The 56416-nt window shown below is 72.7% G+C and carries 54 protein-coding genes and 1 pseudogene (1 of these 55 only partly in view); 23 read left to right on the forward strand and 32 right to left on the reverse strand.

All coding sequences use genetic code 11. The features are described from left to right. Positions 1 to 70: 70 nt before the first annotated feature. The 10 genes from ACA361_RS02535 to ACA361_RS02580 form a co-directional block, all read right to left on the reverse strand. Positions 71 to 406: a hypothetical protein gene (locus ACA361_RS02535; RefSeq protein ID WP_375010120.1), complete on the reverse strand. Its 336-nt coding sequence runs from the start codon at positions 404 to 406 to the stop codon at positions 71 to 73. After that, a complete protein-coding gene (locus ACA361_RS02540; protein WP_375010121.1) occupies positions 403 to 759 on the reverse strand; it encodes a hypothetical protein in 357 nt (118 codons plus the stop codon). The genes ACA361_RS02535 and ACA361_RS02540 overlap by 4 nt, the downstream gene beginning before the upstream one ends. A 117-nt stretch (positions 760 to 876) precedes the next feature. Beyond that, the gene (locus tag ACA361_RS02545; protein ID WP_375010122.1) at positions 877 to 1116 is read right to left on the reverse strand and encodes a hypothetical protein; all 240 of its coding nucleotides are present in this window, start codon (positions 1114 to 1116) and stop codon (positions 877 to 879) included. Beyond that, a complete protein-coding gene (locus tag ACA361_RS02550; protein ID WP_375010123.1) occupies positions 1113 to 1370 on the reverse strand; it encodes a hypothetical protein in 258 nt (85 codons plus the stop codon). The genes ACA361_RS02545 and ACA361_RS02550 overlap by 4 nt, the downstream gene beginning before the upstream one ends. Positions 1371 to 1381: 11 nt before the next feature. Then, on the reverse strand, positions 1382 to 1630 hold the full coding sequence (locus tag ACA361_RS02555; RefSeq protein WP_375010124.1) for a hypothetical protein: 249 nt from the start codon (positions 1628 to 1630) through the stop codon (positions 1382 to 1384). Then, entirely contained in the window at positions 1627 to 1854 is a 228-nt protein-coding gene (locus tag ACA361_RS02560) for a hypothetical protein (protein ID WP_375010125.1), read from the reverse strand. Before ACA361_RS02560 ends, ACA361_RS02555 begins: the two co-directional genes overlap by 4 nt. Positions 1855 to 1973: 119 nt before the next feature. Continuing rightward, on the reverse strand, positions 1974 to 3200 hold the full coding sequence (locus ACA361_RS02565; protein ID WP_375010126.1) for a helix-turn-helix domain-containing protein: 1227 nt from the start codon (positions 3198 to 3200) through the stop codon (positions 1974 to 1976). Positions 3201 to 3307: 107 nt separating this feature from the next. Next, positions 3308 to 3664, reverse strand: coding sequence for a hypothetical protein (locus ACA361_RS02570; RefSeq protein ID WP_375010127.1), 357 nt, complete (start codon positions 3662 to 3664; stop codon positions 3308 to 3310). A 257-nt stretch (positions 3665 to 3921) separates the two neighbouring features. After that, a complete protein-coding gene (locus ACA361_RS02575; RefSeq protein WP_375010128.1) occupies positions 3922 to 5154 on the reverse strand; it encodes an MFS transporter in 1233 nt (410 codons plus the stop codon). 41 nt (positions 5155 to 5195) lie between these two features. After that, entirely contained in the window at positions 5196 to 5651 is a 456-nt protein-coding gene (locus tag ACA361_RS02580) for a MarR family winged helix-turn-helix transcriptional regulator (protein WP_375010129.1), read from the reverse strand. A 95-nt stretch (positions 5652 to 5746) separates the two neighbouring features. On the opposite strand from ACA361_RS02580, the gene xseA reads away from it, so the two are divergent. Both xseA and ACA361_RS02590 read left to right on the forward strand, forming a co-directional pair. Next, positions 5747 to 6976: an exodeoxyribonuclease VII large subunit gene (gene xseA, locus ACA361_RS02585; RefSeq protein WP_375010130.1), complete on the forward strand. Its 1230-nt coding sequence runs from the start codon at positions 5747 to 5749 to the stop codon at positions 6974 to 6976. Positions 6977 to 7021: 45 nt separating this feature from the next. Continuing rightward, a complete protein-coding gene (locus ACA361_RS02590) occupies positions 7022 to 7234 on the forward strand; it encodes an exodeoxyribonuclease VII small subunit (protein WP_375010880.1) in 213 nt (70 codons plus the stop codon). A gap of 76 nt (positions 7235 to 7310) precedes the next feature. On the opposite strand, the gene ACA361_RS02595 is transcribed toward ACA361_RS02590, so the two are convergent. Then, positions 7311 to 8036, reverse strand: a complete 726-nt coding sequence (locus tag ACA361_RS02595) for a DUF4245 domain-containing protein (protein ID WP_375010131.1) — start codon at positions 8034 to 8036, stop codon at positions 7311 to 7313. A 20-nt stretch (positions 8037 to 8056) separates the two neighbouring features. After that, the gene (locus tag ACA361_RS02600; RefSeq protein ID WP_375010132.1) at positions 8057 to 8761 is read right to left on the reverse strand and encodes a TetR/AcrR family transcriptional regulator; all 705 of its coding nucleotides are present in this window, start codon (positions 8759 to 8761) and stop codon (positions 8057 to 8059) included. Positions 8762 to 8941: 180 nt separating this feature from the next. On the opposite strand from ACA361_RS02600, the gene glpX reads away from it, so the two are divergent. Next, positions 8942 to 9973 carry a class II fructose-bisphosphatase gene (glpX, locus tag ACA361_RS02605; RefSeq protein WP_375010133.1) on the forward strand — a complete coding sequence of 344 codons (1032 nt, stop codon included), beginning with the start codon at positions 8942 to 8944 and terminating at the stop codon, positions 9971 to 9973. Between the two features lie 105 nt (positions 9974 to 10078). Here glpX and ACA361_RS02610 read toward each other — a convergent pair whose 3' ends face one another. Next, positions 10079 to 10699: a DUF1707 domain-containing protein gene (locus ACA361_RS02610; protein ID WP_375010134.1), complete on the reverse strand. Its 621-nt coding sequence runs from the start codon at positions 10697 to 10699 to the stop codon at positions 10079 to 10081. Between the two features lie 72 nt (positions 10700 to 10771). Between ACA361_RS02610 and ACA361_RS02615 the strand changes: the two genes are divergently transcribed. Together ACA361_RS02615 and ACA361_RS02620 are read left to right on the forward strand one after the other, a co-directional pair. Next, positions 10772 to 11728, forward strand: coding sequence for an ABC transporter ATP-binding protein (locus tag ACA361_RS02615; protein ID WP_375010135.1), 957 nt, complete (start codon positions 10772 to 10774; stop codon positions 11726 to 11728). Next, the gene (locus tag ACA361_RS02620) at positions 11725 to 12510 is read left to right on the forward strand and encodes an ABC transporter permease (protein ID WP_375010136.1); all 786 of its coding nucleotides are present in this window, start codon (positions 11725 to 11727) and stop codon (positions 12508 to 12510) included. The genes ACA361_RS02615 and ACA361_RS02620 overlap by 4 nt, the downstream gene beginning before the upstream one ends. Positions 12511 to 12548: 38 nt before the next feature. On the opposite strand, the gene ACA361_RS02625 is transcribed toward ACA361_RS02620, so the two are convergent. Together ACA361_RS02625 and ACA361_RS02630 are read right to left on the reverse strand one after the other, a co-directional pair. Continuing rightward, the gene (locus ACA361_RS02625; RefSeq protein WP_375010137.1) at positions 12549 to 12782 is read right to left on the reverse strand and encodes a hypothetical protein; all 234 of its coding nucleotides are present in this window, start codon (positions 12780 to 12782) and stop codon (positions 12549 to 12551) included. Positions 12783 to 12811: 29 nt separating this feature from the next. Beyond that, positions 12812 to 14278, reverse strand: coding sequence for a PLP-dependent aminotransferase family protein (locus tag ACA361_RS02630; protein ID WP_375010138.1), 1467 nt, complete (start codon positions 14276 to 14278; stop codon positions 12812 to 12814). 114 nt (positions 14279 to 14392) lie between these two features. Between ACA361_RS02630 and ACA361_RS02635 the strand changes: the two genes are divergently transcribed. The 4 genes from ACA361_RS02635 (at position 14393) to ACA361_RS02650 (ending at position 19892) form a co-directional block, all read left to right on the forward strand. Continuing rightward, entirely contained in the window at positions 14393 to 15325 is a 933-nt protein-coding gene (locus tag ACA361_RS02635; protein ID WP_375010139.1) for a DMT family transporter, read from the forward strand. A gap of 50 nt (positions 15326 to 15375) precedes the next feature. Next, on the forward strand, positions 15376 to 17016 hold the full coding sequence (locus ACA361_RS02640) for a fumarate hydratase (protein WP_375010140.1): 1641 nt from the start codon (positions 15376 to 15378) through the stop codon (positions 17014 to 17016). Positions 17017 to 17105: 89 nt separating this feature from the next. After that, positions 17106 to 18389 (forward strand): serine/threonine-protein kinase, encoded by a 1284-nt coding sequence (locus tag ACA361_RS02645; protein ID WP_375010141.1) that lies wholly within the window; start codon positions 17106 to 17108, stop codon positions 18387 to 18389. Positions 18390 to 18476: 87 nt separating this feature from the next. Next, entirely contained in the window at positions 18477 to 19892 is a 1416-nt protein-coding gene (locus tag ACA361_RS02650; RefSeq protein ID WP_375010142.1) for a class II fumarate hydratase, read from the forward strand. Between the two features lie 13 nt (positions 19893 to 19905). Here ACA361_RS02650 and ACA361_RS02655 read toward each other — a convergent pair whose 3' ends face one another. The 5 genes from ACA361_RS02655 to ACA361_RS02675 all read right to left on the reverse strand — a co-directional run bounded on the left by ACA361_RS02655 (position 19906) and on the right by ACA361_RS02675 (position 25100). Next, positions 19906 to 20757 (reverse strand): lytic transglycosylase domain-containing protein, encoded by an 852-nt coding sequence (locus ACA361_RS02655; protein ID WP_375010143.1) that lies wholly within the window; start codon positions 20755 to 20757, stop codon positions 19906 to 19908. Between the two features lie 550 nt (positions 20758 to 21307). Continuing rightward, a complete protein-coding gene (locus ACA361_RS02660) occupies positions 21308 to 22627 on the reverse strand; it encodes a PhoH family protein (RefSeq protein ID WP_375010881.1) in 1320 nt (439 codons plus the stop codon). 153 nt (positions 22628 to 22780) lie between these two features. Beyond that, complete coding sequence (locus tag ACA361_RS02665) at positions 22781 to 23536, reverse strand: isoprenyl transferase (protein ID WP_375010882.1); 756 nt, start codon at positions 23534 to 23536, stop codon at positions 22781 to 22783. Positions 23537 to 23830: 294 nt separating this feature from the next. Then, the gene (locus ACA361_RS02670) at positions 23831 to 24463 is read right to left on the reverse strand and encodes a hypothetical protein (protein ID WP_375010144.1); all 633 of its coding nucleotides are present in this window, start codon (positions 24461 to 24463) and stop codon (positions 23831 to 23833) included. 115 nt (positions 24464 to 24578) lie between these two features. After that, positions 24579 to 25100 carry a hypothetical protein gene (locus ACA361_RS02675; protein WP_375010145.1) on the reverse strand — a complete coding sequence of 174 codons (522 nt, stop codon included), beginning with the start codon at positions 25098 to 25100 and terminating at the stop codon, positions 24579 to 24581. A gap of 115 nt (positions 25101 to 25215) precedes the next feature. On the opposite strand from ACA361_RS02675, the gene ACA361_RS02680 reads away from it, so the two are divergent. Then, positions 25216 to 26778, forward strand: coding sequence for a DHA2 family efflux MFS transporter permease subunit (locus ACA361_RS02680; protein ID WP_375010146.1), 1563 nt, complete (start codon positions 25216 to 25218; stop codon positions 26776 to 26778). Beyond that, positions 26759 to 27397 (forward strand): TetR family transcriptional regulator, encoded by a 639-nt coding sequence (locus ACA361_RS02685; RefSeq protein WP_375010147.1) that lies wholly within the window; start codon positions 26759 to 26761, stop codon positions 27395 to 27397. The genes ACA361_RS02680 and ACA361_RS02685 overlap by 20 nt, the downstream gene beginning before the upstream one ends. Positions 27398 to 27410: 13 nt before the next feature. Here the strand turns inward: ACA361_RS02685 and ACA361_RS02690 are convergent, their stop codons facing one another. Beyond that, a complete protein-coding gene (locus ACA361_RS02690; protein WP_375010148.1) occupies positions 27411 to 28583 on the reverse strand; it encodes a C40 family peptidase in 1173 nt (390 codons plus the stop codon). A 223-nt stretch (positions 28584 to 28806) separates the two neighbouring features. Further along, a pseudogene (locus ACA361_RS02695) lies at positions 28807 to 30813 on the reverse strand (thioredoxin domain-containing protein). A 134-nt stretch (positions 30814 to 30947) separates the two neighbouring features. On the opposite strand from ACA361_RS02695, the gene ACA361_RS02700 reads away from it, so the two are divergent. After that, positions 30948 to 32522, forward strand: coding sequence for a recombinase family protein (locus ACA361_RS02700; protein ID WP_375010149.1), 1575 nt, complete (start codon positions 30948 to 30950; stop codon positions 32520 to 32522). Positions 32523 to 32558: 36 nt separating this feature from the next. Here ACA361_RS02700 and ACA361_RS02705 read toward each other — a convergent pair whose 3' ends face one another. After that, positions 32559 to 33974 carry a dihydrolipoyl dehydrogenase family protein gene (locus tag ACA361_RS02705; RefSeq protein ID WP_375010150.1) on the reverse strand — a complete coding sequence of 472 codons (1416 nt, stop codon included), beginning with the start codon at positions 33972 to 33974 and terminating at the stop codon, positions 32559 to 32561. 28 nt (positions 33975 to 34002) lie between these two features. Further along, positions 34003 to 34938 (reverse strand): ribonuclease Z, encoded by a 936-nt coding sequence (locus tag ACA361_RS02710; protein WP_375010151.1) that lies wholly within the window; start codon positions 34936 to 34938, stop codon positions 34003 to 34005. An 81-nt stretch (positions 34939 to 35019) separates the two neighbouring features. On the opposite strand from ACA361_RS02710, the gene ACA361_RS02715 reads away from it, so the two are divergent. Continuing rightward, positions 35020 to 35496, forward strand: a complete 477-nt coding sequence (locus ACA361_RS02715; RefSeq protein WP_375010152.1) for a pyridoxamine 5'-phosphate oxidase family protein — start codon at positions 35020 to 35022, stop codon at positions 35494 to 35496. Between the two features lie 19 nt (positions 35497 to 35515). On the opposite strand, the gene ACA361_RS02720 is transcribed toward ACA361_RS02715, so the two are convergent. Further along, positions 35516 to 35785 (reverse strand): hypothetical protein, encoded by a 270-nt coding sequence (locus tag ACA361_RS02720; RefSeq protein ID WP_375010153.1) that lies wholly within the window; start codon positions 35783 to 35785, stop codon positions 35516 to 35518. Next, the gene (mca, locus tag ACA361_RS02725; protein ID WP_375010883.1) at positions 35776 to 36636 is read right to left on the reverse strand and encodes a mycothiol conjugate amidase Mca; all 861 of its coding nucleotides are present in this window, start codon (positions 36634 to 36636) and stop codon (positions 35776 to 35778) included. The genes ACA361_RS02720 and mca overlap by 10 nt, the downstream gene beginning before the upstream one ends. Before the next feature lie 162 nt (positions 36637 to 36798). On the opposite strand from mca, the gene ACA361_RS02730 reads away from it, so the two are divergent. Beyond that, positions 36799 to 37278, forward strand: coding sequence for a DUF4307 domain-containing protein (locus ACA361_RS02730; RefSeq protein ID WP_375010154.1), 480 nt, complete (start codon positions 36799 to 36801; stop codon positions 37276 to 37278). A gap of 172 nt (positions 37279 to 37450) precedes the next feature. After that, a complete protein-coding gene (gene greA / locus ACA361_RS02735; protein ID WP_375010155.1) occupies positions 37451 to 37951 on the forward strand; it encodes a transcription elongation factor GreA in 501 nt (166 codons plus the stop codon). Between the two features lie 189 nt (positions 37952 to 38140). On the opposite strand, the gene ACA361_RS02740 is transcribed toward greA, so the two are convergent. Further along, the gene (locus tag ACA361_RS02740; protein ID WP_375010156.1) at positions 38141 to 38617 is read right to left on the reverse strand and encodes an Lrp/AsnC family transcriptional regulator; all 477 of its coding nucleotides are present in this window, start codon (positions 38615 to 38617) and stop codon (positions 38141 to 38143) included. Positions 38618 to 38742: 125 nt separating this feature from the next. Here ACA361_RS02740 and hppD point away from each other — a divergent pair, with 125 nt between their 5' ends. The 4 genes from hppD (at position 38743) to ACA361_RS02760 (ending at position 44618) form a co-directional block, all read left to right on the forward strand. Continuing rightward, positions 38743 to 39834 (forward strand): 4-hydroxyphenylpyruvate dioxygenase, encoded by a 1092-nt coding sequence (gene hppD / locus ACA361_RS02745; RefSeq protein WP_375010157.1) that lies wholly within the window; start codon positions 38743 to 38745, stop codon positions 39832 to 39834. A 94-nt stretch (positions 39835 to 39928) separates the two neighbouring features. Further along, positions 39929 to 41524 (forward strand): M1 family metallopeptidase, encoded by a 1596-nt coding sequence (locus tag ACA361_RS02750; protein WP_375010158.1) that lies wholly within the window; start codon positions 39929 to 39931, stop codon positions 41522 to 41524. A gap of 79 nt (positions 41525 to 41603) precedes the next feature. After that, positions 41604 to 43070 carry a M1 family metallopeptidase gene (locus tag ACA361_RS02755; protein WP_375010159.1) on the forward strand — a complete coding sequence of 489 codons (1467 nt, stop codon included), beginning with the start codon at positions 41604 to 41606 and terminating at the stop codon, positions 43068 to 43070. A 123-nt stretch (positions 43071 to 43193) separates the two neighbouring features. Beyond that, positions 43194 to 44618, forward strand: coding sequence for a M1 family metallopeptidase (locus ACA361_RS02760; protein WP_375010160.1), 1425 nt, complete (start codon positions 43194 to 43196; stop codon positions 44616 to 44618). Positions 44619 to 44622: 4 nt separating this feature from the next. Here ACA361_RS02760 and ilvA read toward each other — a convergent pair whose 3' ends face one another. The 3 genes from ilvA to ACA361_RS02775 all read right to left on the reverse strand — a co-directional run bounded on the left by ilvA (position 44623) and on the right by ACA361_RS02775 (position 48089). Next, on the reverse strand, positions 44623 to 45840 hold the full coding sequence (gene ilvA, locus ACA361_RS02765) for a threonine ammonia-lyase (protein ID WP_375010161.1): 1218 nt from the start codon (positions 45838 to 45840) through the stop codon (positions 44623 to 44625). A gap of 63 nt (positions 45841 to 45903) precedes the next feature. Then, complete coding sequence (locus ACA361_RS02770) at positions 45904 to 46863, reverse strand: ROK family protein (protein ID WP_375010162.1); 960 nt, start codon at positions 46861 to 46863, stop codon at positions 45904 to 45906. Next, entirely contained in the window at positions 46860 to 48089 is a 1230-nt protein-coding gene (locus ACA361_RS02775) for an FIST N-terminal domain-containing protein (protein WP_375010163.1), read from the reverse strand. The genes ACA361_RS02770 and ACA361_RS02775 overlap by 4 nt, the downstream gene beginning before the upstream one ends. Before the next feature lie 154 nt (positions 48090 to 48243). On the opposite strand from ACA361_RS02775, the gene ACA361_RS02780 reads away from it, so the two are divergent. The 3 genes from ACA361_RS02780 to ACA361_RS02790 are packed head-to-tail and all read left to right on the forward strand — an operon-like array spanning position 48244 to position 52235. Beyond that, positions 48244 to 49665, forward strand: a complete 1422-nt coding sequence (locus ACA361_RS02780; RefSeq protein WP_375010164.1) for a magnesium chelatase — start codon at positions 48244 to 48246, stop codon at positions 49663 to 49665. A 26-nt stretch (positions 49666 to 49691) separates the two neighbouring features. Continuing rightward, a complete protein-coding gene (locus ACA361_RS02785; protein WP_375010165.1) occupies positions 49692 to 51707 on the forward strand; it encodes a hypothetical protein in 2016 nt (671 codons plus the stop codon). 30 nt (positions 51708 to 51737) lie between these two features. Further along, complete coding sequence (locus ACA361_RS02790; protein ID WP_375010166.1) at positions 51738 to 52235, forward strand: hypothetical protein; 498 nt, start codon at positions 51738 to 51740, stop codon at positions 52233 to 52235. 55 nt (positions 52236 to 52290) lie between these two features. On the opposite strand, the gene ACA361_RS02795 is transcribed toward ACA361_RS02790, so the two are convergent. Both ACA361_RS02795 and ACA361_RS02800 read right to left on the reverse strand, forming a co-directional pair. Continuing rightward, positions 52291 to 53358, reverse strand: coding sequence for an alpha/beta hydrolase fold domain-containing protein (locus ACA361_RS02795; RefSeq protein ID WP_375010167.1), 1068 nt, complete (start codon positions 53356 to 53358; stop codon positions 52291 to 52293). 210 nt (positions 53359 to 53568) lie between these two features. Further along, positions 53569 to 54732, reverse strand: coding sequence for a cystathionine gamma-synthase (locus ACA361_RS02800; RefSeq protein ID WP_375010168.1), 1164 nt, complete (start codon positions 54730 to 54732; stop codon positions 53569 to 53571). A gap of 231 nt (positions 54733 to 54963) precedes the next feature. Between ACA361_RS02800 and ACA361_RS02805 the strand changes: the two genes are divergently transcribed. Next, positions 54964 to 56416, forward strand: partial view of an MMPL family transporter gene (locus ACA361_RS02805; protein WP_375010884.1) — the 5' portion only. Its footprint extends 644 nt past the window's final position; the window shows 1453 of its 2097 coding nt (coding positions 1–1453); its start codon is at positions 54964 to 54966; its stop codon lies off the right edge, out of view.

A 56416-nucleotide genomic window follows, 5' to 3' on the forward strand; every position in this document is an offset into this window, starting at 1 on the left:
CCTGTTCCCGGCGCGTTCGCGATGCGGCCCATCCGGGGGGGGGGATGGGCCGCTTCGTTGTGTGCCGGGCTCAGTAGCGGCGCGACGCCCCGGGCGGCAGCCCCAGCGACTTGGGGACTGCGGCCATGGCCTGGTCGACGTCGCCGATCACCGCACGTGCGCGGCCGCGGCGCCACCACCAGTAGGAGCCGGCGCCGTCGTCGCTCCAGATCACGCAGCGGCGCCGGCGAAGGCGCTGGAGCGCGCCGCGGCGGCTGATCCACAGGCGCTCCCCGGGGTGGTCGGGGACGTCGTACTCGACGATGATCCTCAGCTGGGGATACTGCTGCTCCAGCTCCCACCGCAGGCTGGCGATCGGGTGCGAGGGCTCGCGGAGCATGGGCCTGGTGCGGTGCCGCGGGGTCATGACGCGGTCCCCGGGGTGCCGAGGAGGCGGGCGATGGAGTCGAGGACGGTGGGAAGGTCGTCGAGCCGGCCGAGGCTCCGGCCTGCCTCGGGACCGTCGCGCCAGAGGTAGGCGTCGCCGTCCGGGGCGACGCCGAACGGGCCGGTCGGCCCGTACCGGACCTCGAGCCACCGCTGCGGCAGCTCCCGGACAGGCCACAGCTCGTGCATCGGGCTGTACTCGATGGGCCGGGCCCGGACGGTGGGAAGCTGGCGGCGCACCTCGGCGTGCAGCCGGTCCACCGGCCCGAACACATCCCGGCGCTGCTCCAGCTCGGGACGGACCTGGTCGAGCACGTGGGGGGTATCTCGCATGATCGCCTCCTGAAGGGGGACCGCGCGGCGCCTACCCACCGGGGAGGCAGGACATGGCGCCGCGCGGCGTTGGGCCCCGCGCCCCTGTGGTTGCGTCGTCCACAGGGACGCGGGAGGTCAGGTGAGCAGCAGCATCCGCCGGGCCACGACGACTTCGGGGTGCTCGGTGCCGGTCTCGACGTAGACCTCGCGGACCTTGCCGCTGCGGTCGCGTCCTCGCCACCAGCCGCGCTGCTGCGGCCGGGCGTAGAACGTCGACAGGATTCGCTCGTCCTCGCGGAGGTCGAGCACGAAATAGATGCCGTCGCCCAGCGTGCTGAGCTTCATGTGATCGGGGAGTTCGGGGAGGTCGCTCATGACCGCGGCCACCAGACGATGTCGCCATCTTCCGTGCGGCGCGCCCGCGCCAGCTCCTCCATTACGACGTAGGCGCCGGCGCCGTCCGGGGTGACCCTGCGCACGCTGCCCTCGGAGCCGTGAGGCGCGGACCCGAGCGCGTCCAGGAGCCCCTCAGCGGCCTTGCCCGCGTCGCTGCTGACGCCGGCGCTGTGCTCCAGGGTCCAGTCGTAGACCTGCACAGGCGCGCCGGCCAGGAGGGCGATGACACGCACGTCGGCGGGATTCATGGCTGCGGCTGGTCGAGCTTGAGGGCGGCCGGGATGAGGACGCGGAGGCGGTCGGGGCTGGCTGCGTCGAGCATCGTGACGCCCTCTTCCTCGAGGATGAGGGTTCGCTGGGCGATCCAGGGGCGGTGGCGGTCGGGGAAGTAGGAGAAGCGCCAGCGGGGGAAGTCGGCGCGCAGGGCCTTGAGGGCTGCGAGGTCGTCAGCGGTAGTGGGTGTTTCCGCTCTGCCGCGGCAGGGAGTGGTCATGGTTGCTTCGTCACCTCCTCGAGGAGGTCACGGAGTGCGGGGATGGTGGAGGCTCGCAGCTGCTGGTGCTGCCCGTCTGCGCCGGGCGTGATCGCGCGCGCCATCCAGTCGCCGTGCCGGCCTTCAGGGAGCAGCTCGCGCCAGATCTCCCAGGCGTGCCCGTAGTCCGCGATCAGCTGTTCTGAAGCTGACGGGCGGGGTGGTTTGTCCACTGTCGTGTCCATCTCCGGCTCCATGACCTGATGGGATGCCGGTGACGGTACGCAGCGTCACACGCCAGTAACAGATACGGGGCGCGGTAGTTTCACCGCGCCCCGCCGAGAAGTACCACGCTCCGTGGTAGTCAGGGTTCCACGTCCATGAAGTCGGCCAAGTTGATCATGTCCTCGGAGGGCATCCGCGGCCGCGACTCCAGGATCTCCCGGGTGATGTCCCGCCCGTACTGCTGGTACCGCAGCCACGCCGGATGCTCCCGCCGGATCGTGTTCATCAGCTCCGTCGCCTTCTCCGCCTGGCCCGTCTTGACCAGCGCCCGAGACACGTCGAGACGGTGCCGGTCCCACCCGGAGGTGTTGCCGGCGCCGACGTCGCGAGGGACCTCGCGCGCCAGTTCCAGCGCCCGGTCGGGGCGGTCGTCCAGCAGCTCGATCTCCGGCCCCATGAGCGCGGGGGTGAGCGGCCCGAACGCCACGTGACCGGCGAGGTCCTGGCGCTGGTGACGGAGCCGGGCGCCGGCGGTCATCGCGACCGACACGTACTCGCGGGCCTCCTCGGGACGGTTGTTGCGGGCGGCCGCGCTCGCGGCGCGCAGCAGGAGGTAGCCCCAGCCGGACAGCTGGTCGGGGGTGGCCTTGGACATCCGCGGCTCGACCTCGTCGGCGGTGTCCGCGCACAGCCGCTCGACCTCGGTGAGGCGCCCCTGGCGGAGCATGGCCCATGCCTGACTGGACACCGCGGCGGACGCGAGCGGGACGTCCCCGATCTCCAGGGCGTCGCGCAGGGAGGCGTGCAGCGCGATGAGCGCGAGGTCGTGCGCGCGGATCTGGATGAGGTAGCGGCCGGTGAGCCCGGTGATGTCGGCGCGCAGCCGCAGCGCCGTACGGCGCGCGTCGCCGCTGTCGTAGGCGTCGACGTGGTGATGCGCGCTCTTGATCAGCCCCGGCATCATCACCGCGAGATCGTCGTAGGCGTCGGCGTGGTACTTGGTCGCCACCGCGGAGATGGTCCGCTCGAGCCGGGACAGGTCCGGGTCGTCGCCATCGGCGGTCCCGTACAGGGGCTTGCCGCTGAGGCCGAGCGGGGGATTGATCGCCGAGCGCATCTCGGAGAGCACGACGTCGTCCCTGCCGTCCTCGCGCGGCTCAGGCGACTGCGGGTGAACGAACCAGACCGTCTTCACTCCGAGCGCGCGGGCGAGCTGGTGGCAGGTCTCCATGCGGACGGACCCGCCCTGCTCCAGCTTGCGGACGACCTGCGGGCTCAGACCTGACCTCTCGGCCAGCTCTTCCTGGGTCATTCCGCGCCGGGTGCGCAGGCTCCGGATGCGGTCGGAAATGCTAGCGTCTTCCATAGGCCCTGTTCCTTCCTGGGTGACTGGACACTCTCAGGCTACGGCGCAGGGCCTCATCACGTCAGGGCCCCGCCGTTGCAGGTCTTCGCAGCGGCGGGGCCTTCGCGTCAGCGGAGCGTGGAATGCACGTGCAGGTGCACCACGCGGGGTGCCAGCGGCCACTGGTCGCTGATGACGATGAGCCCGGCGAAGACGATCAGGACGGCGATCACCCCGCTGGCGAAGTAGTGCCCGCCGCGCTGGCGGGCAGCCAGCCGCGGGCCGGGGCGCCGGTACGCCTCGAGGGCGGGGAGGTCGTCCAGGAGGCTGCGGCCGGCGGCGCGGCGCGCGTCGATGCGCGCCTGGGCGATCGCGGGGTAAAGGGCGGGGTCGCCGCCGGCCTCGTCCATGGCGGCGCGGCGCTCGAGGCGCTGGGCGCGCAGGAGCGCGCGGGCGCGGGTGGCGCGCTCCTCGCGGGTGCCCACGGGCGCAACATCACTGTGTATCACCGGGGGCACATCGAGGGCACACGCGTCAGTGATACCCGGTGATACGCAGTGACGCCCAGTGACAGCGTTTTCGCAGGTCAGAGCACAAATGGCCGCATTGCCGCAGGTCACGTTTCCCGACAATGCGGAAGTACGAGAACCGGATCGCCAAGCTGAACGGCATCGGCTGACGGCCTCCGCGTACGGATAACGGCCCCCGGATCCGATCCGGGGGCCGTTCTCGTTCGCGCCCCTTAGCGGACGGCTTGCGGCGCGTCCTGGAAGGTGTGGTCGATGTCCACGCGGTCCAGCGCCCGCAGGTGCCCCCGCCGGACGGCCAGCACGCCGATGGCCACGACGCAGCAGGCGGCGCCCACCAGGTACGGCACGTCGGCGTCGACGTCCTCGGCGAGCCGGCTCGCGATGTACGGGGCGAGCGCGCCGCCCATCCAGCGGACGAAGTTGTAGCCCGCCGACGCGACCGGGCGCGGGTGGTCGGAGACCTCCATGGCCGCCTCGGTGAACGCGGTGTTGTTCAGCCCGATCGGGATCCCGGTCAGGATCGCGAACACGATGATCCCGGTGTGCCCGGACAGCACCACGCCGATCTGCAGGACGGCCAGCAGCGCCAGGGCGGCGTGCATGACGCGGACGGTCCCGTACCGGCGCTGGAGGTAGGGGGCGGCGAAGACCGAGGACAGCGCGACCAGCACGCCCCAGCCGAAGAAGACCGCGCCGATGCCGTGCGCGCCCATGTCCAGGACGAACGGGGTGAACGCGAGCACCGTGAAGAAGGCGTAGTTGTAGAACAGCGCCGTGAACGCGGTGGTCGACAGGCCGCCGTGGGACAGGGCACGCACGGGGTCGCTCAGCCGCGTCCGCACGGCCGGCGTGGGCGTCGGCCGCAGCAGGGTGGCGATGAGCAGGAAGCCGACCGCCATCAGGGCGGCGGTGCCGAAGAACGGGAACCGCCAGTTCATGTCGCCCAGGAGGGCGCCGGCGAGCGGGCCGAGCGAGATGCCGAGGCCGAGCGCGGCCTCGTACAGGATGATCGCGGATTCGGCGCCGCCGCTGGCCGCGCCGACGATGACGGCGAGCGCGGTGGCGACGAAGAGGGCGTTGCCGAGGCCCCAGCCGGCGCGGAAGCCGATCAGCTCGCCGACGGTGCCGGACGTGCCGGCGAGCGCGGCGAACACCACGACCAGCGCGAGCCCGATGAGCAGCGTGCGCTTGCCGCCGATGCGGCTGGAGACCCAGCCGGTGACCAGCATCGCCACCGCGGTGATCAGGAAGTAGCTGGTGAACAGCAGCGAGACCTGGCTCGGCGAGGCGTCCAGCCCGCCGGCGATCGCGGGCAGGATCGGGTCGACGAGCCCGATGCCCATGAAGGCGACGACGGCGGCGAAGGCCGTGGCCCAGACGGAGAGCGGCTGCCGCAGGATGCCACCCTTGGAACGATCCACATGATCGGGTGGGCGCGCGTGCATCGAGATCCTCCTCCCGGAAGTCCTGAGTCCCGCGCGGAACGTCAGGAGCGGCCCGGCGGCTCGAAGATCATGTCCAGCGCGGGCAGGGCCGCGGCGATCGCCGCGCGCTGCTCCTCGCCGAGTTCCGCGAGCCGTCCGGCGAGAAAGGCGACGCGCCGCTCCCGGGCGGCCAGCAGCCGGGCCCGGCCGGCGGGGGTCATCTCGACGGTGACCACGCGGGCGTCCAGCCCGTCGCGGCCCCGGACGACCAGGCCGTCCCGTTCCAGCCGGTTGACCTGCGCGGTCATGGTCGGCAGCCGGACGCCGTGCTCGGCCGCGAGCGCGGTCATCCGCAGCGGGCCGCCTTCCAGGGAGCCGAGCACCGACGCCTGCTGGCTGGTGACGGGCTGGTCGGCGGCGGCCTGGCGGAGCAGCAGAACGACGTTCCGCAGCCGGTGGTTGAGCTGCTCGGCGAGTTCCCTGCCGGGGTCGCCGCTGGTCTCGGGAGCCGTCACCATCGCCTCTCTCGATTACTTAGCCACTCTAACTTAGCTGAGCTAACCTTTCAACGTGTGCCCCGTCACCCGCCGAACCCTGCGTAGGCTGGCGTTCCATGGCGATGGAGACCACGGCGGAGTCCCCCGTTCCGGTGCGCACCGTGCTGCAGGCGGTGAGCGGCTGGATCGGGCGGCTGGGCCGCATCTGGGTCGAAGGGCAGATCACCGACCTCAACGCCCGCGGCGGCACCTGCTACCTGACGCTGCGCGACCCGGTGGCCAACATGTCGGTACGGGTCGTCGGCCCGCGCGCGGTGTTCGAGGCCGCCGGGCCCGCCGTGACCGACGGCGCCCGGGTCGTGGTGCACGCCAAGCCCGACTTCTGGATCAACCGCGGGACGTTCTCGCTCAGCGCGCTGGAGGTGCGCCCGGTCGGCGTCGGCGAGCTGCTGGCCCGGCTGGAGCGGCTCAAGCAGGTGCTGGCCGCCGAGGGACTCTTCCGGCCCGAGCGCAAGCGGCCGCTGCCGTTCCTGCCCGGCAAGGTCGGGCTGATCTGCGGCCGCGACTCCGACGCCGAGCACGACGTCCTGCAGAACGGGCGGCGCCGCTGGCCCGCCGTGGCGTTCCGGGTGGAGAACACCGCCGTCCAGGGCACGTACGCGGTCGGCGAGGTCATGGAGGCGCTGCGCCGGCTGGACGCCGACCCCGAGATCGAGGTGATCATCATCTCCCGCGGCGGCGGCTCGATGGAGGACCTGCTGCCGTTCTCGGACGAGGCGCTGGTCCGCGCGGTCGCGGCGGCCCGGACACCGGTGGTCAGCGCGATCGGGCACGAGCAGGACGCCCCGCTCCTCGACCTGGTGGCCGACGTGCGCGCGTCCACGCCGACGGACGCGGCCAAGAAGGTCGTCCCGGACGTGCGGGAGCAGCTCCAGCTCGTCCGGCAGCTGCGCGACCGCGGCCGCCGGGTGCTGGCGGGCGGCGTCGAGCGCGAGCTGGCCTGGCTGAAGGCGGTCCGGTCGCGGCCCGCGCTGGCCGACCCCGTACGCGAGGTCGAACGGCAGTCCGAGCAGGTCATGGCGCTGCGCGACCGCTCCAGGCGGTGCCTGTCGGGCGCCCTCGACCGGGCCGGCGACGAGCTGTCGCACACCCGCGCCCGGCTGCTGGCGCTGTCGCCCGCCTCGACGCTGAAGCGCGGGTACGCGATCGTCCAGCGCACGGACGCGTCCGTCGTCCGCGACGCGGCCGGTACTGCCAAGGGCGACCGCCTCCTGGTCCGCCTCGCCGACGGGCGGCTCGCCGTGACCGTGGACGAGATCACCGAATCGGGTCCCGGCGGGCCGTAGGGTTGCCGTGTGAGCGATGCCAACCCTGAAGTGTCCGGCGAGCCGATGTCGTACGAGCGGGCCCGCGACGAGCTGACCGAGGTGGTCAAGCGCCTGGAGACGGGCGGACTCACCCTGGAGGAGTCGCTGAACCTGTGGGAGCGCGGCGAGCGGCTGGCCGCGATCTGCGAGGAGTGGCTGGAGGGTGCCCGGGCCCGGCTGGCCGCGGCGATGGCCCGTCCCGGCGATGCGGAGGACGGCGGCCCGGCGCCGTTCTGACCCGGTTCGGGCCCGTGCCGGCCCGGCCTGGCGCCGTTCCGGCCCGTCCTGCCCGTGCCGCGCGCCGGGCACGGGGTCAGGAGCCGGTCTTCGCCGGGACCGGCCCGCCGCCCTGCTTCGGCTGCGGCTTGAGCGCCCCCGCCAGGACGGCCAGCTCCTCGAACGAGGCGGTGCCCGTCACCACCAGCGTCGGCCCCTCCGGCAGCGTGCGGACCAGCGAGCGGGCGTTCTTGTCCTCGCGGTGGTGCTTCGTCCAGGCGACGCCGTTCACCTGCTGCGTGCCGATCGACTTCTTGATGTTGGTCATCCGCGGGATGTAGGCGGCGGGCTTCTCGTTGCTCTGCTCCAGCGCCGCGTACTCCTCGCGCGGGGTGAGGAAGCCCAGGTGCCAGGCGACCGGGCCGCCGCCGCCGAGCCCGTGCATCCGCGAGCTGGTCGGGCGCCACGTCGCGGGCAGGCCCTCCGGGGCGTACACCGTGTACGGGGCGTCGCTGCGCATCGCCCACAGCTGCGTGCTGTAGTCGACCTTCGGCAGGACCTCCTCGTCGCTGCGCGGCGTGATGAGGTAGATCACGCCCACCAGCGCCAGCGAGGCGACCATCGCCAGGGAGAACCCGCCGAGGCCGGTGGTCAGCCGCTTGTAGACGCCCGGGCTCACCTGTACGGTCCCCCGGCCCGCGGCGTCCGGGCCGGCCGCGGTCTCCGGGCCGCCGGTCCCAGGGCCGCCGGTCTCCGCGGCGGCCGGCGCCGGCTCGGTCTCGCTGGACGGGGAAGACGGGGAAGCGGAGGTCTTGTCGCTCACGCCTCCAGGATCCCGCACCGTCAGCGATGCTCCGAACCGGGGCGCCGGATCGTGCCGATGATCGCCATGATGTCGTCGGCCAGCCGGCGCGCCGCGGCCACGTCGTCGCCCGCCGAGACCTCCGACACCGCGCCGGCCATGGCCCCGGTCAGCACCGTGACGAGCGCCTCGTCCACCCCGCCGTCCGCGGTGTGGAACAGCGCGGCGTTGCGGCGGGCCCACTTGTTCAGGCGCTTGCGCATCACCCGGTCGAACCCGGGCGGGCCGTCGCCGGAGACGAACAGCCGGGCGACGTCGCGTTCGGCGAGGCAGCCGTTGAGGTAGGCGCCCGCGCCGGCGACGAACAGCGCCATCGGGTCCTTCTCCCCCGCCTCCCGCGCCGCGTTGATCGCCTGCCGGGTGCGCTCCTGCTGGCGGCCCTGGAACTCGTCGAACAGCGTGAGGTAGAGGTCGGCCTTGCCGTTGAAATGGTGGTAGAGGCTGCCGACGCTGGCGCCCGCCTTGGCGACGATGTCGGTGACCGCGGCCTGGGCGAAGCCGGACTCGCAGAACACCTCGCCGGCCGCCGCGAGCAGCGCGCTGCGCGTGGCCGCCCCTCGATCGGAGGTCCGCGCGGACGCGCCACTGGCGGGAGGATCGCCCGCCGCGCCTGCCTGGCCGCCCTCGCGCGGCGCGCTCCCGTCCGCGGTGAGGCCGCTGGACGAGAGGTCGATGTCGCTGCTCATGGAAGCTGAGATTACGCCCTCTTACACCGGGGAAACGATCCCTTACGCGGGCGGAGCCCAAATCGGGTCCCCGCCCGGAGGCCAGGGTGGGGCGCCGAGCGCTGGTCTGGTCCAATTTGTGGCGCGGTGCCCGCCCCCCGGAGAATTCGTGTCACCAACTGACCGAAAGGGCTGCCGCGCATGTCCGATGACACTATCCTTTCCCCGCTCGCCACCGAGCCGGCCGCTCCCGACCGCAACCTGGCCCTCGAACTCGTCCGGGTGACCGAGGCGGCCGCGATGGCGGCGGCCCGCTGGGTGGGCCGCGGCGACAAGAACGGCGCCGACGGCGCGGCGGTCAACGCCATGCGGCAGCTGATCAACACGGTGTCCATGAAGGGCGTCGTCGTCATCGGCGAGGGCGAGAAGGACAACGCCCCGATGCTGTTCAACGGCGAGGAGGTCGGCGACGGCAGCGGAGCCGAGTGCGACGTCGCGGTCGACCCCATCGACGGCACCCGGCTCACCTCCCTCGGCATGAACAACGCCATCGCCGTCCTGGCGGTCGCGCCGCGCGGCTCCATGTACGACCCCTCCGCCGTCTTCTACATGGAGAAGCTCGTCACCGGGCCCGAGGCGGCCGACGTGGTCGACATCGAACGCCCCATCTCCGACAACATCCGCGCCATCGCCAAGGCCAAGGGCTCCTCACCTCACGACGTGACCGTCGTCATCCTGGACCGCCCCCGCCACGAGGGCATGGTCAAGGAGGTCCGCGAGACCGGCGCCCGGGTGAAGCTCATCACGGACGGCGACGTCGCCGGCGCGATCATGGCGGCCCGCGCCGGCACCGGCACCGACCTGCTGCTCGGCATCGGCGGCACCCCCGAAGGCATCATCGCCGCCTGCGCCATCAAGGCGCTGGGCGGGGTCATCCAGGGCCGCCTGTGGCCCCAGGACGACGCCGAACGGCAGAAGGCCATCGACGCCGGGCACGACCTCGGCCGCGTCCTCACCACCGACGACCTCGTCACCTCCGACGACGTCTTCTTCGCCGCCACCGGCATCACCGACGGCGAGCTCGTCGGCGGCGTCCGCTACGGCCGCGACTCCGCGTTCACCCACTCGCTCGTCATGCGCTCCCGCAGCGGCACGATCCGCACCGTCGCGGGCGAGCACCGCCTGGACAAGCTCCGCGCGTACAGCACCATCAACTTCGACACGGCGAACTGACACCGCCGCGCCCGGATGCCGCCTTCCCTCGGGAAGGCGGCATCCTGCGTTGCCTGCGTTGCCCGCGTTGCCTGCGCTTCCTGTGTTGCCGCGTCGCCGCCGTTCTCAGCGGGGGCGGCCCAGCCGGCCCCGGACCCGCTCCCTGAACGTCCGCTTGGGCGCCCTGGCCTTGATCGAGCCCAGGATCAGGGTGCCGCCGATCTCGATCGTGGGGCCCTCGGCGGCGGGGCGGGTGCGCAGCTCGCGGGTGCTGAGGATGGTGCGGCCCGTCACGTTCACCTGGACGCCCTCGGGGACCAGCAGCCGGATCCGGCCGCCGACCACCATGGAGTCCAGGACGATGTGGCGGCGCTGCAGCACCGCCTCGCGCAGGTCCAGTTCGACGGTGCCGAACATCGCCAGCAGGGGCAGCTTGACCGGGACGACCCAGCGGCCCTCGCGGCGCATCCGGCCGAAGAACGCCGAGACCGGGCGGTCGTCCACCAGGATCGGCTGGGCCTCCTCGGGGCTGAGGTCGCCGGTGATCCCGGTCAGCTCGCCCAGCGTGCGGGCGGCGTACGCCTGGGAGGTGCGCTCGCTGTGCTCCTCCATGGTGAGGCGGCCGTCGGCCAGGGCCTCGCCCAGGACGCTGACCACGCGCTCGCGGTCGGCGTCGGAGGCGCGCAGATCCTGGACGCGGGTGGTCTGCGCGGCCTGCGGCCGGGAGGGGCGGATGGGCGTGTCCACGCTCCCAGACTAGCGGCACGCGGGGCGAAAACCGTTGGGGAAATGTCGCCGCGTGTGCTTACCGTGGCGGGTATGACGGTTCAGCGTCACGAAACCGCGGACCCGGCGGACGCCGAGGGCCGGCGGCCCGCCATCGCGCTGCGCGGGGTGGTCAAGCGGTTCGGTGACTTCACCGCCGTCGACGGGCTCGACCTGGACGTGCGGGCGGGCTCCTGCCTGGGCCTGCTCGGCCCGAACGGCGCGGGCAAGTCGACCACGATGAAGCTGCTCACCGCCCAGGCCATCGCCGACGCGGGCTCGATCGAGGTGCTCGGCTTCGCCGTCCCCCGCGAGTCCAAGCGGGCGCGGGCCGCGATGGGGGTCGTACCGCAGCAGGACAACCTGGACGAGGAGCTCACCGCCCGGGAGAACCTGGAGGTGTTCGCCCACCTGTACCGGGTGCCGCGGGCGCGGCGGCGGGCCGCAGTCGACGACGCGCTGGAGCTGGCCCACCTGACCGCGCGGCAGCGGACCAAGGTCGACGACCTGTCCGGCGGGATGCGCCGCCGGCTGCTGATCGCCCGGGGCCTGGTGCACCGGCCCGCGCTGGTGCTGCTGGACGAGCCCACCGTCGGCCTGGACCCGCAGGTACGGGCCGAGCTGTGGGGACTGATCGACGGTCTCCGCGCGGGCGGCACCACGGTGCTGATGTCCACGCACTACATCGAGGAGGCGGAGCGGCTCGCCGACGAGTGCGCGCTGATGTCGCACGGCCGGGTCGTCGCGCGCGGCGGCCCGGCCGAGCTGATCGCCGAGCACGCGGGCGCGCTGGTCGTCGAGCACCACGGCCCGCCGGACCGGCTGGCCGAGGTGGAGCGGCTGGCGCGTGCCGCGGGGCTGCCGACGCGCCGCACCGGGCCGTCGGTGTCGGTGCTCAAGGCCGAGACGATCGCGCCGTCGCTGGACGCCGAGCTGGGCCCGGACGGGGTGCGCCGGGCGGCCAATCTGGAGGACGTGTTCGTCGTCCTGACCGGGGAGCGGGTGGAATGACGGCGCAGGCGCCGCTGCGGCGCTTCGAGATGGCGCCCGTGCGCGGGATCTGGCGGCACGAGCTGGCGCTGTACAAGCGCTACTGGGGGTCGCAGTCGTTCGCGTCCATGGTGGAGCCGACGTTCTTCCTGCTGGCCTTCGGGTACGGCTTCGGCTCGATGGTGGCCGTGATCGGCGACTATCGGTACCTGGACTTCGTCGCGACCGGCGTGGTGGGCGTGGCGGCGCTGTTCACCTCGGTGTTCCCGGGGATGTTCAACGGCTACATCAGGCGGGTCTTCCAGCACACGTACGACGCGATGCTGGCCGCCCCGGTCGACGTCCACGAGCTGGTGACCGGGGAGGCGCTGTGGATCGCGGCCAAGTCGTCGGTCTACGCGTGCACGCCGCTGCTGGTGGCGCTGTTCTTCGGGCTCGACCCCTCGGCCGGGATGCTGCTGGTGCCGTTCATCGTGTTCGTCACCGCGCTGGGCTTCGGCCTGTTCGGGATGTGGACCTCGTCGGTGGTGCCGTCGATCAACTCGTTCGACTACGTGATCACCGGCGTGGTGACGCCGCTGTTCCTGATCGCGGGCACGTTCTTCCCGGTCGACGCGCTTCCCGGATGGGCGCAGAACGCCGCCCTGGCCAACCCGCTGTTCCACACGGTGGAACTGGTGCGGCACGCCGTGTTCGGCCTGGAGCCGCTGGCCGACCTGGGGCACCTCGGCGCGCTGCTGCTGTTCGCCGCCCTGATGTGGCTGATCGCGGTGCGCGGCATGCGCAAGCGGCTGATCGACTGACGGGCGGGAGCGCCGGTCACCCGGCGCCCCCGCCGGCGTCAGCTCACATCCTCCAGGGCCGTGACGGCCTTCTCGCCCTCCGTCTGGGCCTCTTCCGGCGTCATGTCCTCCAAGGCCCGCGTGAGGGCGGTCATGGCGGCGTCGCTCGCCGTGCGGGCGGTGAGCGCGTGCTCCTGGGCACGTTCCAGGTCGCCGAGCCCTACACAGTCGAACGCCACCTGCGCGTCATGGACCGCCATCTTCAGCTGCCGCGCGGCCTCTTCCAGACTCATGCGTCCCTCCTTAGCCGGGAAACGACTAACTACCCCTGGACACGTTGGGTAATCACTACCCCCAGGAGTCGCGCGGCTTCGGCAAGGCGATTCTCACCTACGCGCGCGTACCCGAGCACGAGGGCGGGCGGGGCCGCGGCCGCGCGCTCGCGCGACCACATGGGCCGGGCGCCGGCGACGGCCACGCCGGCCCGTCCGGCGGCGGCCACCACCTCGTCCTCGTCGCATCCCCTGGGGAGTTCCACGTACAGGTGGATGCCCGCTGAGACGCCGCGAATCGCGACGCCGGGAACATGTTCGCGAAGGGCCTCGACGAGGGCGTCGCGGCGCGCGCGGTAGCGGCGGCGCATCGTGCGCAGATGCCGGTCGTAGCCGCCGCTGCGGATGAGGTGGGCCAGCGCGTGCTGCTCCAGCACGGGCGCGCCCAGGTCGGTGTGCGCCCGGTGGGTACGGAGCCGTTCGGCGAGGTCGGGCGGGCACACCGCCCAGCCCAGCCGCAGCGCGGGGGCCAGCGCCTTGCTGACGGAGCCGAGCAGGACGACGCGCTCGGGGTCGACGCCCTGGAGGCAGCCCACGGGCTCGCGATCGTAGCGGAACTCGGCGTCGTAGTCGTCCTCGATCACCAGGCCGCCGGCGGCACGGGCCCAGGCGATCAGCTCGGCGCGGCGCTCCGGGGACAGCACCACGCCGGTCGGGTACTGGTGCGCCGGGGTGACGAGGACGGCGCGCGCCCCGGTACGGGCCAGCGCGCCGACGTCCAGGCCGTCCCGGTCGACGGGCACCCGGACGAGCCGGATGCCGGTGGCCTCCAGCATCGGCAGCTGCCGGACGCTGGTGGGGTCCTCGACCGCGAGGGTGTCGTGCCCCGCGGCCATCAGTGCGCGCACGACGGTCGACATGCCGTGCGCGACGCCGCTCATGACCACGACCCCGCCGGGGCCGGTGTGCGCGGCGCGGACCCGGCCGAGGTAGCCGGCCAGCTCGGCGCGCAGCGCGGCGGCGCCGCTGTGGTCGGGGTAGGTCAGCTCCTCGTTGGGCAGCTCGCGCAGGGACGCGCGGACCGCCGCCACCCACCGGTCGCGCGGGAACGCCCCGAGGTCGGGGGTGCCGGGCCACAGGTCGTACGGGAAGCCCTGCCGGGCGTCCCCGCCGGGCGGCTCGCCGGGACCGCCGGGCTCGGGCGCGCGGGCCGCGGGCGGCGCCGTGGCCGGGGCCGTTTCCGGGCCGGCGGCGGGCGGCGCGTCGGGACGGGCGAGCCGGGCGACGCGGGTGCCGTCGCCGCGCCTGGCCGTCAGGAAGCCCTCGGCGATCAGCTGCTCGTACGCGGTGACCACGACGCCGCGGGAGACCTCGAGGTCGCGGGCGAGGTCGCGGCTGGAGGGGAGCCGGGTCCCGGCGGTCAGCCGGCCGGCGCGGATCGCGCCGCGGAAGCCGGCGGCGATCTGCGCGGCGAGCCGGCCGGCGGAGCGGTCGAGGGGCAGATGAAGGTCGGTCACATCACCTTCAGCGCCGGATGACCGACCAAGCGTCACCCATCCGGTATTGGTCCAGGAACGATCGGTCCGATTGGCCCTGGGGTCAGGACCAAACCACCCGTAGCGTCCCATGCCATGAGCGAAACCACCAGCATGCGCGGGCTGATCGGCGCCGGGTCCGCGATGTTCCTCGTCGGCACGCTGACCGCCGTCTCGGCGACGATCGCCGACTACCCCGTCTTCGGCGGCCAGGCCGTGCGGTACGCGGTCGCCGCCGTGATCCTGTTCGCGGCCGTACGGCTCACCGGCGCCGCCGGGCCGCGGCCGACCGCGCGCGAGCTCGCCCTGCTGGCCCTGCTCGCCGGGACCGGGCTCGCCGCGTTCAACGTCTGCATCGTCGCCGCCACCCACGACACCAGCCCGGCCACGATCGGCACCGTGATCGCCACCGTGCCGGTCGCGCTGGCACTGGCCGGGCCGCTGCTGGAGCGCCGCCGCCCGGCACCCGCCGTGGTGCTGTCGGCCTGCGTCGTCACGGCCGGGGCCGCGCTGGCCAACGGCCTCGGCAGCGGCACGCTGCGCGGCCTGCTGCTGGCGCTGGGCGCGCTGGCGGGCGAGGTGTGCTTCTCGCTCCTCGCCGTCCCGCTGCTGCCGCGGCTCGGCGCCCTGCGGGTGTCGGCGTGGTCGGCCGCGCTGGCGGCGCCGATGCTGCTGGCGGCGGGCCTGGTCGCCGACGGGCGGGACGCGCTCCGGGTGCCCACCGGCGCCGAGCTTGCCGGGCTGGCCTACCTGTCGGTGATCGTGACGACGGTCGCGTTCTTCCTCTGGTACGACGCGCTCGGCCGGCTCGGCAGCGACCGGGCCGGGCTGTTCGCGGGCCTGATCCCGGTCAGCGCGGTGGCCACCACCGTGGTGCTCGGCCTGGGCGAGCCGACACCGGCCGATCTCGCTGGCGCCGCCCTGGTCGCGGCGGGCGTCGTGGTCGGCCTGCGCCCGCCCCGGCGGACCGTGCCCGCGCCCCGGGAACGGGCGGCGGTCGCGCCGGCCGGGGCAGGTCGTAACCTGTAGGGCGGCCCCGTCCCCCAGAAGCCACTCGATCACCCTCGCGAGGAACCTCGATGCCTGAGTTCTCCTACACCGACCTCCTGCCGACCGGCCCGGACGACACCGAGTACCGGCTGCTCACCTCCGAGGGCGTCGCCACGTTCGAGGCGGGCGGGCGGACGTTCCTCCAGGTCGAGCCGGAGGCGCTGCGGCTGCTCACCGAGACCGCGATGCGCGACATCTCGCACCTGCTGCGGCCCGCGCACCTGAGCCAGCTGCGCAGGATCCTGGACGACCCGGAGGCGTCGCCGAACGACCGGTTCGTGGCCCTGGACCTGCTGAAGAACGCGGGCATCGCGTCCGGCGGGATCCTGCCGATGTGCCAGGACACCGGCACCGCGATCGTGATGGGCAAGCGCGGCCAGCACGTCCTCACCGACGGCCGGGACGAGGAGCACCTCTCGCGCGGCGTGTACGACGCGTACACGAAGCTGAACCTGCGCTACTCGCAGATGGCGCCGGTGTCGATGTGGGACGAGAAGAACACCGGCACCAACCTGCCCGCGCAGATCGAGCTGTACGCGACGGACGGCGACGCCTACAAGTTCCTGTTCATGGCCAAGGGCGGCGGGAGCGCGAACAAGTCGTTCCTCTACCAGGAGACCAAGGCGGTCCTGAACCCCAAGCGGATGCTGACGTTCCTTGAGGAGAAGATCCGCTCGCTGGGGACGGCGGCGTGCCCGCCGTACCACCTGGCGATCGTGGTGGGCGGCACGTCCGCCGAGTACGCGCTGAAGACGGCCAAGTACGCGTCCGCGCACTACCTCGACACGATGCCCGTCCAGGGCTCGCCGCTGGGCCACGGCTTCCGCGACGTGGAGCTGGAGCAGCAGGTGTTCGAGCTGACGCAGAGGCTCGGGATCGGCGCGCAGTTCGGCGGCAAGTACTTCTGCCACGACGTGCGCGTGATCCGGCTGCCGCGGCACGGCGCGTCCTGCCCGGTGGCGATCGCGGTGTCGTGCAGCGCCGACCGGCAGGCCGTCGCGAAGATCACCGCCGAGGGCGTGTTCCTGGAGAGGCTGGAGACCGACCCGGCCCGCTACCTGCCCGACACCACCGACGACCAGCTCGACGGCGAGGTCGTCCGGATCGACCTGAACCGCCCCATGGACGAGATCCGCGCCGAGCTGACCCGCTACCCGGTCAAGACCCGGCTGTCGCTGACCGGCCCGCTGGTGGTGGCCCGCGACATCGCGCACGCCAAGATCAAGGAGCGACTGGACGCGGGCGAGGAGATGCCGCGGTACCTCCGCGACCACGCCGTCTACTACGCCGGCCCGGCCAAGACCCCGGAGGGGTACGCGTCGGGGTCGTTCGGCCCGACCACGGCCGGCCGGATGGACTCCTACGTCGAGCAGTTCCAGGCGGCGGGCGGCTCCATGGTGATGCTGGCCAAGGGCAACCGCTCGCAGCAGGTCACCGACGCCTGCAAGGAGCACGGCGGCTTCTACCTCGGCTCGATCGGCGGCCCGGCCGCGCGGCTGGCGCAGGACTGCATCAAGAAGGTCGAGGTCCTGGAGTACGCCGAGCTGGGCATGGAGGCCGTCTGGCGCATCGAGGTCGAGGACTTCCCGGCGTTCGTCGTCGTCGACGACAAGGGCAACGACTTCTTCGCCGACACCACCGGCCCCGTCCTCACGATCGGCAGGCGCTGAGCGGAGTTCCTGGCGCTATTGGTCTTATTTCCAACTTAGTCCCGAAGTCTCCACAATGACCGGACGGCCACTCCGGTATCTTTTCCGCCATGTCTCAGTCAGAGCGCCTCGTGCTCGCGACGCGCTACCGGCTGGTCTCGGAGTTAGGTCAGGGCGCCAACGGCACCGTCTGGCGAGGGCATGACGACCTCCTCGATCGCGCCGTCGCGATCAAGGAGCTGCGGCTCCCCGAGGACCTGTCCGAGGACGACCGGGTGGTCTTCTACCGCCGGACGCTGCGCGAGGCGCGGGCGCCGGCGCAGCTGCGCACCCCGTCGATCGTCGAGGTCTACGACGTCGTGATCGAGCAGGGCCGGCCGTGGATCGTGATGGAGCTGATCGAGGCGCCCAACCTCGAGGAGCTGGTGGCCCGGTCCGGGCCGCTGCCGCCCGAGCGGGTGGGGCACATCGGCCGGCAGCTCCTGGAGGCGCTGGCGGCCGCCCACAAGGCGGGCATCGTGCACCGCGACCTCAAGCCCAGCAACGTGCTGCTGGACGGCGACCGGGTCGTGCTGACCGACTTCGGGCTGGCGTTCTCGTCCGGCTCGGTCAGCCTGACCAGGTCGGGACATTTCATGGGCTCCCCGGCGTACGTGGCGCCCGAGGTCGCGGCCGGGGAGAAGGCCACCCCGCGCTCGGACCTGTGGTCGCTGGGCGCCACCCTGTTCGCGGCGCTGGAGGGCCGGCCGCCGTTCGAGCGGGAGAACGTGATGGCCACGCTCAGCGCGCTGGCCAACGAGCCGACGCCGCCCATGCAGAACGCGGGGGCGCTCGCCCCCGTCGTCACCGGCCTGCTGGAGAAGAACCCGACCCGCAGGCTCAGCCACGCCCGCGCGGTGGACCGGCTGGAGCGCGCGCTGACCGGTCCCCGGGCCGGCCGCCGCCGCCCGCCGACGCCGCGGCTGCGGGTGATGGCCGTGATCGCGCTCGTCGGCGCGACCGTGGCGTCCTGCGGGATCGGCGCCACCGCGCTGATCGTCGGGATGATGAAGGAGAGCCCCGGCCCGTCCCCCACCTCGCCGGTGGCCGCCTCCCCCGGCGGCACCGGGGTCCAGGCGCCGGCCCCGCCCGGCGCCGGCTCCAGCACGCTGATGGTGCGGGCCCGCGGCGGCCCGTGCAAGATCTTCGTCTCGGTGCCGGGGCCGACGCTGAACGTGCTGTCGGACGAGACCCTGGCCAAGGGCGACGCCCGCCAGTACGACCAGCAGAGCCTCAACGCCGTCATCCACGACGCCGCCGCGTGCGAGGTGTGGCTGAACGGGCGGCAGCAGCCCGTCGGCAAGGCGGGCGAGCGCAAGTCGTACACGGTGCGGAAGGACACGCCGGGCGGCTGACCTCACCGTCTCCCGCGGGAATGATCGAGTCGGTTCCGGAGCTGTCGCGAGGGCAGGGATAGATTCGCTTCCGGAGGTGGCATTCCCATGACCGAGCGCGCGCCGCAGCAGGACGGGTACCGGATCGAGCACGACTCCATGGGGGAGGTGCGGGTCCCGGCCACGGCGAAGTGGCGCGCGCAGACGCAGCGCGCGGTGGAGAACTTCCCGATCTCGGGCCGCGGGCTGGAACCGGCGCACATCGCCGCGCTCGGGCAGATCAAGGCGGCGGCGGCCACGGTGAACGCCGAGCTGGGCGTCCTGGACGAGGACGTGGCGGCGGCCGTGCACGAGGCCGCGCTGGAGGTCGCCGCGGGCCGCTGGAACGACCAGTTCCCCATCGACGTGTTCCAGACCGGGTCCGGCACGTCCTCGAACATGAACGCCAACGAGGTCGTCGCCACGCTGGCCGAGGAGCGGCTGGGCCGCCCGGTGCACCCCAACGACCACGTGAACGCGTCGCAGTCGTCCAACGACGTGTTCCCGTCCTCGATCCACATCGCGGCCACCGGCGGCGTGGTGCACGATCTCATCCCCGCGCTGCGGTATCTGGAGGCCGCGCTGGCGGCGAAGGCGGAGGAGTTCGCGACCACGGTCAAGTCGGGCCGCACGCACCTGATGGACGCGACGCCGGTCACGCTGGGCCAGGAGTTCGGGGGCTACGCCGCGCAGGTGCGGTACGGGGTCGAGCGGCTGGAGGCGGTGCTCCCCCGGCTGGCCGAGCTGCCGCTGGGCGGCACCGCGGTCGGCACCGGGATCAACACCCCGGAGGGTTTCGCGGCGCGCGTCATCGAGGAGATCGCGCGGGCCACGGGGCTGCCGCTGACCGAGGCGCGCGACCACTTCGAGGCGCAGGGCGCCCGGGACGGCCTGGTGGAGGCCAGCGGCGCGTTCCGCACCATCGCGGTCGGACTCACCAAGATCGCGAACGATCTGCGCTGGATGGGCTCCGGACCGCGGGCGGGGCTCGCCGAGATCCGGCTGCCGGACCTGCAGCCGGGGTCGTCGATCATGCCCGGCAAGGTCAACCCGGTGATCCCGGAGGCGGTCGCGCAGGTGGCGGCGCAGGTGATCGGGAACGACGCGGCGATCGCGTTCGGCGGCGCGTCCGGCAGCTTCGAGCTGAACGTCCAGCTGCCGATGCTGGCGCGCAACACGCTGGAGTCGATCACCCTGCTGGCGAACGTCTCGCGGCTGCTCGCCGACCGCTGCGTCGCGGGCATCGAGGCGGACGCGGACCGGATGCGCGAGTACGCCGAGTCGTCACCGTCGATCGTGACGCCGCTCAACCGCTACATCGGGTACGAGGAGGCCGCGAAGGTCGCCAAGCAGGCCCTGGCCGAGCGCAGGACGATCCGCGAGGTCGTGCTGGAGCGGGGCCACGTCGAGAGCGGGAAGCTCACCCTGGAGCAGCTCGACGCGGCCCTCGACGTCCTCTCGATGACGGGGGTCCGCCGGCCCTAGTACGGGCCCGCGCCTAGTACCAGCCGACCGACTGGGAGTGCTGCCACGCCTTGCAGGGCGTGCCGTAGCGGTCGTCGATGTAGCCGAGGCCCCACTTGATCTGGGTCTTGTAGTTGGTCCGCCAGTCGGCGCCCGCGCTGGCCATCTTGGAGCCGGGGAGGGCCTGCGGGATGCCGTAGGCGCCCGAGCTGGGGTTCTGCGCCTTGTAGTTCCAGTGGCTCTCCTTGTTCCAGAGCTTCTGGAGGCAGCCGAACTGGGTGCTGGGGTCGTCCATGATGGACTTGGCGTACGCCTGCGCCACGCCGGCCGGGACCGGGTTGCCCTCGGTCGGGACCCCGCCGCCGTCGCTCTCCTTCTTCGGCTTCTTGGTCGGGATCGGCGTGCCGCGCGGCATCAGCCTGGGGCCCTTGGCGGGCGCCTCGCGCGCCTCGCGAGACGCGCGGTCCTTGGCCAGGCCGCGGCGCTGCTCCTCCAGGACCTTCGGGTCGATGGCCGGGGCGGCCGCGGCGGCGTCCGCCGCGTCCGGGGCCACCTTGGTGGTGCCGTCGTCACCGGTCAGCGCGAACGCGCCCACGGCGCCGGCGCCGACCACGACGGCCGCGCCCGCGGCCACCGCGGCGATCTTCAGGCCGGTGCGCCGGCCTGCGGAGCGCTGGGGGCGTCGGCCGGGGTGGCGCGGGCCGTCCGCCAGCTCCTCGCCGGGGCCCAGCGGCGCCTCCATGGGGCCGGGGGCGCCCATCGGGCCGGGGGGCGGCGCGGCGAGGCCGACGGCGGCACCGGGGGCGTGGGGGCCGTCCGCGACCGCTCCCATCGCGGCGGTGTCGCCGCCGGGGGTGCCGCCGAACGGGTCGCCGGCGACCTTCACGTCGTCGGGCGCGGTGCCGGCCGGGGGGCCCAGGGGTTCGTGGGGAGCGGGGCTCTGTCGTTCGTCTCGCCTAGGGGACCCGGGGCGGTCTCCGTACAAGGCGGTCCTTCCGACGGTCGTGCGCGCATGGACACGCGCACGAACTGTTTCCACCCCCCGGCCCGCGGCGTGCCGCGCGTCGCGGCGGTCCCGGGCCCGGAACGGCGCCGTGCCCGCCTCGCGGTATTCGGGGGACGCGAGGGGGAACGCACCGTTCGGGGGTGCTTACGGGGACACACAATGCCTGAGCGGCGGGCATGTTCTGCAACCGGAACGAGACGAATGCTAGGGATGGGCCGCTTGTCAACCTCCGTAGGGAAACGCGGAAATCGCTTCGCGAGCTGGCATTCCTCGCGATCAGAGGCGTAGGTGTGACCTTCATCACAGTTACACGGAGTGAGGTTTAACGATCACTTACGGTGATCGTTCCGGTACGCGTGCGGGAGGCCCCGGAGACGGGACCGGGCCCCGGCGCGGCGCCGGGGCCCGGAACGTGCCGTCGAGCGGGCGGTCAGCCCGTGACGTCGCCCAGCATGTCGGTGACCAGCGCGGCGATCGGGGACCGTTCCGACCGGGTCAGCGTCACGTGCGCGAACAGCGGATGCCCCTTGAGGCGCTCCACCACGGCCGCGACGCCGTCGTGCCGGCCGACCCGCAGGTTGTCGCGCTGCGCGACGTCATGGGTCAGCACGACCCGCGAGCCCGCGCCGATCCGCGACAGCACGGTGAGCAGCACGCCGCGCTCCAGCGACTGCGCCTCGTCCACGATCACGAACGCGTCGTGCAGCGAGCGGCCCCGGATGTGGGTCAGCGGGAGGACCTCCAGCATGCCGCGGTCCAGGACCTCCTCGATGACCTCGGGGGTCGTCACGGCCGACAGCGTGTCGTAGACGGCCTGCGCCCACGGCGACATCTTCTCGTTCTCGCTGCCGGGCAGGTAGCCCAGCTCCTGGCCGCCGACCGCGTACAGCGGCCGGAAGACCACGACCTTGCGGTGCCGGCGGCGCTCCAGCACGGCCTCCAGGCCCGCGCACAGCGCCAGCGCCGACTTGCCGGTGCCGGCCCGGCCGCCCAGCGACACGATGCCGACGTCCTCGTCCATCAGCAGGTCGAGCGCGACCCGCTGCTCCGCCGACCGCCCGCGCAGCCCGAACACCTCGCGGTCGCCGCGCACCAGCCGCACGGACTTGTCGGGCTGGACGCGGCCCAGCGCCGAGCCGCGCTCCGACAGCAGCCGCAGCCCGGTGTGGCACGGCAGCTCGCGCGCCTCCTCCAGCTCGGCCCGGCCGGTCTCGTACAGCTCCTCCACCTGCCCGGCCGGGACCTCCAGCTCCCGCATCCCGGTCCAGCCGGACTCCACCACCGCCAGCTCGGCGCGGTACTCCTCGGCCGCCAGCCCGACCGCGGACGCCTTCACCCGCATCGGCAGGTCCTTGGAGACCAGCACGACGTCGCGGCCCTCGCGGGCCAGCCAGCCGGCCACCGACAGGATCCGGGTGTCGTTGTCGCCCAGCCGGAACCCGTCGGGCAGCACGCTCGGGTCGGAGTGGTTCAGCTCGACCCGCAGGGTGCCGCCCTGCTCGCCGAGCGGGATGGCCTCGTCCAGGCGGCCGTGCTCCAGCCGGAGGTCGTCCAGCGTGCGCAGCGCCTGGCGGGCGAAGTAGCCGAGCTCCGGGTGGTGCCGCTTGGCCTCGAGTTCGGAGATGACGACGATGGGGAGTACGACCTCGTGCTCGGCGAACCGGGTCATCGCCCCCGGGTCGGCGAGCAGGACACTGGTGTCGAGGACGTACGTGCGCCGGTCCGGGACGGGGGTCGTCCCGGTGGGGATCCCGGAGTCGGGACGGCGCGCGGAGGTTGTGGCCACTCGATCTCCCTGAGAAGAGGGGAACTGCCGGTGGCGCAACAGTCCGCCCCCGTACGGCCAGGGAGGCCCTGGCCCGGGACGGTGGCCGGGGGTGGCCCCGGGAGAGGGGACCGGCCCTTAGGAACCGAAGCGCCTGTGCCGCGCGGCGTACGAGCGGATCGCCCGCAGGAAGTCGACCTTGCGGAAGTCCGGCCAGTGGACCTCGCAGAAGTAGAACTCCGAATGGGCGCTCTGCCAGAGCATGAAGCCGGAGAGACGCTGCTCCCCCGAAGTGCGGATGACCAGGTCGGGATCCGGCTGGCCGCGCGTGTAGAGATGCTCCGCGATGTGCTCGACATCAAGGCCCTCGGCGAGTTCCTCGATGCTGGTGCCCTTAGCCGCCTGCTCGATGAGCAGAGAGCGCACCGCATCAGCGATCTCACGCCTACCTCCATACCCAACGGCGACGTTCACAATCAGGCCGGGGGCGTCGGATGTGGCCTCCTGAGCATCTTTCAGGACGCGGGCGGTCTTGTCGGGCAGCAGATCGAGCGCGCCGACCGGCTTCACGTGCCAGCCGTCGGCGGCGATCCTGCGGACGGTGTTCTCGATGATCTCCAGCAGCGGGTCCAGCTCGCGGGCCGGCCGGTTGAGGTTGTCGGTGGACAGCAGCCACAGCGTGACGACCTCGACGCCGGCCTCGGTGCTCCACTGGAGCAGCTCGAAGATCTTCTCGGCGCCGCTCTGGTGGCCCCGGTTCACGTCGGCCAGGCCCATCGAGCGGGCCCACCGCCGGTTGCCGTCGAGGATCACCCCGACGTGCCGGGGGATGATGTCGGTGCGCAGCGAGGACTCCACGCGCCGCTCGTACATGCGGTAGACGGCATTGCGGATCTTGCCGTACGGGCCGCTGTGGCGGATGGCGGAGCTCAGCTTGTCCTTCGGCCCGGACTCGCCGGCCCCTGCTTCTCCACGCAACCCGTCACCCCGCATGCCCTGGACGTCCCTGCTACCTCGGTCACCTCGCCGAACCCCCATGCGGGTTTCCCTTCGCGCGGCCGTCCTTGATTCCAGGACGATGCCCAATTATGACCTCGGGGCGATATATATCGCACCGCATCGGCCATAACGCGCTCTTTGCATGAACGCGCGCTCAACACCGGATACGTGCGGGGCGGTACCTGGAGGTTAGCCGACCGCGCGGCCGTGCGGGGCGCCGTGGCCCGCTCCGGCCCGCCGCCCGGCGCGCTCGCCGGCCCGCTCACCGGCCCGTTCGGCCTCGGCCAGCAGGTCCCGCAGGAACCGCGCCAGCTCGGCGGACGTGAGCACCGCGCGCACGCCCCGGCCGCCGGCGCCCCACGCCTCGATCACGGCCCTCCTGGCCCGCCGCCACCGCCCGTACGGGGAGCCCTGCGGCCCCACCCAGACCGACGAGGTGCGCAGCGTGCACCGCAGCTCCCCCGTGCTGGCCACGTCGCCGCGGTCGCGGTGGCGGAAGGCGAACAGCTCCGTCTCGCGGTCGGGGTCGGGCGGCCCGCCGGGGCCGTGCGCGTGCCCGTACGGGGCGTACGCCGGCCGCGCCGGGAACCGGTCGTCGGGGTCGGGCCACCGGGCGGCCTGCGGGGAGTCCTCGGCGCGGGCGGCGGCCACCTGCGCGGCGAGCGCGGCGAGCGCGTGCCCGCACCGCTCCCCCACCGCGCCGAACGAGTCGCCGTCGCGGCGCAGTTCCAGCGTGACCTCGAACGGGGTGCCGCCGCGGTCCAGCGCCGCCACCGGCAGCACCGACAGCGCCGAACCGTCCAGACAGCGCAGTCCGCCCATGCCCGTGCCCCCGCCCGTGTCCCGTTACCCCGGCCGTACCTCCCATTGGCACATTAGGCCAGGTCAACACCATGATCACACCTAGCGGCCGTCGTGATCACGTAAGGATGCGGGCTCAGGCGCTGGGGCCGGCGGCGCGGGCGCGCTCGACGTACTCCAGGGCGGTGCGCAGCTCGGCCAGCCACTCGTCGGTGTTCTTGCCCACCAGCCGGACGCACCAGGCCAGCGCGTCGCTCCGGCTGCGCGCGACGCCCGCGTCCACGAGGGTGTCCAGGACGCGGCGCTCGGGCTGGCGCAGCCGGGTCATCACCGGCACCGACAGGGTCGTGAACATCTCCCGCACGTCGCCGCAGGCGGCGCCCCAGGAGACCTTGTGGCCGAACCGGTGCTCGGCCTCGCGGGCGATCGCGATCCGCTGGTCGCGGGTCTCCTCGCGGAACCGGTTGATGTGCCCGGCGAGCATCCCGGCGCGCTCGGCGTCGCCGGCCTCGGCCGCCGCGGCGGGCGCGGGGAGGCGGCCGATCACGCTGACCTCCTCGCGGTCCAGGACGATCTCCGGCACGCCCTCGAACCAGCCTTCCGGCAGCCGCCCGGCGAACCAGCCCCGCAGCTCCTCGGCGGCTTCGTTCGTAGTCATGTAATCAAAATTACACCTCGCTCGGACGCGGGTCGAGTACCGCACCGTATTGACACTCACCATCTTTTGAGAGCTACTGTCATTTTGTAGACAGCCTCAATAGAAGGTGACTTCCATGACGACCACCGTTCCGCCCGCCGCGCCCCCCACGCGGGCCCGCCGCTGGTGGGGGCTGGGCGCGCTGGCGCTCAGCCTGCTGGCCCTGGGCTTCGACCTGACGATCCTGAACGTGGCGCTGGCCACGCTCTCCGAGGAGCTGGACGCGAGCACGAGCGCCCTGCAGTGGATCGTGGACTCCTACGTCCTGGTGTTCGCCGCGCTCCTGCTCCCGGCCGGCCTGCTCGGCGACCGCTTCGGCCGCAGGCGGCTGCTGCTGGCCGGCCTCGCCCTCTTCGCGGCGGCGTCCCTGGCGGGCGCGTTCGCCGGCGGCACCGCCGCGGTGATCGCGGCCCGGCTGCTCATGGGCGTCGGCGCGGCGATCGTGATGCCGCTGTCGATGTCGATGCTGCCCGCGATCTTCCCGCCCGAGGAGCGCACCCGCGCGGTCGCCGTCTGGAGCGCCTCGATGGCGCTCGGCCTGCCGCTCGGCCCGCTGGTGGGCGGCTGGCTGCTGGAGAACTTCTGGTGGGGCTCGATCTTCCTGGTCAACGCGCCGCCCGCGGTGATCGGCATGGTCGCGATCGCGCTGCTGCTCCCCGAGTCCCGCGACCCCGCCGCCCCCCGCGTCGACTGGGCCGGCGCGCTGCTGTCGGCGGCCGGGCTGGTCGCCCTGGTGTACGGGGTCATCGAGGCCCCGGTGCGCGGCTGGGCCGACCCGCTCGCGCTCGGCGCGATCACCGGCGGGCTCGTCCTGCTGACCGCGTTCACGCTGTGGGAACGCCGCGCCCGCGAGCCGATCATGGACATCGGGCTGTTCCGCGACCGGCTCTTCCTGTGGCCGCTGGTCGCCGGCACCACCGCCACGCTCGTCATGGCCGGGGCGCTGTTCGTCCTGCCGCAGTTCCTCCAGGTCGTGCAGGGGAACGGCGTCTTCGGCACCGGGCTGCGGCTGATCCCGATGCTGCTCGGGCTGATGCTCGGCGGGCTGGTCACCGACCGGCTCGCGGGCCGTACCGGAGCCAAGCCGATCATGGTCGCCGGGCTGCTGGCGCTGGCCGCCGGGCTGGGCGCGGGCGCGCTCACCGACGCGGCCGGGACCTACCCGTACACCGCGTTCTGGCTGGCCGTGGCCGGGACCGGGATGGGCCTGACCATGGTCCCGGCGATGGACACGGTGCTGTCGCGGCTGCCCGAGGACCGGGCCGGGCGCGGCTCGGGGCTGGTCCAGGCGCTGCGGCAGACCGGCGCGGCGCTCGGCATCGCCCTCCTGGGCAGCCTGGTGGCCTCGGTCTACCGCGGCCGGCTCGACCCCGGCGGCCTGCCCGCGGAGGCGGCGGCCACCGCCCGCGACTCGGTCGGCGGCGCCGCGGCCCTCGCGGAGCGGCTGGGCGACCCCGCGCTGCTCGCCTCGGCCCGCGACGCCTACGTCCACGGCATGAACGCCGCGCTGGCGGCCTGCGCGCTCGCCGCGCTGGCCGTGGCGGCGCTGGTCGCCGCGTTCCAGCCGGTCCGCGCCCCGGAACGTGCGGAGCCGCCCGCCGATGGCCGAGAATCGACGCATGAGCACGCCGCCACCTGAGTCGTCCGCGGACACGTTCGAGGACCGCCTGCGGGGGCTGCCGCTGCGCGAGCGCAAGAAGCTGCGGACCCGGAGGGCGATCCAGGAGCACGCCCTCCGGCTCTTCGCCGAGCAGGGCTACGAGGCCACCACGGTCGAGCAGATCAGCGCGGCGGCCGAGATCTCGCCCAGCACGTTCTTCCGCTACTTCCCGACCAAGGAAGACGTCGTCATCGAGGACGAGTACGACCCCGTCATGGCGGCGGTGTTCCGCGCGCAGCCGCCGGAGCTGTCCCCGATCGAGGCGCTGCGCGCGACGCTCCGCGACGTCTTCCCGGTCGTCTACGAGCGGGAGCGCGCCGCGCTGTTCGCGCGGACCCGGATGATGGTCGAGGTGCCCGCGCTGCGGGCCAGGATGTTCGACTCGATGCGCACGGGCACGCTCGCGGTGATCAACGAGTTCGTCGCCGAGCGCACCGGCCGCGACCGGTCCGACCCCGAGGTGCAGGCGTTCGCCTGGGCGGTGCTGGGAGTGCTCCAGGCGGCGATGTACGCCTGGCTGGACAGCGGCGGCGAGCTCGACCTGCCCGGCCTCGTGGACCGGAACCTGGCCTTCCTCGCCGCCGGCCTGCGGCTCTGAGCGCCGCCGGCCGTCAACCGGCGATCCGGTCGGCGTGCCCCGGGTTGACCCGCACGGCGCCCTTCATGTTGCGCGTGTAGACGTTCTGGACCTGCACGACCGTGCCCCGGCGCGGCGCGGCGATCATCTTGCCGTTGCCGATGTAGAGCGCGATGTGCGAGATGTAGCCCGGGGCGGTCGGGTCGTTCGCCCAGATGAGCATGTCGCCCGGCTCGGCCTTGCTGTACGGGATCACCCAGCCGGCCCGCGCCTGGTCGGCCGCCACCCGGGGCAGCCGGATCCCGGCCCTGGCGAACGCGAACTGCATCAGCCCGGAGCAGTCGTAGCCGCCCTCGGCCTCGGACTCGCCGCCCCACACGTACGGCCAGCCGAGCCGGGTGTACGCGGCCTTGATCACCGTCTGCACCTGCTGCGCGGTCATCACCTTGCCGCGCGCGGACGGGATCCGGCCGGGCTCGGGGTAGTCGGCCTTCGGGTTGACCTCGACCGCCTTGGCGCCCTTGGGCAGCATCTTGCGGATGTGCTTGACGTAGCGGTCGACCTTCTTCTCCGGGACGCTGACCAGCATCGCGTTCCCGGTCGGCACGCCCAGGGTGCGGGCGGTGGCGCGGGAGATCACCGCGTCGACGTCGCCGATGCCCATCGTGGCGTACGCGCCGACCCGTACCTGGGCCTGCCTCTGCTTGCCGCCCACCGGGATCTGGCTGCCGAGTTGCACGCCGCCGTCGCTGCCCATGGTGAACGAGATCGCGACGTCACCGCCGGCGACGTTGCGCCACAGCGCGTCGGACTGGGCGGTCGGCTTGGGGGTGAAGTTGCGGAACGTGGACGGCTCCACGCCCAGCACGCCCACCCGCTTGCCCGCGACGACGGCCTGCACGGCGTCGACGACCTCGGTGCCGGCCACGCCCTTGGTGCCGCGCACCCGGGACACCGTCTCGGCGGGCAGCGTGCCCGGCGCCGCGATCAGGATGTGCGGTTCGAGCCGCTTGCCCAGCGGCGCGACCGCGGCCGGCGAGATCTTCGAGCTGCCCGAGGCGGCCACGAACTTCTGGTGCTCGGCGTTGGTACGGGGGTCGGGCCCGCCCTGCCCGTGCGCGACCAGGACCGCTCCATTGGCGGCCAGCGTGGTCATCACCGAAACGCCGATGATCGTCGGTAGAACCCGGCGGTCCGGCTTGCGCACGGCAACACTCCCTCACTGCACGGCCTCGCGGCCCACGATCCTGCCCCGCCAACTCTGGGCCCTGGGCACGGTCTCCGTCCAGATACCCCGGCGCGCCGCCGGCCACCCCGGGGGATTGGCCGCGCTCCGTCAGCACCGCGTTGGCTACTCATTGGTAACACCAAGCCGGAACGAGAGCAAGGTCACAGTGCCACAAAACGGACCTACTGACCAACCGGACCGGTCAATCACGCAGCTCACGAGCGAGATCACGAGTCGTCGTCACGGGCAGCCTGCACGTGAAGCCGCGGCACACGTACGCCGCCGGAGAACCGTCCACCAGCCCCCGCCCCTCCAGCAGCGGCACCCCGGCACTCCCCGGCTCCCCGAGACTCACCACCGCGCCCGGCGCCACCGCCATCAGCGCCGTCCGGTGCAGCGCCCGCGTCAGCTCGTCCCCGCGCGGGCCCACCACCGCCACCTCCAGCGGCCCGGCCGCGAACGCCTCCGCCACCGCCAGCCCCCAGCCCGCGAACCGCGCGTGCTCGGCGGCCAGCAGACCCGCCGGCGCCAGCGCCCCCGCGGCCGCCTCCCGGTACCTGTCACCGCCGGTCAGCGCCGCGTACGACAGCAGCGCGCCCGCCGCCGCGAACTGCCCCGAGGGGGTCGCGTTGTCGGTCGGATCCTGCGGCCTCCGGAACAGCGCCTCGGCGTCGTCGGCGGTGTCGTAGAACCCGCCCGACCCGTCCGCGAACCGGTCGAGCACGGTGTCCAGCAGCTCGCCCGCCAGCCGCACGTACTCCGGCTCCCCCGTCACCCCGTGCAGGGCGATGAGGCCCTCCGCGACGTCCGCGTAGTCCTCCAGGACGCCCGCGTTGGAGCCCGCCGCGCCGTCCCGCGACGTCCGCACGAGCCGCCCGTCCCGCACGTGCAGCCGCGTGATCAGAGCGGCCACGTCCACCGCCGCCGTGACCAGATCCGGCCGTTCCAGCAGCGCCCCGCACTCGGCCAGCGCCGCCACGGCCAGCCCGTTCCAGGCGGCCACCACCTTGTCGTCCCGCGCCGGCGGCACCCGCCGCCCGCGCGCCTCCAGCAGCGCCGACCGCACCCGGTCGTACCGCTCCAGGTCCTCCGGATCCGTCAGCAGCCGCAGCACCGAGGAGCCGTGCTCGAACGTCCCGCCCGGCGTCACGCCGAACAGCTCCGCCGCGTACGCGCCGTCCTCCTCGCCGAGGACCTCCCCCAGTTGCTCCGGCGTCCAGACGTAGAACCTGCCCTCCACGCCCTCGCTGTCGGCGTCGAGCGCGGACGCCAGCCCGCCCTCCTCCGTGCGCAGATCGCGCAGCATCCAGTCGCACGTCTCCAGCGCGATCCGCCGCGCGAACGGATTCCCCGTCGCCCGCCACCAGTGCGCGTACACCCGCGCCAGCAGCGCGTTGTCGTACAGCATCTTCTCGAAGTGCGGCACGATCCACGCGTCGTCCACCGAGTAGCGCGCGAACCCGCCGCCGAGCTGGTCGTACATCCCGCCGCGCGCCATCGCCTCCAGCGTGTGCCCCGCCATCGCGAGCGACTCAGCGTCCCCCGTGCGCGCGTGGTGCCGCAGCAGGAACTCCAGCGCCATCGACGGCGGGAACTTGGGCGCGCCCCCGAAGCCGCCGCGCGCCGCGTCGTACGACCGCGCGAGCGCCCGCACGGCCCCGTCCAGCCGCTCCGTCCCCGGCGGCTCCGCCCCGCCCGCCGCGAGCGGCCCGCGCGCCGTGAGCGCCCTGACGACCTGCTGCCCCTGCTCGATCACGTCGGCACGCTGCTCGTTCCACGCCTTGTGGACGGCCTGCAGGAGCGCCTGGAACTGCGGCCGGGGAAAGTACGTCCCGCAGTAGAACGGATGCCCGTCCGGCGTCATCAGCACCGTCATGGGCCAGCCGCCCTGCCCGGTCATCGCCTGCGTGGCCTCCATGTAGACGGCGTCGACATCGGGCCGCTCCTCCCGGTCGACCTTCACGTTGACGAACAGCCCGTTCATCAGCCGCGCCGTCGCCTCGTCCTCGAAGGACTCGTGCGCCATGACATGGCACCAGTGAGGTCAGCGGAGCTACCAGTGGCAGGATGCGTACCCAACTGAGAGCAGTATGGGCACGTCCCGCCGCCTTGCCTCCGCCATCGCCTCCTCTCCCCATGGCCACCAATCGACCGGATTGGTGGAGTGCTGAAGGAGGTATGGCGATGTGGATTCCGCCAGCCGATTCACCCTCTCACCCTCTCACACGCCCGCCTGTCCTGATCGGCTGGACGTACCCGCCGAGCCTTCGATCATGGCGACTCTACGCATCTTGTCGGACGCCGAGCGTAATCTCAGAGTCCTCCCTCCCCCTCTGGAGAGCCATGAACCCCGTAGAACCGTGCCGCCCGCCCGAGCACTCGCCGATCGCTCAGTCCTCCTCCCTCTCACTGCTCGCGTACGCACGGATCAGCGACCTGACCGGCAAGCGCGGACGTCCTGCCGGGGTGATGGGCGTTGACGCCCAGCAGGCGCTCTGTGACGAGATCGCCCGCGGTCTGGGCGGCGCAGTGGCGGCCCGGTACACCGACAACGACCGGTCGGCGAGCCGCGACGATCAACGCCCGGATTTCGAGGCGATGCTCGTCGCCCTTCATCGCGGGCACACTTCCGCCGGCCGACCGGTCGACGGAGTCGTCACGGCGGACGACGACCGGATCTACAAGACCCCTGCCCAGTGGCAGCGGTTCCTCACGGCCTTCCGGGCGCGTCCCGGTCGGCTCTTCGCCGACGAGCGCGGCGCGTACGACCTCTACGACGACGCGGCCGAAGAGGCGGGATGGCTCAACACCACGATCACGATGGGCGAGAACCGCAGGCGGCGGGACCGGACCCGCAGATGGCACGCGGCTCAGGCGAGACGGGGCGCCCCGCACACCGGCGGCCGCGCCTTCGGCTACCGGCCCGTTCCCGGGAGGCGGGGCGAGATCGAGGTCGTGCCCGAGGAGGCCGCCGTCATCCGGACGGCGGTAGCGGCCTGCTTGGAAGGCCAGTCCTGGGGAGCGATCACGACGATCTTCCAGCGCTCGGGCCTCCCCACGGCCGGCGGCGGACCATGGCGCACCCAGACCGTGAAGCAGATCATTTCGAGCCCGCGCCTCGCGGGCCTGCGCGTCCTGGGCGGTGAGGTCGTCACGGCGCCGGACGGCACCATGGTCGTCGCGCGGTGGGAGCCAATCATCGAGGTGTCCGACTGGAAGGCCTTAAGGCTGCGCCGTGCTCCTCGCGATCGGCTCCCCGGCGGAAGGTCCGGAAATCCTCGTCCCACACCCCGCAAGTACCTGCTGTCCGGCTTTCTGCGGTGCGGAAGGCAGCACGACGATCGCTTCTGCAATGCAGTCATGGCGGCCTGCGCGACCAAGCAGGGCGCGTCCGCCTACCGCTACGCCTGCCGCTCCAAGAGCGATGGAGGCTGCGGCGGAACGGCCGTGAGCGGTGAGTGGATGGATCAGAAGATCGGCGCGCTCGTCCTGGCCACGCTCGCGCTCCACGGCGACGACCGGCACGCTCGGTGGGAACCATGCACGTGGGAACGTCAAGCGGAGTTCGACGCCCTGTTGGCGAGAAGGGACGGGCTCGAAGCGAGGTGGCACGGCGGTGAGTTGGGCGACGACTTCTTCTTCCGCAACTCGGCCGCGCTAGAAGGGCTCATCGACGGGCTCGGCGCCGAGCGCCGCGCGTGGCATACGCGGCAAGAGGCGCTGACCGACAGCGCTGAGACTCGGCAGCGGCGCTGGTCGCTGCGGCCGGACGGCGGCGGCTACGACCTCCTCCAAAGGAGATCACTCGTCGCGCTCGTTCTCACGAACGTACTGGTCTTTCCGGCTGGCAAGGGCACCCGAAGGCGAGGTGACGACTCCTACATGCCAGTGCTCAAGATGCCTCTCGACATGCCGTGAGCGCCTCTCTGGCGCGGCCGCCATCGGGGCGGAGGGTCACTCCTGGAGGGAGGAGACGGCGGTTTCGATGGTGCGGTGGAACGTCGGGTAGGCGTAGATCATGTCGCGGAGGACGGCGGTGGGGACCTCGGCGTGGACGGCCACCGCCAGGGCGCCGAGGACCTCGCCGCCGTACGGGCCGGCGGCGGTGGCGCCGATCAGGACGCCCTGGCCGGCGTGCTCGACGAGCTTGATGAAGCCCTCGTTCCCGGCCTTGTGGATCCAGCCGCGGGCCGACTCCTCGATGGGGGCGAATCCCGTGCGGACCGGGAGGTTCTGGTCGCGGGCCTGGGCCTCGGTGAGGCCCACGGCACCGATCTCGGGATCGGTGAAGGTGACCCGCGGGACGGCGCGGTAGGCGGCCGGAGAGCCCTGCTCGCCGAGGATGTCGCGGACGGCGATCGCGCTCTGGTACATCGACATGTGGGTGAACTGGCCCTTGCCGGTCACGTCGCCGATCGCCCAGACGCCGTCGGCGGCGCGCATCGTGCCGTCCACCGGGATGGTCTTGGCGCTCTCGTCGAGTCCGGCGGCGCCGACGCCGAGGCCCGCGAGGTCGCTGTGGCGGCCGGTCGCGACGAGGAGCCGCTCGGCGGCCAGCTCCTCGCCGCCGTCGAGTTCCAGGGTGAACGTGCCGCCCGCGTGGCGGACGCCCGTCACCCGCGCGCCGGTCCGTACGGTGACGCCCTCGTTCCGGAGCACCTTGGCGATCAGCTCGGACGACTCGGGCTCCTCGGCGGCCAGCAGGCGGCCGGCCATCTCGACGATCGTGACCTCGCTGCCGAAGCGCGCGAACGCCTGCGACATCTCGACACCGACCACGCCGCCGCCGAGGACGAGGAGGGACGCGGGCGCGCGCTCGGCGCGGACGGCCTCGCGGTTGGTCCAGTACGGGGTCCCGGCCAGGCCGTCGACCGGCGGCTCGGACGGCTCGGTGCCGATGTTGATCAGGATCCCTCGGCGGGCGCGGAACGTGCGGCCGCCCCCGCTCTGCGGCGAAGCCGTTCGGGGGGACTGGGGGTCCGCCCCCAGAGGCGACACGGTGACCTCGCGGGGGCCGGTGAGGCGGCCGCGGCCGCGGACCAGCGTGACGCCCTTGCCGGTGAGGCGGTCGGCGGCGGCCTTGTCGTTCCAGTCGTCGGTGGCCTCGTCCCGGATCCGGGCGGCCACCGGCGACCAGTCGGGACGGACCGTGGAGTCCCCCGCCATCCCCGGGATCCGGCGGCCCTCGGCCAGCAGGTCCGCGGCGCGCAGCATCATCTTGGTCGGGACGCACGCGTAGTACGGGCACTCGCCGCCGACCAGGCGGGCCTCCACGCCGACCACCGCCAGCCCGGCCTCCGCGAGGCGCCCGGCGGCGTCCTCTCCTCCCGGGCCCAGCCCGATGACGACGACATCGACTTCCTCAGCCATGTCCCCTGTCCTGCCCAAGGCGCGGCGGCTATACCGCGCGGCGGCGGGGCAGCCCGATCCGGTCGAGGTCGCGGGCCAGGACGATCTCGCCCTTGAACGGGACCGCCGCCTGCTTGAGGAAGGCCGGCTCGTCCTCGGCCCGGTAGCGCTCGGAGAAGTGGGTGAGGACGAGCAGCCGCACGCCGGCGGCCGCCGCGATCCCGCCCGCCTCCCCGGCCGTGAGGTGCCCGCGGTCGTGCGCCAGGCCGGCGTCCTCGTCGAGGTAGGTCGACTCGATGATCAGCATGTCGGCGTCCCGGGCCAGCTCGTACGCGGCGTCGCACACGCCGGTGTCCATGACGAACGCGACCTTCTGGCCGGGCCGCCGGACGCTGCACTCGCCGAGCGTGACCGTCCGCCCGTCCGGCGCGGTGACCTCGCCCTCCTCCTGGAGCCTCCGGACGAGCGGGCCGCGGACGCCGCGGGCGGCCAGCTCGGCGGGGACCATCGTGACGCCGTCGGGCTCCTCCAGCCGGTAGCCGTACGCCTCGACGGGGTGGGCGAGCCGGCGGGCGGTCAGGGTGAACGGGGCGGTCCCGCCGTCCACCCGCGCCGCCGCGCCGGACACCGGCCGCTCGGTGATCACGTCGGTGTCGTGGAACGCGGTCGCGTGCCGCAGCCGCCGCCAGTACTCCGTCCCGGACGCCGGGAACACGGCCGTGACCTCGTGCTCGACGCCGTCACGGGCGATGCGCTGCACCATGCCGGGCACGCCGAGGCAGTGGTCGCCGTGGAAGTGGGTGACGCACAGCCAGTGGACGTCGGCGGCGGCGACGCCGGCGAAGGCCATCTGCCGCTGGGTGCCCTCGCCGGGGTCGAACAGCAGGCCCAGGCCGTCCCAGCGCAGCAGGTACCCGTTGTGGTTGCGGGTCTTGGTGGGGACGGCGCTCGACGAGCCGAGCACGAGCAGTTCGCGGACCGACATCCCACCATGGTGCCGGTGAACTCCGGAATAAGCGCCTGATTATGCTGGCGGCGTTCGGCGTACCGCCCCCGAGGAGGCCCCGTGGCAGGCAGCAGGCGTGAGCAGATCAGGATGACGGACGCGGAGGTCGCCGCCTACCTCGCGGAGTCCTCCAAGGTCCAGGTCGCGACCCTCGGCAAGGACGGCGCGCCGCATCTGGTCACGATGTTCTACGCGCTGCTGGACGGGAAGATCGCGTTCTCCACGTACCGGACCTCGCAGAAGGTCGTGAACCTGCGCCGCGACCCCACGATGACGTGCCTGGTCGAGGACGGCACGGAGTACAGCGAGCTACGCGGAGTGTCCCTCTACGGCAAGGGCCGCATCGTCGACGACCCGGAGGTGCGCCTCCAGGTCGGCGCGGTGGTCGGGGCCCGCCTGGCCGGGCTGCCGGTGCCCGAGATGGGCGCCCCCCTGGACCCCGCCTTCAAGGAGGGGCTGGAACGCTCGCTCGCCAAGCGGGTCATCATCGTGATGGAGCCCGACCGGGTCGTCAGCTGGGACCACCGCAAGGCGTGACGGCCGGCCGTCCTCCGGGTCAGCCGTCCTTGGGGTCGGAAGGCGCGGCCTTGGCCTCGGCCTTCTCGCCGGCTCCGGCCTTCCCCGCCTTGGCGGCCTGCTCGCGCTCCCACGCCTCCTGCTTGATGTCGGCCTCGCGCGGCGCCTGGATCTTCCTCATCTGCTTGTTCATCGAGCGGATGAGGAAGTACGTCGCGACGGCCAGCGCGATGAAGACCCCGAACCCCAGGAAGCCCGGGGTGACCGTGTCGTCGTTGAGCGGAATATCGAGGGCGAGCACTACGAACACACCTTCTCCCGGACGCCGGCGAACAGGTCGTCCTCCGGCAGCTCCGTGTCGACCAGGGACCTGGCCAAATGGTAGTCCTCGGTCGGCCATGCCTCGCGCTGGACGTCCAGCGGGCACACGAACCAGAACCCGTTGGGGTCGATCTGGGTGGCGTGCGCCAGCAGCGCCCGGTCGCGGGTCTCGAAGTACTCGCCGCACGGCACGCGGGTGGTGACCGCCCACGGCTGCTGCGCGCCCTCGTCGTCGAACCGCTTGATCCAGTCCTTGTACGGGGACTCGGCGCCGGTCTTCTCCATGGCCGTGTGCAGCGCCAGCATGCGGTCCTTGGTGAAGGTCATGTGGTAGTAGAGCTTCAGCGGCTGCCAGGGCTCGCCGGTGCCCGGGTAGCGGTCCGGGTCGCCGGCCGCCTCGAACGCCTCCACCGACACCTCGTGCGTCTTGACGTGGTCGGGGTGCGGGTAGCCGCCCTTCTCGTCGTACGTCAGCATCACGTGCGGGCGGAACTCGCGGACGGCGCGGACGAGCGGCTCGGAGGCGACCTCCAGCGGCTGGAGCGCGAAACAGCCCTCGGGCAGCGGCGGGAGCGGGTCCCCCTCGGGGAAGCCGGAGTCGACGAAGCCCAGCCAGCGCTGCTCGACGCCGAGGATCTCGCGGGCCCGCGCCATCTCGGCCTCGCGGACCTTGCCGATGTCGGCCTTGACCTCCGGGCGGTCCATCGCCGGGTTGAGGATGCTGCCGCGCTCGCCGCCGGTGCAGGTGACCACGAGGACCTCGACGCCCTCGGACACGTAGCGCGCCATGGTGGCCGCGCCCTTGCTCGACTCGTCGTCCGGGTGGGCGTGCACGGCCATCAGGCGCAGCGGGCTCGGGTGATCGGTGGGCTCGGACACCTGGGGAACTCCCTCTCAGCAACCAGTACGTACCGTGTAGGGGGGACCCCGGTGCGGAGCACGCCTCCCGACGGAAGAGAATTGTCCCTGACAACGTCCGCGTCCCGCACGGAGATTCCCGCCATGTCCACGAGCGTCACACCAGGTACGGCAGCGCAGGCCGACTGGCCCCGGAACGTCTCCGGCGGCGGCACCGGCGGTGGCGGTGGTGCGGAGGACGGCGGCACCGGCGGTTCCGGGGGGGACGGCCCGGCCCGCGAGGCCGGGAAGCTGGGCTACCTCCTGATCGGGCTGCTGGTCGCGGTCGCCGCGGGCGGCTGGGCGATCATCATGGGGCATGCCAACAACACCCCCGGCATCGCCGCCCAGACGATCACCTACAAGGTGCTGAACGACTCGTCGGTGCAGGTCCGGTACGCGGTCGCCAAGGCCGAGGCCGATGTGGTCCGCTGCACGGTGGACGCGTTCGACACCGATTTCGCGATCGTCGCCACGTCCACCGTGACCGTTCCGGCCGGGACCGAGAACCTCTCCCGTACCGACACCCTCCAGACGACCCGGCGGGCCACCGGAGCCCGCGTCAAGGACTGCCACAAGGTGTGAATCGCCAGGTGGAAGCCCGACCGCTTTTGGCGGGTTGCGTGCGCCGCGTTCAGGGAACCTTTACCCGCACACACCGGATAGGCTAGAGGTTTCACCAGGCCGCGCTTCATGTCGATGTGTCGCATGTCCCGCCGGGACCTGCGAGATCGCAACATGTGGATGAGGAGTACCCGTGACCGAGACCCGCGCTGACAACGTCACCTGGCTCACCCAGGAGGCGTACGACCGGCTCAAGGCTGAGCTGGACCACCTGTCGGGCCCGGGCCGCATCGAGATCGCTCAGAAGATCGAGGCGGCGCGGGAGGAGGGCGACCTGCGCGAGAACGGCGGCTACCACGCGGCCAAGGAGGAGCAGGGCAAGATCGAGGGGCGCATCCTCCAGCTGCAGGGCATCCTGGAGAACGCGCGCGTCGGTGAGGCCCCGCGCACCGAGGGGGTCGTCGGCCCCGGCATGACCGTCACGATCTCCTTCGAGGGCGACGACGAGGAGGTGACGTTCCTGCTCGCCTCGCGCGAGGAGAGCGGCGCCCCGATCGACGTCTACTCCCCCAACTCCCCGCTCGGCGCGGCGATCAACGGCAAGAAGGTCGGCGACAAGGCCACCTACTCCCTGCCCAACGGCCGCAGCATGACGGTAGAGATCCTCGACGCCACACCGTATGGGTCTGCGTAGCCCTTGGCGTCAGGCCTTGACGGCCTTCCTTCGGCGGGCTTCGCGGCGATCGCCGCATCGCTCCGTCTCGCCTTGACGGCTCGCTGCGCGATCGGATCCTCGCTCGCGCTCGAATCCGCCTTCGGACGCGATCGCAACGCTAGAGCCCAGTGACCACCTCAGCAGGCCGGCTGAGGTGGTCACATTTGTTCAGCGATGCTCCGCGCGGGCGGCCGCGGTGACCAAGGGGAGGGTGCGCTGGGGGATCTGGGTGGCCAGGGAGATCACCGAGGACGCGCGCTCCACGCCGCGGACGTCGACGATCATGTCGATGACGCGTTGCAGGTCCTGGTTGCTGCGGGCCACCACGCGCAGGAGCATGTCGCCGGCGCCGGTGATCGTGTGCGCCTCGATCACCTCCGGGACGGCGGCGAGGCGTTCGGCGACCGGGTCGTGGCCGCCGGGCTGCCTGATCTGGAGGGTGACGAACGCGGTGACCGTGTAGCCGAGCGCGGCGGGGTCGATCTCCGGGCCGAAGCCGCGGACGACGCCCTGCCTGGCCAGCCGGTCCAGCCGGGCCTGCACGGTGCCGCGGGCGACGCCGAGCCGGCGGGACGCCTCCAGCACGCCGATCCGGGGCTCGGCGGCGAACAGCGCGATCACCCGCCCGTCCAGCTCGTCGATCATCGCCCGCTCCCTTCCGTGGTCATCCTGTACAGAGCGACCGTCGCTTCCTAGCAGGGACTGTACAGATTGCCCAGCAATCTGAGTGACTCTTGCGCACCTTGTCGTGGATTTCAGAGATTACGTGCATGGATGAATTCCCGGTCAAGGGCATGGACGCCATCGTCTTCGCCGTCGGCAACGCCAAGCAGGCGGCGCACTACTACTCCACCGCGTTCGGGATGCGGCGGGTGGCCTACCGCGGGCCCGAGAACGGCAGCCCGGACGAGGCCGCGCACGTCCTGGAGTCGGGCGGGGCGCGGTTCGTGTTCCGCGGCCCGGTACGGGCGGGCACCGACCTCGGGCGGCACGTCGCCGAGCACGGGGACGGGGTCGTCGACCTGGCCATCGAGGTTCCCGACGCCGAGGCCGCGTACCGGCACGCGCTGGCCAAGGGCGCCACGGGCGTCGCGGAGCCGCAGGTCCTGGAGGACGACCACGGCAAGGTCGTCGTGGCCTCCATCGCCACGTACGGCGAGACCCGGCACACCTTCGTCGACCGCTCCAACTACGCCGGCCCGTACCTGCCCGGGTACGTGGCGGCCGGCCCGATCGTGGAGCCGCCGGAGAAGCGCTACTTCCAGGCGGTCGACCACTGCGTCGGCAACGTCGAGCGGATGGACGAGTGGGCGGGCTTCTACCACCGGGTCATGGGCTTCACCGACATGGCCGAGTTCGTCGGCGACGACATCGCCACCGAGTACTCGGCGCTGATGTCCAAGGTCGTCGCCGACGGCACCCGCAAGGTCAAGTTCCCGCTGAACGAGCCCGCCGAGAGCCGCAAGAAGTCCCAGATCGACGAGTACCTGGAGTTCTACGGCGGCCCCGGCGTGCAGCACGTCGCGCTCGCGACCAACGACATCCTGTCCTCGGTCGACCGGATGCGGGCCGCCGGCGTGGAGTTCCTGGAGACGCCGGACTCGTACTACGAGGACCCCGAGCTGCGCGAGCGGATCGGCAAGGTGCGCGTCCCGGTCGAGGAGCTGCAGAAGCGCCGGATCCTGGTGGACCGCGACGAGGACGGCTACCTGCTGCAGATCTTCACCAAGCCCGTCCAGGACCGGCCGACGGTGTTCTTCGAGCTGATCGAGCGGCACGGCTCGCTGGGCTTCGGCAAGGGCAACTTCAAGGCCCTGTTCGAGGCGATCGAGCGCGAGCAGGAGCGCCGCGGCAACCTCTGACCGCCCTCGGGCGCGAGCCCTGGGTTTCTGGGGCCGCCCCAGAGCGGGTTCATCCGAGTTGCCCAGCCTGCCCGCCGCCGGGCAGGCTGGGCGGGTGCATACGGCCGGAAGTACGCCCAGTCTCCCCAGCGCCCCCCGCCGCGGCGGCCCGAGCCTCGCCCGCAGGGGCGCCGCCGGGCTGTCCGCCCTCGCCGTCGCGGGCACGCTGACGGCCTGCCAGGTCACCCTGCCCGGCGACGCCGGCCCGTCCGCGGAGCCCCCGTCCCAGGGCGGCCCGCCCGGGAAGGCGAGCCTGGGCGACCCGTACGTGCCGGGCAACGGCAACGGCGGGTACGACGTCCAGCACTACTCGCTGAAGCTGTCCATCACGCCCGGCGGCGGCCGGGAGGTGGACGGCACCGCCACGCTCACCGCGACCGCGACCGAGCGGCTGGCGGGCTTCAACCTTGACCTGACCGGGCTCGAGGTCGCGAACGTCACGGTGGACGGGCGGCCGGCGCAGCACCGCCGCGAGGACGACGAGCTGATCGTCAACCCGGCGAAGCCGCTGGCCAAGGGCGCCAGATTCACGGTGGCGGTGCGGTACGGGGGCACGCCGCGGCCCGTCCAGGACCCGGTCCTCGGCCGGTACGGCTGGATCCGCACCCCCGACGGCGTGTTCGTGGCCTGCCAGCCCAGCGGCGCGCACACCTGGTTCCCCAGCAACGACCACCCGAGCGACAAGGCCACGTTCGACTTCCAGATCACGGTCCCGCAGGGCCTGACGGCGATCGCGAACGGCGAGCCGGACGGCGCGGTCCCCGGGACGGGCGGCGGCTCCGGCGGCACCGTCCCGCCGGACGGCGGCGTGCCGCCGACCACGGCCCCCGAGACCGACCCGACCGGCCCGGCCATCGTGCCCGCCGCGAACGGCGCGAAGGCGGCCCGCACGACGTCCACCTGGAAGGTCAGGGAGCCGATGTCGACCTACCTGGCGTCGGTGTCGGTCGGCCGGTTCCAGGTGAAGACCGGCAGGACGCCCGGCGGCATCACCAACATCACCGCGGTGGACCCGACGGTCGGCGGCCTGTCGCTGGACGCGTTCCACGCCAAGAACGCCGAGATCACCGACCACTTCGTCGGGCTCTTCGGGCCGTACCCGTTCGGTTCCACCGGCGGCACCGTCGACAACGCCGCGGTCAACTTCGCGCTGGAGACCCAGACCCGCCCGGTGTACGGGGCGTTCGGCGCGGACGAGTCGATCGTGGCGCACGAGCTGGCGCACCAGTGGTTCGGCGACAGCGTCGGGGTGACCCGCTGGCAGGACATCTGGCTGAACGAGGGCTTCGCCACCTACTCCGAGTGGATCTGGAACGAGAAGTCCGGGCAGCAGACCGTCAAGGACCAGTTCGACGAGGCGTACCGCGACGGCGGCAGCCGCGAGCTGTGGGACGTGCCGCCCGGCAACCCGGGGCGGGCCAACATGTTCGGCCGCACCGTGTACGACCGGGGCGCGATGACGCTGCACGCGCTGCGCACCAGGGTCGGCGACGCGAGGTTCTTCGAGATCCTCAAGACGTGGGCGCGCGAGCACCGGCACGGCAGCGCGACGACGCAGCAGTTCATCGACACGTCCGAGCGGGTGTCGGGGCAGCAGCTGGACGACTTCTTCAAGGCGTGGCTGTACGAGCGGGGCCGGCCCCGCATGTAGGTGAAGGACCGGCCAGGGTTCGGCAAAGCCCCGGCCGGTCGCCGCGGCGCGCGGCCGCGGAACCTCCAGGGTGTGCCGGGTGAACCGGCCTTACCTGATCCCGGCCGCGGCGCTGGCCGCGGCAGCCGTGACCGCCGCCGCCCTGCCCGCCGGCGGCTCCCCGTGGCCGCCGCCCGGCGGCAAGACCGTGCCCGCCGGCGGGTTCGCGCCCGGCGCGGCGGGCGCGGGCGACCCGTACTTCCCGCAGGCCGGCAACGGCGGCTACGACGTCACCCACTACGACGTGAAGCTGGCGTACGAGCCGCGCGGCCGCAAGATCTCGGGCACCACCCGGATCAGCGCGACCGCGACGCAGAACCTCTCCCGGTTCGACCTCGACTTCGTCGGCAACCGGGTCCGGAAGGTCGTCGTGGACGGGGTGGAGGCGTCGTGGCGGCGCAGCGGCCAGGAGCTGGTCGTCACCCCGGCCGCCGGGCTGCCGAGCGGCACTCGGTTCACCGTGGCCGTCACCTACGACGGGGCGCCGGCCAACGGCCGGAACACCGATCTCGGCAAGACCGGCTGGATCCGCACCCGCGACGGAGCGGTCACGCTGTCCCAGCCGCAGGGCACGGCCACCTGGTTCCCGGTGAACGACCACCCCAGCGACAAGGCCACGCACGCGTACACGATCACCGTGCCCAGGAACCTCACCGTGGTCGCGAACGGGGAGCCGACCGGGGAGCTGCGTCCGGCCGACCGCGGCGCCACCCGCACGTACCGGTGGCGGTCGCGGCATCCGATGGCGAGCTACCTGGCGATGGTGGCGATCGGGAAGTTCCGCGTGCTGGACGGCGCGTCCCCGAAGGGCGTCCGGACGATCACCGCGGTGGACTCCTCACTCAAGCAGAACCGGCGCTGGCTGCAGCGGCGGACCGGCACGGTCACCGACTGGGGGACCCGGATGTTCGGGCCGTACCCGTTCGGCTCCACGGGCGGGATCGTCGACGACGTGACGGTCGGGTACGCGCTGGAGACGCAGACGCGGCCGGTCTACCCGGGGCAGGCGGACACGGCGCTGCTCGTCCACGAGCTGGCGCACCAGTGGTTCGGCGACAGCGTGACGCCCGAGCGCTGGAAGGACATCTGGCTGAGCGAGGGCTTCGCGACGTACGCGGAATGGCTCTACACCGAGCAGCACCGCGGTGCGACGGCCAAGGAGATGTTCGAGAAGGCGTACAAGCAGCCGGGGAGCTCCAAGCTCTGGAAGCGGCACACGGGCGCGCCCGGACGCAAGGGGATGTTCGACTACTTCGCCATCTACACGCGCGGCGCGATGACGCTGCACGCGCTGCGCACGGCGGTGGGCGACCCCGCGTTCTTCAGGATCATCAAGTCCTGGGCGACGGAGAACGCGCACGGCCACGCCACGACCGAGGAGTTCGTCCGGCATTCCGAGCGGCTGTCGGGGCGGAGGCTGCGGCCGCTGTTCAAGGAGTGGCTCTTCACGTCCGGCAAGCCGGGCCGGCCGAAGAAGGTGGCGCCAACCGTCCAGAACCGGCCCTGACCGGCCCTGACCGGCCTCGACCGGCCACGGCACTGGCGGAATCGCAACCGAATCGCGCTTGAAAAGGCGGTACGGCGGCTGAAACTTTGGGGCGAATGTTATGTCACCCCAAGGACGAGGTCGATGAGCAGAACTTTCCCGGCTATGGCCGCCGTGGCGCTGACCGCCACCGCGGGTCTCCTGGCTTCGGCGCTGCCCGCGGGGGCGGCCCCCACCCGCTTCACCCCGGGCGCCCCGGGGGTGGGTGACCCGTACTTCCCCGACATGGGCAACGGCGGATACGACGTCGCCCACTACGACATCGGGCTGAAGTACGACCCGGCCACCAAGGGCGTCCAGGCCGTGACCAGCATCAAGGCGCGCGCCACGCAGAACCTGTCGCGCTTCAACCTGGACTTCCTGGGCCCGCTGAAGATCTCGGCGCTGCGCGTGAACGGCGCCAAGGCCGCCTACAAGCGGACCGGCGCCCAGGAGCTGGAGATCACCCCGCCCAAGGGCCTGCGCGCCAACGGCACGTTCACCGTCACGGTGGCCTACTCCGGCGTGCCGCAGACCATCAACGACCCGGCGCTGGGCACCTCCGGCTGGATCCCGACCGCCGACGGCGCGGTCATGCTCAACCAGCCGTTCGGCGCGGCCACCGTCTACCCGGTGAACGACCACCCGACCGACAAGGCCACGTACACCATCACGCTGACGGCGCCCAAGGACCTGACCACGCTCGCGAACGGCGACTTCGCCGGCAAGGCCACCCGGGGCGGCTGGACCGTCTCGCACTGGCGGATGAAGCAGCCGATGGCCAGCGAGCTGAGCATGCTCGCGATCGGCAGGTACGACGTGATCAGCGGGAGGACGAAGGACGGCGTCCCGAACATCACGGCGACCGACCAGGGCCTCGGCATCTCCGCCGCGAACGCGCAGAAGTTCCACCAGCAGACCGAGGACATCCAGGCGTTCCTCCAGGGCAACTTCGGCCGCTACCCGTTCGGCTCCACCGGCGGCATCGTCGCCAAGGCGGGCGTCGGGTACGCGCTGGAGACCCAGGGCCGCCCGATGTACGACCTCGCGCACCGGCCGGGCTCCATCCCGAGCCCGGGCCTGATCGCGCACGAGCTGGCCCACCAGTGGTACGGCGACAGCGTCACGCCGGAGCGCTGGGCCGACATCTGGCTGAACGAGGGCTTCGCCACGTACTCCGAGTGGATGCTGGCCGAGAAGCAGGACGGCAAGTCCGTCCAGGAGAGCTTCGACGAGGTCTACGCCACCCCGGCCGACGCCGGCCTGTGGAAGCCGAAGACCGCCGACCCGGGCCGGGACAACATCTTCCACAGCACCGTGTACGACCGCGGCGCGATGACGCTGCACGTCCTCCGCAAGGAGATCGGCGAGAAGGACTTCGCCCGGCTCATCAAGCAGTGGCCGGCCGTGAACCGCGACGGCAACGTGTCGACGCGGGACTTCATCCGGTTCGCGGAGAAGCTGTCCGGCGAGCAGCTGGACGACCTCTTCCAGAAGTGGGTCTACACCTCCGGCAAGCCCTCGCTGTGAGCGCTCAGCTCATCGTGATGGTGTAGCCCTTGTCACGCAGGCGGCCGAGCACTTCCTCGCTGTGCTCGGCCCCTCGCGTCTCCAGGTGCATCAGCACCTCGGCCTCCTCGACGTGCAGGCGGGCGGCGACCCGCTCGTGCATCACGTCCAGGACGTTGACGCCCAGCCCGGCCAGCTCGCTGAGCAGCGTGACCAGCGCGCCGGGACGGTCGTTGAGCCGGCAGCGCACGACCAGGTAGCGGCCCGCGCCGGCGAGGCCGTGCCGGAGGACCTTCGCGAGCAGCACCGGATCGATGTTGCCGCCCGACAGGACCGCCACGACGGGCGTGCGGACCGCGTACGAGTGCTCCAGCAGCGCCGCCACGCCGGCCGCGCCGGCCGGCTCGACCACCTGCTTGCCGCGTTCGAGGAGCAGCAGCAGCGCCTGCGAGATCGACTCCTCGGTGACGGTGACGACGCTCTGGAGATGCTCCCTGATGAGGTCGTACGTGAGGTCTCCCGGCCGACCGACGGCGATGCCGTCCGCCATCGTCGGCGCCAGCCGTACTCGAACGGGACGCCCGCTGGCGAGCGACGGCGGAAACGCGGCCGCGTTCTTGGCCTGCGCGCCAACGACCGGAACACCCCCGCCTGCGCGGGGACCACTCGCGACCGCCACCGCGATGCCGGCCGCGAGGCCGCCGCCGCCCACCGGGACGACGATAGTACGAGCCTCAGGGCATTGCTCCAGGATCTCCGATCCCAAGGTGCCCTGCCCCGCCACGACGTCCGGGTGGTCGAACGGGTGGATCAGGACGGCGCCCTCCGTGTCGGCGTACTCCTGCGCCGCGACGAGGCAGTCGTCGACGTTCGGGCCGGGGAACACGACCTCGGCGCCGTACGCGCGGGTCGCCGCGACCTTGGGCAGCGGCGCGCCCTCCGGCATGAACACGGTGGCCTTGCAGCCGAGCATGGACGCCGCCAGCGCGACCCCCTGCGCGTGGTTGCCGGCGCTGGCGGCGACGACGCCGCGGGCCCGTTCGGCGTCACTGAGCCGCGCGATCCGCACGTACGCGCCGCGGATCTTGAACGAGCCGGTGCGCTGGAGGTTCTCGCACTTGAGGTACACCGGGCCGCCGATCGCCTCCGACAGCACCCGGGAGTGCATCAGCGGAGTCGGGACGGCCACCTCGCGCAACAGCTCGCGGGCGGCCCGGATGTCGTCGGCGTTGACGCTGGCCATGCCCCCGATCTTTTCACTGCTTTCTTCCTGGGGACGACCCCAGACCCCGTCACGGCCACATCCTCACTCCGCTGGCGCTCCGTTCCGGGTGCGCCGATTCCAGTACCGCCCGCCCTCGTGGATCAGGGCGGCGGCGCCGACGAGGCCGGCGGTCTGGCCGAGCGCCGCCGGAACGACCCGGACGCGCCGCGCGAAGTCCATCCGCGCGTGCGCCCGCAGCGCCTCCTCCAGGGGGACGAACAGCAGCGGGCCCGCCTGCGACACGCCGCCGCCGATCGCGACGACCTCCAGGTCGCACAGGTGCGTCGCGGACGCGATCGCGATGCCGAGGGCGCGGCCGGCGCGGCGCATCGCGGCGGCCGCGACCGGGTGGCCCTCCCGCGCGTCCGCGGCGAGGTCGGCGCCCGTGGGGTCGGCCTGGTCGTGCCGCCAGCCCTGCCCGCGCGCCCAGGCCGCCAGCCCGGGGCCGCGCGCGATCGCCTCCAGGCAGCCGCGGCCGCCGCAGCCGCACGGCGGCCCCTCCGGGTCGACGACGACATGGCCGATGTGGCCGGCGTTGCCGCCGGCGCCGTCGATCAGCCGGCCGCCGAGGATCAGCCCGCCGCCGACACCGGTCGACACGACCATGCCGAGCACGTTGCCGCGGCCGCGGGCGGCGCCCCGCCAGTGCTCGGCGACGGCGACGCAGACGGCGTCGTTGTGGACGCGCACGGGCATCCCGGGGTACCGCGCGCGCAGCCGTTCGCGGAGCGGGAAGCCGCGCCAGGACGGGATGTTGATGGGCGAGACCTCGGCGGCGGGCCAGGTCATCGGGCCGCCGCAGCCGACGCCCACCCCGGCGGCGCCCTCGGCCGGGATGCGGTCCAGGAGTGCTTCGAGGGCGTTCCAGAGGATCTCGGGGTCGTCGCCCGCGGGGGTCGGGGCGCGGTCGTACGCGACGATCTCCCCGTCCGGGCCGACGGTGCCCGCGGCGAGCTTGGTGCCGCCGATGTCGATCGCCAGCACCGGGGCGGGGCCGGTCACGGGGCGCCGTCCTCCGCGCCGCCGGTGCCCGCCTCGTCCGCCTCGCCTGCTTCGCCTGATTCGTCCGCTTCGCCTTCTTCGGGGCCGAAGGCGAGGATGGCGGCGGTGAAGCCGTGCACGTGGTTGCGGCCCGCGACCGGGCCGATCTCGCCCGCCGCGAAGAACCCGCCGACGCCCGCCGGGCCGAACGCGCCGTTCACCACCCGCGCGTCATGGTCGGAGTCGTCGAACATCGCCCGGCCGCGCCCGTTGCACGAGAACAGCAGCGCCCCCTCGACCGGCGCCAGGTCGAACCGCTCCAGCAGCGCGGTCAGGTCCGCCTCGGCCGCTCCGGCGTCCCGCACCTGGAACCGGACCGTGCGGCCCACCTCGACCACGTCGCCGATCACCAGCGCGCCGGTGTCGGCGTCGGCGTCCACCACGCCGCGCACCAGGAAGTCGCCGCGCTCGTGCTCGTCGGCGTACTCGTCCATCGCCACGCCGATCAGGAGCCCCTGGCCGGCCAGGTCCTGCTCCTCCTCCGTGAGCCCGAGCACGATGTGCTCCAGCTTCTCCAGCGCGGGGGTGCCGGCCAGCTCGTACAGGACGTTGTCCTCGGCCCGCGTCACCACCATGTCCGGGCCGACCGGGCGGGCGCCCTGGCTGACGACGGTGGTCGCGGCGACGCTGCCGCCCAGCACGACGCCGACCGCGCCGTCCTCGAACATCTCGCCGTCCGCGAACAGCCGGACCGAGCCCTGGCCGGGCCCGCCCGCCATCCCGCCGACCAGCGGCAGCCCCGGCATCGCCTCGCCCGACCGCTCCACGAACGCGTCGACCGGGAACGTGTACGGGTCGGCCAGCAGCACGCCCACCACGTCGTCCGGCCACCCCTCCGGCATGCCGACGACGATCAGCCGGTCCTCGGCCTTGAGCGTCTCCAGCCGGAACGCCTCCACCCGGGCGCCCGGCAGCACCGCCGCCCAGGCGCTGACGGCGCTGGCCTCCTCGATCCCGTGACCGCCGCCGATCACGCCGTCGGCGCTGCACCCCAGCACCACGGCGCCGCCGGCGGCCGCCATCGCCGCCCGCCCCGCCTCCTCGACGGCGGCCGGGTCCTCGGCGGAGACGAAGACGCACACAAGGTCGGGCGGCGCGGTCAGCGGCGCGAGGGCCTTCTCCACCGCGGTGCGGGCGGCGGCGCCCAGATCGGGTCCCAGAGCCAGTCCGTCTCCGAACCGCGTCATCGGCGGCGCCTCCCTCGTACGGTTCGCGGGATCGTTCACGGCCCTATCCTTCCCCCTCCGGTCTCCCGGGCCCAAACAGCGCGCCCGCCGGACCGCCCGAGGAATCCCGCCGCGAGGGTGCGATTCTCCGGAACGGCGACGTAATGTCGTTCGCGTGCGTCCAACCGAACCTCGTGAGAGCACACTGGGCGGGCTGCGCACCAGTGGCCACGTCCAGCGCTCGGTCAAGGCCGAGATCCGCCACAACCTGCTCACCCGGCTGAGATCCGGCGAGCCCCGATTCCCCGGCATCGTCGGGTTCGAGGACACGGTCCTCCCCCATCTGGAGCGCGCCCTGCTCGCGGGGCACGACCTGGTGCTGCTCGGCGAGCGCGGGCAGGGCAAGACCCGCCTGATCCGCACCCTGGCGGGCCTGCTGGACGAGTGGACCCCGGTGGTCGCGGGCTGCGAGATCAACGACCATCCGTACGGCCCGGTCTGCGTGCGCTGCCGCCGGCTGGCCGAGGAGGCGGGCGACGACCTGCCGGTGGCCTGGCTGCACCGCGACGACCGGTACGGCGAGAAGCTCGCCACCCCCGACACCAGCGTCGGCGACCTCATCGGCGACGTCGACCCGATCAAGGTGGCCGAGGGCCGCACGCTGGGCGACCCCGAGACCGTCCACTTCGGGCTGGTGCCGCGCACCAACCGCGGGATCTTCTCCATCAACGAGCTGCCCGACCTGGCCGAGCGGATCCAGGTGGCGCTGCTGAACGTGCTGGAGGAGCGCGACGTCCAGGTCCGCGGGTACGCGCTGCGGCTGCCGCTGGACCTGCTGCTCGTCGCGAGCGCCAACCCGGAGGACTACACCAACCGCGGCCGGATCATCACGCCGCTGAAGGACCGCTTCGGCGCCGAGATCCGGACCCACTACCCGCTCGAACTGGACACCGAGCTGGCCCTGATCCGCCAGGAGGCCGAGCTCGCCGACCTGGGCGGCGTGCCCGCCGAGGTGCCCGACCATCTGATCGAGATCATCGCCCGGTTCACCCGGCTGGTGCGCGACTCGACGGCGGTCGACACCCGTTCCGGCGTGTCGGCGCGGTTCGCGCTGGCGGGCGCGGAGACGGTCGCGGCCGGGGCGGTGCGGCGGGCCGCGCTGGCCGGCGAGGAGCGCGCGGTGGCGCGGGTCTGCGACCTGCCCGCCGTGGTGCCGTCGCTGATGGGCAAGGTCGAGTTCGAGGTCAGCGAGGAGGGCCGCGAGCAGGAGGTGCTGGAGCACCTGCTGCGCCGCGCCACCGCCGAGACGTACCGCCGCACGCTGGGCGCGGCCGACCTGAACGGGCTGCTGGAGAAGTTCGACTCCGGCGACATGGTCGAGTCGGGCGAGCTGGTGCCCGCCGCCGAGCTGCTGCGCCGGATCGGCCCGGTGCCCGGCCTGGCCAAGATCATGGAACGGCTGGACCTGAGCGGGGACTCCCCCGGGCAGGCCGCCGCGGCGCTGGAGTTCGCGCTGGAGGGCCTGTTCCTGAGCCGCCGCCTGTCCAAGGACGTGTCCCCTGGGAAGGGCGACGGCACCGCCACGTACCGCACCTGATCCATCGTTTCGCTGTTGGGAGTCCGATGAGCCGCTACCGGTACGGCGCCTACGAGGACGGGCCCGACCCGCTCGCCCCGCCCTACGACGTCCGGCACGCCCTGGACGCGATGGGCGACTCCGTCCTTGAGGGCACCCGTCCGGACGAGGCCCTGCGCGAGCTGCTGCGCCGCGGCCTGCCCGGCGCGGACGGCCGCCGCGGGCTCGACGACCTGCTCCGGCAGGTCCGCGAGCGGCGCCGCGAGCTGCGCGACCGGGGCCGCCTGGACGGCACGCTGGAGCAGGCGCGCGCGCTGCTCGACACCGCGATCGGGCAGGAGCGGGCCGAGCTGTTCCCCGACCCGTCCGACGACGCCCGGCTGCGCGAGGCGGAGCTGGACACGCTGCCGCAGGACACCTCGCAGGCCATCCGGCGGCTGTCGGACTACCAGTGGCGGTCGGACGCGGCGCGCGAGACGTTCGAGCGGCTGAAGGACCTGCTGCGGCGCGACGTCCTGGACGCCCAGTTCCAGGGCATCAAGCAGGCGCTGGAGGGCCAGGACCCGGAGACGATGGCGCGGGTCAAGGACATGATGGCCGCGCTCAACCAGATGCTGGAGAAGGACGCGCGCGGCGAGCACACCCAGGAGGACTTCGACCGGTTCATGGAGGAGTACGGGGAGTTCTTCCCCGACCGTCCGCGGAACCTGGAGGAGCTGGTCGACTCCCTCGCCCGCCGCGCCGCCGCGATGGACCGGCTGATGGCCTCGCTCAGCCCCGAGCAGCAGGCCGAGCTGGCCGGGCTGATGGAGCAGGCCATGCAGGACGCCGGGCTGGCGATGGAGATGTCGCGGCTGAACGACGCGCTCCGCGCCCGCCGTCCCGACCTCGGCTGGGGCACCCCGGAGCGGATGTCCGGCGACCGGCCCCTCGGCATGGGCGACGCGACCACGGCGCTGGCCGAGCTCGCCGACCTGGCCGAGCTGGAGGCGGCGCTCGCGCAGGACTACCCCGGCGCCCGCCTCGACGACATCGACGAGGAGGCCGTACGGAGGGCGCTCGGCCGCCGCGCCGTCGACGACCTCGACGCGCTGCGCCGCATCGAGCAGGAGCTGGAGCGGCAGGGCTACCTCCAGCGGAAGAAGGGCGCGCTGGAGCTGACGCCCAAGGCCGTCCGCCGCCTCGGCGACACCGCGCTGCGGCGGGTGTTCTCCCAGCTCACGGCCGGCCGGCAGGGCGACCACGACCAGCGCGACGCCGGCCAGGCGGGCGAGCTGACCGGGGCGAGCCGGGAGTGGCGGTTCGGCGACGAGCAGCCGCTCGACGTGGTCCGCACCGTGAGCAACGCCATCCGCCGCAACGTCATGGAGGCGCCCGCGGCGGGCCTCACCGTCGCGGCCGAGCCGTCCCCGCCGGTGAACGGCACCCGCCCGCGCGCGGTACGGCTGAGCGTGGACGACTTCGAGGTCCACGAGACCGAGCGGCGCAGCGCCGCCGCCGTCTGCCTGCTCGTCGACCTGTCGTACTCGATGGTGCTGCGCGGCACCTGGGGCGCCGCCAAGCAGACGACGCTCGCGCTGCACTCGCTGGTGACCAGCAAGTTCCCGCAGGACGCGATCCAGATCATCGGGTTCTCGAACTACGCGCGCACGCTGCACCCGACCGAGATGGCCGGGCTCGACTGGGACATGGTCCAGGGCACGAACCTGCACCACGCGCTGATGATCGCCGGCCGCCATCTGGACCGGCACCCGGACTTCGAGCCGATCGTCCTGGTCGTCACCGACGGCGAGCCCACCGCGCACCTCCAGCCGAACGGCCGCTCGCTGTTCGACTACCCGCCGTCCCCCGACACGCTCGTGCTGACGCTGGCGGAGGTCGACAAGATGACCCGGCGCGGCGCCTGCATGAACTTCTTCATGCTGGCCGAGGACCGGCGGCTGGTGTCGTTCGTGGAGGAGGTCGCCCGCCGCAACGGCGGCCGGGTCTTCGCGCCCGACGCCGAGCGGCTGGGCCAGTACGTGGTCAGCGACTACCTGAGGGTGCGGCGCGGCCGCCGCTGAGCCCGCGGAGGCGGCCGCTAGGGTCGCGGTATGTCGACTTCCGATCGTCTGCTGCTCCTCCTGCACATCGGTTTCGCGATCTTCACGCTGGGACCGCTGACCGCCGCCACGATGGCCACCCCGCGCTACATCCGCGCCCGGAACGTGACGGTCGTGCGCTACCTCAACCGCGCCACCCGCGTCTACGGGCTGGCGACGCTGGGCGTGCTGCTGTTCGGCCTGTTCCTGGCCAGGGACCGGTTCGACGAGGTCTGGCTGTCGGCGTCGATGACGCTGTTCATCGTGTCGCTGGTGCTGCTGTTCATCGTGGAGAACGACCAGCGCAAGTCCGCCCACCTGATGGAGACCGCCGCCGCCGGGGAGTCGGCCGCGGCAGGGACCGGCGACGGCGACGGCGAGGAGAAGCCGGCCGCCGCCGCGCGCACGGACGACGTGGCCCAGGTCCAGCGCGGCCGCATCGCCGCCATCTCGGGCGTCGTCGCGCTCCTGTGGCTGGTGATCCTCGTCCTGATGGTCTGGAACGGCTGACCCGCCCCGGCGGCCTCGCCTACATGGCCTACCTGGCCTACTTGGCCTACCCGGCCTACTTGGTCCGGGCCTTCAGCCAGTTGCGGATGGCCGGGTAGACGGTCGCGTCCTCCAGCAGCTCGGAGGCGTGGCCGTCGCCGGGGACCACCTTGACGGTGGCGCCCACGCCGCCGCCGCGCAGGGCGGAGGCCAGGGCCGTGCTGTGGGTGGACGGGACCAGCTCGTCGGCGGCGTGCATGAGGAGCACGGGGGCGTCGCCGGAGCCGGCGTGGGTGGTGGCGTTGGAGTCGTCGACCCGCTGCCAGCACTCGGGGTCGGCCTCGTTCGGCACGCAACCGACCAGCTTGACGACCGCGCGGCGCAGGTAGCGCTGGCCGCCGGTGGCGTCGGCCTTGAGGCCGTCCTGGTACGCCAGGTACGGGGTGTTGACGGGCGACAGCGCGAGGACGCCGCGCACCCGCTGGGCGCCCTGGCCGTACGTGCCGAGCTGGCTCGCGAGCAGGCCGCCGGCCGAGGAGCCGAACGCCACGATCCGGTCGGGGTCGATGTTCCAGCGGGCGGCGTTGCGCTTGACGAAGTCGAGGGCCGCCACGGCGTCGTCGCGCTGGGCGGGCCAGGCGGCCTGGTGCGCCAGCCGGTAGTTGGCGGAGAAGACCGTGTAGCCCTCGTTGGTGAGGCGCCGCGCGAAGTACTTCCAGGACGACTTGTCGCCGCTGACCCAGGAGCCGCCGTGGAACAGCAGGACGGCCGGGCCGGGAGGGGTGCGCCGCGCCTGCTGCTCCTGGGCGCCCTCCTGGCCCTCGGTGCCGGTTCCCGTGCCCGTACCGGTTCCCGTGCCGGTGCCGGGGCGCCAGTACGCGTCGAGGCGCTGGCGGGGGTGGCGGCCGTAGGCGTAGGTGGACGCCTTGGGCGGCTTGGGCGTGACCATGACCGCGCTGGAGGACGCGACCGCGTCGGCGCCGCCGGACGGCTGCCGCCCCCCGGCCGCGGGGGGCGCGGACGGGGTCTGCGAGCCGGGGGCGCCGGACTCCGAGGGGGAACCGGTGGGCGAGCCGGGTGTCAGTGAGGGAGCGGACGACGCGGGGTCCGGCGGGGTGGCCTGCGCGCCCCCGGGAACGGCCACAGCAGCGATACACGTCGCGGCGAACGCCGCCCCGCACACCAGTACTTTGCGCACTCCGGTGCCCTTTCTCGGCGGAACCTGGCGCGCACATCATAGAGCCTTGATCAGTTTCCTACCGGAATGCCGCCCGAAATCCCCCTTAAAGATCACCCCGTACAGCGCCGGATCACCCAGCTCACCTCGGCGAACGCGTCCGCCGGGCAATCAAGATCACACGATGGCGGCCGCCCCCAGCGCCCGCTCCAGGTCGCGCAGCAGGTCGTCGGCGTCCTCGATGCCGACCGACAGCCGGACCAGGTCGGCCGGGACCTCCAGCGGCGAGCCGGCGGCCGAGGCGTGCGTCATCCGGCCCGGGTGCTCGATCAGCGACTCCACGCCGCCCAGCGACTCGCCCAGGGTGAACAGCTTGGTGCTCTCGCAGACCCGTACCGCGGCCTCCTCCGACCCCATCCGGAACGACACCATCCCGCCGAACCCCTTCATCTGCTTGGCGGCGGTCTCGTGCCCCGGGTGCGCGGGCAGCCCCGGGTAGAGCACCTCGCGCACCGCCTCGTGGCGGGTGAGCAGCTTCACCACGGCGGCGGCGTTCGAGCAGTGCCGGTCCATCCGGACCCCGAGGGTCTTGATCCCGCGGAGCGTCAGCCATGCGTCGAACGGCCCGGCGACCGCGCCCATGGAGTTCTGGTGGAACGCCAGCCGCTCCCCCAGCTCGGCCGACGAGGTGATCAGCGCGCCGCCGACCACGTCGGAGTGGCCGCCGATGTACTTGGTGGTGGAGTGCACGACCACGTCGGCGCCCAGCGCCAGCGGGCGCTGGAGGTACGGCGAGGCGAACGTGTTGTCGACCACCAGCAGTGCGCCCGCGTCCCGCGCGACGCCCGCCAGCGCGGCGATGTCGGCCACGCCCAGCAGCGGGTTCGTCGGCGTCTCCACCCAAATGATCTTCGTCTCGGGGCGGACCGCGGCCCGGACGGCGGCCACGTCACCCAGCGGCGCCGGGTCGAACGCCAGCCCCCAGGGCTCGGCCACCTTCGCGAACAGCCGGTACGTGCCGCCGTACGCGTCCCCCGGGATGATCACGTGGTCGCCGGGCCGGCACAGCGCGCGCAGCAGCGTGTCCTCGGCGGCGAGCCCGGACGCGAACGCGAGCCCGCGCACGCCCCCCTCGATCTCGGCGAGGCATACCTCCAGCGCGGTACGCGTCGGGTTGGCCGAACGGGAGTACTCGTAGCCGCCGCGCAGCCCCCCGATGCCGTCCTGCTTGTATGTGGAGACCTGGTAGATCGGCGGGACGACCGCGCCCGTCGCCGGGTCGGGCTCCTGCCCCGCGTGGATCGCCAGGGTGTCGAATCCGTGGTGAACGTCCTTGTCCATGAGGACGAGGCTACCCACCGTCCGCCCTCCTGGAGGAGGAGGCGATCCCCCGCAGGTATCACCCCCTATTTCGGCTCCCGGGTTGACCAAATCGGCGCAATCGGTCTCTACCGTTTGGGGGGTATCCGGAACGCTTCTGTTCCTCTTGCCCCATGACCTGAAGGAAATCGCATGTTCGCTGGGCTTGCGCGCATAGTCGTGAGACACCCGTGGTGGACGCTCTTGACGTGGGTGGTGGCCGCGGTCGCCATCATCGCCTTCTCCCCCTCCCTGGAGACCGAGTCCGACCAGGGCGAGTTCCTGCCCTCCAGCTATGAGTCGGTACAGGCCGGCGAGCTCGCGCAGAAGTCCTTCCCGCAGCAGGCCGACACGACGGCGCTGATCGTGGTCAAGAGGGCGGACGGCGGGCAGATCACCCCGGCCGACAGCCAGCAGGTCACGAAGGTGGCCCAGCAGCTGACGGCCAAGAAGTACCCGACCGTCCAGGGCTTCCTGACCAGCCCGGAGGCGGTCGCGCCCAACAAGTCGGTGCAGATCGTCAGCGTCCCCATGAAGGGGATGAGCCAGTCCGACTCGGTCGAGCAGAGCAAGGCGATCAAGCAGCTGCGCGAGGACCTGCCGGGTGCGCTGGGCGGCACGCTGACCGCCAAGGTCGGTGGTGAGGTCGCCGCGTTCACCGACAACGAGGACTCGTTCACCGAGTCGATGACGATCGTGTCGATCGCCACCTTCGCGTTGATCATCGGGCTGATCCTGCTGATCTTCCGGGCGCCGATCGCGGCGATCCTGCCGATCATCGTGATCGCCGTCACCGAGATGGTGTCGATGGGCCTGATCGGCGTGGCGTCCAAGGTGCTCGGCTTCTCCGGTGACGACAGCCTGGCGATCATCATGACGATCGTGCTGTTCGGCATCGGCGCGGACTACTACCTGTTCGTCCTGTTCCGCTACCGGGAGCGGCTGCGCGCCGGCGACGACAAGAAGACCGCCATGATCGTCGCGATGGAGCGGGTGGGCGAGGTCATCACCTCCGCCGCGGCCGCCATCGCGGTGACGTTCCTGGTGCTGATGCTGGCCTCGTTCGGGATCTTCGCGGCGTGGGGCCCGTCCCTGGCGATCGCGGTGCTGGTCATGGGCATCACCTCGCTGACGGTGTTCCCGGCGCTGGTCTCCCTGCTGGGCCCGGCGGTGTTCTGGCCGTCCAAGTCGTGGAAGAAGCAGCCCAAGGACCGCGTCTCCAGCGGGATCGGCCGGCTGGTCGGGCGGCGCCCGGCCGTGGTCGCCCTCGGCTCCGGCGCCCTGCTCATCGCCCTGGCGGCCGGCGCGTTCGGGTTCAAGTCCGACTACGACTTCCAGTCCAGCTTCCCGCAGGACACCGAGTCCGCCCAGGCCATGAAGGACATGGAGGGCGGCTTCCCGCCCGGCCTGACCAAGCCGGTCGAGGTCTACCTCCAGTCCACCGGCGGGCAGCCGATCGCCAAGGCTTCGCTCGACACGTTCGTCCAGCAGGCCAAGGGCCTGGAGGGCGTCGGCAGCGTCCAGCCGCCGCAGCCCGCGCCGGGCGGCCAGGTGGTCAGGGTCGGCCTGCTGCTGGAGAAGAACCCGGTCAGCAACGAGTCGATCAGCTTCGTCAAGGACGACCTGCGGCCCGCGGTGCACAAGCTCACCCCGGACGGCACCAAGA

The organism is Actinomadura sp. 21ATH, from assembly GCF_041951345.1.
In the GTDB taxonomy this organism is placed as follows: domain Bacteria; phylum Actinomycetota; class Actinomycetes; order Streptosporangiales; family Streptosporangiaceae; genus Spirillospora.

Bases quoted from the DNA above. Each gene is read 5' to 3' on its own strand.
- ACA361_RS02535 (WP_375010120.1), bottom strand. From the start codon at position 406: ATGACCCCGCGGCACCGCACCAGGCCCATGCTCCGCGAGCCCTCGCAC.
- ACA361_RS02540 (WP_375010121.1), bottom strand. From the start codon at position 759: ATGCGAGATACCCCCCACGTGCTCGACCAGGTCCGTCCCGAGCTGGAG.
- ACA361_RS02545 (WP_375010122.1), bottom strand. From the start codon at position 1,116: ATGAGCGACCTCCCCGAACTCCCCGATCACATGAAGCTCAGCACGCTG.
- ACA361_RS02555 (WP_375010124.1), bottom strand. From the start codon at position 1,630: ATGACCACTCCCTGCCGCGGCAGAGCGGAAACACCCACTACCGCTGAC.
- ACA361_RS02560 (WP_375010125.1), bottom strand. From the start codon at position 1,854: ATGGACACGACAGTGGACAAACCACCCCGCCCGTCAGCTTCAGAACAG.
- ACA361_RS02565 (WP_375010126.1), bottom strand. From the start codon at position 3,200: ATGGAAGACGCTAGCATTTCCGACCGCATCCGGAGCCTGCGCACCCGG.
- ACA361_RS02575 (WP_375010128.1), bottom strand. From the start codon at position 5,154: ATGCACGCGCGCCCACCCGATCATGTGGATCGTTCCAAGGGTGGCATC.
- ACA361_RS02580 (WP_375010129.1), bottom strand. From the start codon at position 5,651: ATGGTGACGGCTCCCGAGACCAGCGGCGACCCCGGCAGGGAACTCGCC.
- xseA (WP_375010130.1), top strand. From the start codon at position 5,747: ATGGCGATGGAGACCACGGCGGAGTCCCCCGTTCCGGTGCGCACCGTG.
- ACA361_RS02590 (WP_375010880.1), top strand. From the start codon at position 7,022: ATGTCGTACGAGCGGGCCCGCGACGAGCTGACCGAGGTGGTCAAGCGC.
- ACA361_RS02600 (WP_375010132.1), bottom strand. From the start codon at position 8,761: ATGAGCAGCGACATCGACCTCTCGTCCAGCGGCCTCACCGCGGACGGG.
- glpX (WP_375010133.1), top strand. From the start codon at position 8,942: ATGTCCGATGACACTATCCTTTCCCCGCTCGCCACCGAGCCGGCCGCT.
- ACA361_RS02615 (WP_375010135.1), top strand. From the start codon at position 10,772: ATGACGGTTCAGCGTCACGAAACCGCGGACCCGGCGGACGCCGAGGGC.
- ACA361_RS02620 (WP_375010136.1), top strand. From the start codon at position 11,725: ATGACGGCGCAGGCGCCGCTGCGGCGCTTCGAGATGGCGCCCGTGCGC.
- ACA361_RS02625 (WP_375010137.1), bottom strand. From the start codon at position 12,782: ATGAGTCTGGAAGAGGCCGCGCGGCAGCTGAAGATGGCGGTCCATGAC.
- ACA361_RS02635 (WP_375010139.1), top strand. From the start codon at position 14,393: ATGAGCGAAACCACCAGCATGCGCGGGCTGATCGGCGCCGGGTCCGCG.
- ACA361_RS02640 (WP_375010140.1), top strand. From the start codon at position 15,376: ATGCCTGAGTTCTCCTACACCGACCTCCTGCCGACCGGCCCGGACGAC.
- ACA361_RS02645 (WP_375010141.1), top strand. From the start codon at position 17,106: ATGTCTCAGTCAGAGCGCCTCGTGCTCGCGACGCGCTACCGGCTGGTC.
- ACA361_RS02650 (WP_375010142.1), top strand. From the start codon at position 18,477: ATGACCGAGCGCGCGCCGCAGCAGGACGGGTACCGGATCGAGCACGAC.
- ACA361_RS02670 (WP_375010144.1), bottom strand. From the start codon at position 24,463: ATGGGCGGACTGCGCTGTCTGGACGGTTCGGCGCTGTCGGTGCTGCCG.
- ACA361_RS02675 (WP_375010145.1), bottom strand. From the start codon at position 25,100: ATGACTACGAACGAAGCCGCCGAGGAGCTGCGGGGCTGGTTCGCCGGG.
- ACA361_RS02680 (WP_375010146.1), top strand. From the start codon at position 25,216: ATGACGACCACCGTTCCGCCCGCCGCGCCCCCCACGCGGGCCCGCCGC.
- ACA361_RS02685 (WP_375010147.1), top strand. From the start codon at position 26,759: ATGAGCACGCCGCCACCTGAGTCGTCCGCGGACACGTTCGAGGACCGC.
- ACA361_RS02700 (WP_375010149.1), top strand. From the start codon at position 30,948: ATGAACCCCGTAGAACCGTGCCGCCCGCCCGAGCACTCGCCGATCGCT.
- ACA361_RS02705 (WP_375010150.1), bottom strand. From the start codon at position 33,974: ATGGCTGAGGAAGTCGATGTCGTCGTCATCGGGCTGGGCCCGGGAGGA.
- ACA361_RS02710 (WP_375010151.1), bottom strand. From the start codon at position 34,938: ATGTCGGTCCGCGAACTGCTCGTGCTCGGCTCGTCGAGCGCCGTCCCC.
- mca (WP_375010883.1), bottom strand. From the start codon at position 36,636: ATGGCCGTGCACGCCCACCCGGACGACGAGTCGAGCAAGGGCGCGGCC.
- ACA361_RS02730 (WP_375010154.1), top strand. From the start codon at position 36,799: ATGTCCACGAGCGTCACACCAGGTACGGCAGCGCAGGCCGACTGGCCC.
- ACA361_RS02740 (WP_375010156.1), bottom strand. From the start codon at position 38,617: ATGATCGACGAGCTGGACGGGCGGGTGATCGCGCTGTTCGCCGCCGAG.
- hppD (WP_375010157.1), top strand. From the start codon at position 38,743: ATGGATGAATTCCCGGTCAAGGGCATGGACGCCATCGTCTTCGCCGTC.
- ACA361_RS02760 (WP_375010160.1), top strand. From the start codon at position 43,194: ATGAGCAGAACTTTCCCGGCTATGGCCGCCGTGGCGCTGACCGCCACC.
- ilvA (WP_375010161.1), bottom strand. From the start codon at position 45,840: ATGGCCAGCGTCAACGCCGACGACATCCGGGCCGCCCGCGAGCTGTTG.
- ACA361_RS02775 (WP_375010163.1), bottom strand. From the start codon at position 48,089: ATGACGCGGTTCGGAGACGGACTGGCTCTGGGACCCGATCTGGGCGCC.
- ACA361_RS02785 (WP_375010165.1), top strand. From the start codon at position 49,692: ATGAGCCGCTACCGGTACGGCGCCTACGAGGACGGGCCCGACCCGCTC.
- ACA361_RS02790 (WP_375010166.1), top strand. From the start codon at position 51,738: ATGTCGACTTCCGATCGTCTGCTGCTCCTCCTGCACATCGGTTTCGCG.
- ACA361_RS02800 (WP_375010168.1), bottom strand. From the start codon at position 54,732: ATGGACAAGGACGTTCACCACGGATTCGACACCCTGGCGATCCACGCG.